Origin of the sequence: Sphingobacterium composti, from assembly GCF_009829075.1 — a bacterium.
In the GTDB taxonomy this organism is placed as follows: domain Bacteria; phylum Bacteroidota; class Bacteroidia; order Sphingobacteriales; family Sphingobacteriaceae; genus Sphingobacterium; species Sphingobacterium composti.
This window is the reverse complement of the sequence record NZ_WUQZ01000015.1, coordinates 1-57,671: the sequence shown is the minus strand read 5'-3', so window position 1 is coordinate 57,671 and position 57,671 is coordinate 1. Positions and strand designations below refer to the sequence as shown.

General features: G+C 34.8%; 51 protein-coding genes and 1 rRNA gene (1 of these 52 running past the window's edge). 25 read left to right on the top strand and 27 right to left on the bottom strand.

The features are described from left to right. The 3 genes from GOQ17_RS10760 to GOQ17_RS10750 form a co-directional block, all read left to right on the top strand. Positions 1-50: the end of an electron transfer flavoprotein subunit alpha/FixB family protein gene (locus GOQ17_RS10760; protein WP_159637386.1), read on the top strand. The gene continues 925 nt to the left of window position 1, outside the view; 50 of the gene's 975 nt are visible here — the last part of the coding sequence; the start codon falls outside the window, past its left edge; it ends in the stop codon at positions 48-50. A gap of 102 nt (positions 51-152) precedes the next feature. Continuing rightward, positions 153-782 carry a bifunctional nuclease family protein gene (locus tag GOQ17_RS10755; protein WP_159637385.1) on the top strand — a complete coding sequence of 210 codons (630 nt, stop codon included), beginning with the start codon at positions 153-155 and terminating at the stop codon, positions 780-782. A 9-nt stretch (positions 783-791) separates the two neighbouring features. Then, on the top strand, positions 792-2,168 hold the full coding sequence (locus GOQ17_RS10750; RefSeq protein WP_159637384.1) for a nucleoside permease: 1,377 nt from the start codon (positions 792-794) through the stop codon (positions 2,166-2,168). Between the two features lie 63 nt (positions 2,169-2,231). Here GOQ17_RS10750 and GOQ17_RS10745 read toward each other — a convergent pair whose 3' ends face one another. Beyond that, on the bottom strand, positions 2,232-2,648 hold the full coding sequence (locus GOQ17_RS10745; RefSeq protein ID WP_159637383.1) for a hypothetical protein: 417 nt from the start codon (positions 2,646-2,648) through the stop codon (positions 2,232-2,234). A 193-nt stretch (positions 2,649-2,841) separates the two neighbouring features. Beyond that, positions 2,842-3,396, bottom strand: coding sequence for a C40 family peptidase (locus GOQ17_RS10740; protein WP_159637381.1), 555 nt, complete (start codon positions 3,394-3,396; stop codon positions 2,842-2,844). Positions 3,397-3,478: 82 nt separating this feature from the next. Between GOQ17_RS10740 and GOQ17_RS10735 the strand changes: the two genes are divergently transcribed. Continuing rightward, a complete protein-coding gene (locus GOQ17_RS10735) occupies positions 3,479-4,375 on the top strand; it encodes an EamA family transporter (protein WP_159637380.1) in 897 nt (298 codons plus the stop codon). A gap of 54 nt (positions 4,376-4,429) precedes the next feature. Here GOQ17_RS10735 and GOQ17_RS10730 read toward each other — a convergent pair whose 3' ends face one another. Next, complete coding sequence (locus GOQ17_RS10730; protein ID WP_159637379.1) at positions 4,430-6,346, bottom strand: YfbK domain-containing protein; 1,917 nt, start codon at positions 6,344-6,346, stop codon at positions 4,430-4,432. A 77-nt stretch (positions 6,347-6,423) separates the two neighbouring features. On the opposite strand from GOQ17_RS10730, the gene GOQ17_RS10725 reads away from it, so the two are divergent. Together GOQ17_RS10725 and GOQ17_RS10720 are read left to right on the top strand one after the other, a co-directional pair. Next, positions 6,424-7,008: an RNA polymerase sigma factor gene (locus GOQ17_RS10725; RefSeq protein ID WP_236537126.1), complete on the top strand. Its 585-nt coding sequence runs from the start codon at positions 6,424-6,426 to the stop codon at positions 7,006-7,008. Beyond that, the gene (locus GOQ17_RS10720; protein ID WP_159637378.1) at positions 6,995-8,185 is read left to right on the top strand and encodes a hypothetical protein; all 1,191 of its coding nucleotides are present in this window, start codon (positions 6,995-6,997) and stop codon (positions 8,183-8,185) included. Before GOQ17_RS10725 ends, GOQ17_RS10720 begins: the two co-directional genes overlap by 14 nt. Positions 8,186-8,211: 26 nt before the next feature. Here the strand turns inward: GOQ17_RS10720 and GOQ17_RS10715 are convergent, their stop codons facing one another. Next, on the bottom strand, positions 8,212-9,072 hold the full coding sequence (locus tag GOQ17_RS10715) for an energy transducer TonB (RefSeq protein ID WP_508619302.1): 861 nt from the start codon (positions 9,070-9,072) through the stop codon (positions 8,212-8,214). A gap of 321 nt (positions 9,073-9,393) precedes the next feature. On the opposite strand from GOQ17_RS10715, the gene GOQ17_RS16675 reads away from it, so the two are divergent. Together GOQ17_RS16675 and GOQ17_RS10710 are read left to right on the top strand one after the other, a co-directional pair. After that, positions 9,394-9,807, top strand: coding sequence for an HYC_CC_PP family protein (locus tag GOQ17_RS16675; protein ID WP_508619301.1), 414 nt, complete (start codon positions 9,394-9,396; stop codon positions 9,805-9,807). An 81-nt stretch (positions 9,808-9,888) separates the two neighbouring features. After that, a complete protein-coding gene (locus GOQ17_RS10710; RefSeq protein ID WP_159637376.1) occupies positions 9,889-12,507 on the top strand; it encodes a cation transporter in 2,619 nt (872 codons plus the stop codon). Positions 12,508-12,532: 25 nt separating this feature from the next. Here the strand turns inward: GOQ17_RS10710 and GOQ17_RS10705 are convergent, their stop codons facing one another. The 3 genes from GOQ17_RS10705 to floA form a co-directional block, all read right to left on the bottom strand. Continuing rightward, entirely contained in the window at positions 12,533-13,123 is a 591-nt protein-coding gene (locus GOQ17_RS10705; protein ID WP_159637375.1) for a Maf family nucleotide pyrophosphatase, read from the bottom strand. A 1-nt stretch (position 13,124) separates the two neighbouring features. After that, complete coding sequence (locus GOQ17_RS10700) at positions 13,125-13,643, bottom strand: KdsC family phosphatase (protein ID WP_159637374.1); 519 nt, start codon at positions 13,641-13,643, stop codon at positions 13,125-13,127. Positions 13,644-13,948: 305 nt separating this feature from the next. Beyond that, on the bottom strand, positions 13,949-14,926 hold the full coding sequence (gene floA / locus GOQ17_RS10695; protein ID WP_159637373.1) for a flotillin-like protein FloA: 978 nt from the start codon (positions 14,924-14,926) through the stop codon (positions 13,949-13,951). Between the two features lie 232 nt (positions 14,927-15,158). Here floA and GOQ17_RS10690 point away from each other — a divergent pair, with 232 nt between their 5' ends. The 7 genes from GOQ17_RS10690 (at position 15,159) to GOQ17_RS10660 (ending at position 24,181) form a co-directional block, all read left to right on the top strand. Further along, complete coding sequence (locus tag GOQ17_RS10690; RefSeq protein ID WP_159637371.1) at positions 15,159-18,578, top strand: hybrid sensor histidine kinase/response regulator; 3,420 nt, start codon at positions 15,159-15,161, stop codon at positions 18,576-18,578. Continuing rightward, positions 18,566-19,399: a CheR family methyltransferase gene (locus GOQ17_RS10685; protein WP_201288607.1), complete on the top strand. Its 834-nt coding sequence runs from the start codon at positions 18,566-18,568 to the stop codon at positions 19,397-19,399. The genes GOQ17_RS10690 and GOQ17_RS10685 overlap by 13 nt, the downstream gene beginning before the upstream one ends. Before the next feature lie 3 nt (positions 19,400-19,402). Further along, positions 19,403-19,969 carry a chemotaxis protein CheB gene (locus GOQ17_RS10680; protein ID WP_159637370.1) on the top strand — a complete coding sequence of 189 codons (567 nt, stop codon included), beginning with the start codon at positions 19,403-19,405 and terminating at the stop codon, positions 19,967-19,969. A 5-nt stretch (positions 19,970-19,974) separates the two neighbouring features. Further along, positions 19,975-21,585, top strand: a complete 1,611-nt coding sequence (locus tag GOQ17_RS10675; RefSeq protein ID WP_159637369.1) for a hybrid sensor histidine kinase/response regulator — start codon at positions 19,975-19,977, stop codon at positions 21,583-21,585. 58 nt (positions 21,586-21,643) lie between these two features. Then, positions 21,644-22,177 (top strand): plastocyanin/azurin family copper-binding protein, encoded by a 534-nt coding sequence (locus tag GOQ17_RS10670; protein ID WP_159637368.1) that lies wholly within the window; start codon positions 21,644-21,646, stop codon positions 22,175-22,177. A gap of 128 nt (positions 22,178-22,305) precedes the next feature. After that, positions 22,306-23,712 carry a dihydrolipoyl dehydrogenase gene (lpdA, locus tag GOQ17_RS10665; protein ID WP_159637366.1) on the top strand — a complete coding sequence of 469 codons (1,407 nt, stop codon included), beginning with the start codon at positions 22,306-22,308 and terminating at the stop codon, positions 23,710-23,712. A gap of 64 nt (positions 23,713-23,776) precedes the next feature. Beyond that, positions 23,777-24,181, top strand: coding sequence for an acyl-CoA thioesterase (locus GOQ17_RS10660; protein WP_159637365.1), 405 nt, complete (start codon positions 23,777-23,779; stop codon positions 24,179-24,181). Between the two features lie 61 nt (positions 24,182-24,242). Here GOQ17_RS10660 and GOQ17_RS10655 read toward each other — a convergent pair whose 3' ends face one another. After that, entirely contained in the window at positions 24,243-24,563 is a 321-nt protein-coding gene (locus tag GOQ17_RS10655) for a DUF3817 domain-containing protein (RefSeq protein WP_159637364.1), read from the bottom strand. A 214-nt stretch (positions 24,564-24,777) separates the two neighbouring features. Between GOQ17_RS10655 and lpdA (GOQ17_RS10650) the strand changes: the two genes are divergently transcribed. Next, positions 24,778-26,166, top strand: a complete 1,389-nt coding sequence (gene lpdA / locus GOQ17_RS10650) for a dihydrolipoyl dehydrogenase (protein WP_159637363.1) — start codon at positions 24,778-24,780, stop codon at positions 26,164-26,166. A gap of 87 nt (positions 26,167-26,253) precedes the next feature. Here lpdA (GOQ17_RS10650) and GOQ17_RS10645 read toward each other — a convergent pair whose 3' ends face one another. From GOQ17_RS10645 to GOQ17_RS10625, 5 genes are read right to left on the bottom strand one after another with little or no spacing between them, the layout of a single operon-like run. Beyond that, positions 26,254-27,270, bottom strand: coding sequence for a LacI family DNA-binding transcriptional regulator (locus tag GOQ17_RS10645; protein ID WP_159637362.1), 1,017 nt, complete (start codon positions 27,268-27,270; stop codon positions 26,254-26,256). Between the two features lie 44 nt (positions 27,271-27,314). Next, positions 27,315-28,964: a S41 family peptidase gene (locus GOQ17_RS10640; protein WP_159637361.1), complete on the bottom strand. Its 1,650-nt coding sequence runs from the start codon at positions 28,962-28,964 to the stop codon at positions 27,315-27,317. Between the two features lie 8 nt (positions 28,965-28,972). Beyond that, a complete protein-coding gene (locus GOQ17_RS10635) occupies positions 28,973-29,530 on the bottom strand; it encodes an HAD family hydrolase (protein WP_159637359.1) in 558 nt (185 codons plus the stop codon). After that, positions 29,530-30,000, bottom strand: coding sequence for an ATP-grasp domain-containing protein (locus tag GOQ17_RS10630; protein WP_159637358.1), 471 nt, complete (start codon positions 29,998-30,000; stop codon positions 29,530-29,532). Before GOQ17_RS10630 ends, GOQ17_RS10635 begins: the two co-directional genes overlap by 1 nt. A gap of 22 nt (positions 30,001-30,022) precedes the next feature. Continuing rightward, positions 30,023-30,676, bottom strand: coding sequence for an ABC transporter ATP-binding protein (locus GOQ17_RS10625; RefSeq protein WP_159637357.1), 654 nt, complete (start codon positions 30,674-30,676; stop codon positions 30,023-30,025). Between the two features lie 133 nt (positions 30,677-30,809). Between GOQ17_RS10625 and sucC the strand changes: the two genes are divergently transcribed. Together sucC and GOQ17_RS10615 are read left to right on the top strand one after the other, a co-directional pair. Then, positions 30,810-32,006, top strand: coding sequence for an ADP-forming succinate--CoA ligase subunit beta (gene sucC / locus GOQ17_RS10620; protein ID WP_159637356.1), 1,197 nt, complete (start codon positions 30,810-30,812; stop codon positions 32,004-32,006). Between the two features lie 91 nt (positions 32,007-32,097). Next, a complete protein-coding gene (locus tag GOQ17_RS10615; RefSeq protein ID WP_159637355.1) occupies positions 32,098-32,658 on the top strand; it encodes a DUF4230 domain-containing protein in 561 nt (186 codons plus the stop codon). 55 nt (positions 32,659-32,713) lie between these two features. On the opposite strand, the gene tsaD is transcribed toward GOQ17_RS10615, so the two are convergent. Then, complete coding sequence (gene tsaD / locus GOQ17_RS10610; protein WP_159637354.1) at positions 32,714-33,715, bottom strand: tRNA (adenosine(37)-N6)-threonylcarbamoyltransferase complex transferase subunit TsaD; 1,002 nt, start codon at positions 33,713-33,715, stop codon at positions 32,714-32,716. 84 nt (positions 33,716-33,799) lie between these two features. Between tsaD and GOQ17_RS10605 the strand changes: the two genes are divergently transcribed. From GOQ17_RS10605 to GOQ17_RS10595, 3 genes are all read left to right on the top strand, one after another. Further along, the gene (locus GOQ17_RS10605; RefSeq protein WP_159637353.1) at positions 33,800-38,116 is read left to right on the top strand and encodes a translocation/assembly module TamB domain-containing protein; all 4,317 of its coding nucleotides are present in this window, start codon (positions 33,800-33,802) and stop codon (positions 38,114-38,116) included. A gap of 409 nt (positions 38,117-38,525) precedes the next feature. Then, on the top strand, positions 38,526-38,693 hold the full coding sequence (locus tag GOQ17_RS10600; RefSeq protein ID WP_159637352.1) for a hypothetical protein: 168 nt from the start codon (positions 38,526-38,528) through the stop codon (positions 38,691-38,693). A 33-nt stretch (positions 38,694-38,726) separates the two neighbouring features. Continuing rightward, a complete protein-coding gene (locus GOQ17_RS10595) occupies positions 38,727-40,358 on the top strand; it encodes a hypothetical protein (protein ID WP_159637351.1) in 1,632 nt (543 codons plus the stop codon). A gap of 43 nt (positions 40,359-40,401) precedes the next feature. Here GOQ17_RS10595 and GOQ17_RS10590 read toward each other — a convergent pair whose 3' ends face one another. Further along, complete coding sequence (locus tag GOQ17_RS10590) at positions 40,402-40,686, bottom strand: hypothetical protein (RefSeq protein WP_159637350.1); 285 nt, start codon at positions 40,684-40,686, stop codon at positions 40,402-40,404. 79 nt (positions 40,687-40,765) lie between these two features. On the opposite strand from GOQ17_RS10590, the gene GOQ17_RS10585 reads away from it, so the two are divergent. Continuing rightward, positions 40,766-41,554, top strand: coding sequence for a class I SAM-dependent methyltransferase (locus tag GOQ17_RS10585; protein WP_236537124.1), 789 nt, complete (start codon positions 40,766-40,768; stop codon positions 41,552-41,554). A gap of 36 nt (positions 41,555-41,590) precedes the next feature. On the opposite strand, the gene GOQ17_RS10580 is transcribed toward GOQ17_RS10585, so the two are convergent. Then, the gene (locus GOQ17_RS10580) at positions 41,591-43,813 is read right to left on the bottom strand and encodes a Tex family protein (protein ID WP_159637349.1); all 2,223 of its coding nucleotides are present in this window, start codon (positions 43,811-43,813) and stop codon (positions 41,591-41,593) included. An 85-nt stretch (positions 43,814-43,898) separates the two neighbouring features. Then, entirely contained in the window at positions 43,899-44,438 is a 540-nt protein-coding gene (locus GOQ17_RS10575; protein ID WP_159637348.1) for a Sec-independent protein translocase subunit TatA/TatB, read from the bottom strand. Positions 44,439-44,584: 146 nt separating this feature from the next. On the opposite strand from GOQ17_RS10575, the gene GOQ17_RS10570 reads away from it, so the two are divergent. Continuing rightward, complete coding sequence (locus GOQ17_RS10570) at positions 44,585-45,943, top strand: MATE family efflux transporter (protein ID WP_159637347.1); 1,359 nt, start codon at positions 44,585-44,587, stop codon at positions 45,941-45,943. Here the strand turns inward: GOQ17_RS10570 and GOQ17_RS10565 are convergent, their stop codons facing one another. From GOQ17_RS10565 to GOQ17_RS10535, 6 genes are all read right to left on the bottom strand, one after another. Then, positions 45,944-46,636: a sulfite exporter TauE/SafE family protein gene (locus tag GOQ17_RS10565; protein ID WP_159637346.1), complete on the bottom strand. Its 693-nt coding sequence runs from the start codon at positions 46,634-46,636 to the stop codon at positions 45,944-45,946. 2 nt (positions 46,637-46,638) lie between these two features. Continuing rightward, the gene (locus tag GOQ17_RS10560; RefSeq protein WP_159637345.1) at positions 46,639-47,064 is read right to left on the bottom strand and encodes a FixH family protein; all 426 of its coding nucleotides are present in this window, start codon (positions 47,062-47,064) and stop codon (positions 46,639-46,641) included. 4 nt (positions 47,065-47,068) lie between these two features. Further along, positions 47,069-48,466: a cytochrome c oxidase accessory protein CcoG gene (ccoG, locus tag GOQ17_RS10555; protein WP_159637424.1), complete on the bottom strand. Its 1,398-nt coding sequence runs from the start codon at positions 48,464-48,466 to the stop codon at positions 47,069-47,071. A 54-nt stretch (positions 48,467-48,520) separates the two neighbouring features. Beyond that, entirely contained in the window at positions 48,521-49,393 is an 873-nt protein-coding gene (locus GOQ17_RS10550) for a cbb3-type cytochrome c oxidase N-terminal domain-containing protein (RefSeq protein ID WP_236537123.1), read from the bottom strand. Positions 49,394-49,603: 210 nt separating this feature from the next. Beyond that, positions 49,604-51,721 (bottom strand): cytochrome-c oxidase, cbb3-type subunit I, encoded by a 2,118-nt coding sequence (ccoN, locus tag GOQ17_RS10540; protein ID WP_159637342.1) that lies wholly within the window; start codon positions 51,719-51,721, stop codon positions 49,604-49,606. A 158-nt stretch (positions 51,722-51,879) separates the two neighbouring features. Continuing rightward, positions 51,880-52,632, bottom strand: coding sequence for a lytic transglycosylase domain-containing protein (locus GOQ17_RS10535; RefSeq protein WP_159637341.1), 753 nt, complete (start codon positions 52,630-52,632; stop codon positions 51,880-51,882). Positions 52,633-52,874: 242 nt separating this feature from the next. Here GOQ17_RS10535 and GOQ17_RS10530 point away from each other — a divergent pair, with 242 nt between their 5' ends. Both GOQ17_RS10530 and GOQ17_RS10525 read left to right on the top strand, forming a co-directional pair. Next, positions 52,875-54,197, top strand: a complete 1,323-nt coding sequence (locus GOQ17_RS10530; RefSeq protein ID WP_159637340.1) for a pseudouridine synthase — start codon at positions 52,875-52,877, stop codon at positions 54,195-54,197. A gap of 100 nt (positions 54,198-54,297) precedes the next feature. Beyond that, positions 54,298-54,768 (top strand): pyrophosphohydrolase domain-containing protein, encoded by a 471-nt coding sequence (locus GOQ17_RS10525; protein ID WP_159637339.1) that lies wholly within the window; start codon positions 54,298-54,300, stop codon positions 54,766-54,768. A gap of 24 nt (positions 54,769-54,792) precedes the next feature. Here the strand turns inward: GOQ17_RS10525 and GOQ17_RS10520 are convergent, their stop codons facing one another. The 4 genes from GOQ17_RS10520 to rrf form a co-directional block, all read right to left on the bottom strand. Then, a complete protein-coding gene (locus GOQ17_RS10520; protein ID WP_159637337.1) occupies positions 54,793-55,821 on the bottom strand; it encodes a hypothetical protein in 1,029 nt (342 codons plus the stop codon). Positions 55,822-55,884: 63 nt separating this feature from the next. Further along, on the bottom strand, positions 55,885-56,832 hold the full coding sequence (gene mnmL, locus GOQ17_RS10515; RefSeq protein WP_159637336.1) for a tRNA modification radical SAM protein MnmL/YtqA: 948 nt from the start codon (positions 56,830-56,832) through the stop codon (positions 55,885-55,887). Between the two features lie 72 nt (positions 56,833-56,904). Continuing rightward, entirely contained in the window at positions 56,905-57,201 is a 297-nt protein-coding gene (locus GOQ17_RS10510) for an META domain-containing protein (protein WP_159637335.1), read from the bottom strand. Positions 57,202-57,549: 348 nt separating this feature from the next. Beyond that, positions 57,550-57,661: ribosomal RNA gene (gene rrf, locus GOQ17_RS10505) — 5S ribosomal RNA — on the bottom strand. Positions 57,662-57,671 lie beyond the last annotated feature (10 nt).

Here is a 57,671-nt window from a genome sequence, read left to right as displayed (position 1 = left end):
TTGTAGTTCCAAAATTGATAGAAGCGTTAAAATCATATAAAGCGAACTAAACAAAATCATATCTATAATTAAGGTAGTACGTACAAAAAACATACGTACTACTTTTTTTTTGACATTAATATTCACATCTTTGTATCATTGAAGGCGTTCGGATGAAGAAACTTAAGTTAGATATCGTAGGCTTGTCATACAGCCAGACACAATCGGGAGCATACGCACTTGTCTTGGGCGAGATTAACGGCAATAGACGTCTTCCCATTATCATTGGTAGCTTCGAAGCACAGGCAATTGCAGTCGAAATCGAAAAGATGACACCTAGTCGTCCGCTGACTCATGACCTTTTCAAATCTTTTGCCGATACTTTTGAAATTACTATTGATGAGGTGTTGATTTATAATCTTGTCGATGGAATTTTCTTCGCCAAATTAATTTGTAGCTTAGGTAGTCAAACTCATGAAATTGATGCCCGCACCTCGGATGCAGTAGCACTAGCAGTTCGATTTGAATGTCCTATATACACATACGATTTCATCATGTCTGCTGCAGGTATTGTCATAGAAAGTAATGACTTCGCTTTTTTAGAAAACATGAGTTCTGCTAGCACTTCAGACAAAGTTACTCCTACTCCTTCAAAACAAGAATTCCAACAGCCAAAAGAGGTATCTCCATACGCCTCGCTGACGATGGAACAACTTGAAAAAACACTTGAAAAAGCAATTGCCAACGAGCAATACGAAGTTGCGGCTAAAATTCGTGACGAAATGGAAAAAAGAAAATCATAAAATAATATTATGTCTATCAAATTAAGACTCACCATTATGAACTTCCTGCAGTTCTTTGTATGGGGAGCGTGGTTAATTACAATAGCTAACTACTGGTTCGGCACAAAAAATTGGGATGGAACTCAATTTGGAGCAATATTCGCGACAATGGGAATCGCTTCACTTTTTATGCCGACGCTAATTGGAATAATAGCTGACCGATGGGTCAATGCGGAAAAATTATATTCGCTATTGCATTTTCTTTACGCCATATGTTTGATTTACCTCGCCCAAGTAGATAACCCAAACACTTTCTTTACCGTAATTCTTGCAGCAATGTGTTGTTATATGCCCACGCTAGCTTTGTCCAATTCGATAGCTTATAGTTCATTGACATCGGCAAAATATGATTTGATTAAAGCTTTTCCTCCTATCCGCGTGTGGGGAACTGTTGGGTTTATAGCAGCGATGTGGATAACGAACCTTTCAGGTAATAAAGCAACAGAATTACAGTTTTATATCGCAGCAGCTGGATCAATCACCCTTGCTTTATATTCCATTTTTATGATTCCTAAATGTCCACCACAACGATTGATCAAAGAGAATTCTAAATGGACTGAATTGTTGGGTTTGGAAGCATTCAAGTTGTTCGCTAATTACAAAATGGCCTTATTCTTTATTTTTTCCATGTTTTTGGGAGCAGCTTTGCAATTGACTAATGCCTACGGAGATGTATTTTTGAGTGAGTTTGCTTTCTATCCGAAATATGCAAGCTCGCTTGTCGTTGAAGGCTCAACCATAATCATGTCTATCTCTCAAATCTCTGAAACATTATTCATCTTAGCTATCCCATTCTTTTTGAAGAGATTTGGTATACGTAATGTAATGTTATTTGCGATGATTGCTTGGGTGCTTCGTTTTGGACTATTCGCCTTTGGCAACCCATCTGATGGATTGTGGATGATTATTTTATCTTGTATCGTCTATGGATTAGCATTTGATTTCTTCAATATATCAGGTTCATTATTTGTCGAAAGTTCTACGGATTCGAAAATCAGATCATCAGCTCAAGGTTTGTTTATGATGATGACCAACGGTTTCGGCGCGGTATTTGGTTCGGTAGCTTCGGGCTGGCTGATTGATAAATATTTCACACAAGGATTTAACAATGTGAATGATCTAGCTACCCGATTAGAAACTACAGTTGACAATTATAAGTTCTTAGAATTCATTAGCAGCAAAGGTATATCAATCGAAAATGGTTTTTTCAGTGAAGTTCTTTATTTGAAAGATTGGCATAATATCTGGCTTGCTTTTGCTGGTTATACATTATTGATAGTAATAGCTTTTGCAATACTATTCAAACACAAACACAATCCACAAGAAGTGGATAATATAACGCATTAAACGCGAAAGGGGAAATCAACTGATTTCCCCTTTTATATTATATTAAAATTTCCTTATTTAAAATTATCTTGCTTGTGCTTCTGCGATCATCGTGATTACCGCATCTATAGTTGATTTTGCCGCGTCTTTCATTTTTTGAGTTCCAGCATAATCCGCATCTAAAACAACTTCCTTAGACTTTTCTTTATATGTATATTTTAAAATATAACGAGGAACATTTTTACCTTCTTCCGCATTTGCTCTTGGAGTAGTCATATCGTCATCCACATTCCAAAAACCTAATTCCATCGCCTTACGATGCAAATACAATAAATCATCCTTTCTAAATTTCACTGTATCTTCCAGTACTTTATCATCCTTTGTCAAAAATTGATAAATAGCAGTTTTAGAATCATATTTATTCAACATTTCACCTGGCGTACCATAAGTCAATTCGATAGATTCGAAATCTGCAAATCGATAAGGTGCATTTTTTACCATCGAAGAGTAATAAACCCAACAATAGATAAAAAATGGAACAATAATACAAATGGCTAAAAAGATTCTTTTTGATTTACTAGTCATGACATTAATTATAATATGCTCGCAAAAATACACAAATTGTCTTCACTATTGATGTATTCGCAGATTAAGTGCTTACAATTGACATTTGTATTACTTCTACAAACGGATATTATAATTGTGGGGTACCGCAGCGTGTAAAATATTTATAATACCAAGGATCTTTTAAGTTGGATATGACCACTCCTTGCTTAGTAGATACATGTACAAATTTGTCATTGTGTAAGTAAATTCCGACATGGTCAATCACTTTTCCACCAAAGGAGAAGAACACTAAATCCCCTTCTTTCAGTTGATTATCATATTTTCTTTTAATCACATCTGCCATATCGCGCGAGCTTCGAGGCAAATTTTTACCATAGACCTGTTGATAAATCACCCCTACAAAACCTGAACAATCTATACCTGATTTGGTCTGCCCCCCCATCCGATGCGGACTTCCCATCCATTCATCAACAAACTCATAAAGCAAAACGTTCAATTCTTTTGGATTGGTGCCTAACAGATCCGCATAATATTGCTTTACATCAGCTCTTTTGCCAGATGATGGTCTTTCTACTGTAGTTTTACTTGGTCCCGTTACCGAAGATTTTCTTTTAGCTCCGCAAGAACCTAGAATAAATAAAAAACATATCGGAACAATAAAAAATTGTAATTGCCTCATCATATTCATCTAAAATAACAAAACTACTCATAGACTGTGAATCAACTAATTATTTTTATCCACAATAGTTAGCTACTTTTGGAGCATGAAACAATTTCAAGGCGCTATTGCTGTCTTTATTGGGGCAGCAAGTTTTGGTATATTATCTACTTTTGTAAAAAAAGCCTATGCTGCAGGTTTTTCTTTGGGTGAAGTTACAGGAGTTCAGGCGATGTTGGGAATGCTGATTTTGTGGATAATTTTCATCATCATGAAAATTTGCAAAGTTGACTTTTCAAAATACCAACGTAAAACTCCTTTTTGGAAAATAGGAATTGCTGGAATTTCTACTGGAATCGTAAGTGTCCTTTACTATAAATGTGTGGAACTTGTTCCCGCCTCCGTCGCTATTGTCTTGTTGATGCAATTTATTTGGATTGGCGCATTGATTAATTACTTATTTTTTAAACAAAAGCCTACTAAAAAACATTTTATTGGTATTATATTAATTTTGATTGCAACGTTATTTGCAACCGGCGCATTAGAATCTACAATTCAGGAAATTTCTCCCATTGGAATTGCTTATGGTTTATTCGCAGCATTAGCCTATTCCATTTTTCTTATGGTCAATGGTAAAGTCGGGAATGATTACCCTCCAGTGCAAAAAAGTGCTTTGATGGTATCCGGAGCTTTTATTTTTATATTTCTATTGTTGCAACCAGTTTCCTTACTATCGATTAACGTTGATGCACAAATTTATCAATATGGAATATTATTGGCTTTATTTGGAACGGTATTACCTCCTTTTCTATTTGCTTATGGTATGCCCAAAATTGATTTGGCTTTAGGTTCTATCTTAAGTGCTGTAGAGTTGCCGGTAGCTGTTGCTATGTCCTACTATGTATTACATGAAAATGTTTCATTATTGCAATGGCTAGGTGTAGGATTTATTCTTTCTGTAGTTGTATGGACAAATTATAAGAAGAAAGATAATAGACTTTAATAAAGAAAGTACCATACCTCATGTGGTTGAGGATGATACTTTCTAAAACTTTTTCTAATTTTTAACTAAATCATTGCTCTTCATTAAAGCTTTAGCGTTTTCTGCTATTTTGATAAATTCAGCACGATAGCCTTCGTCATCTGTACCCTTGCTTTGTTTTGCGCGCTTAATAAGAGAATCAAAATTAGCTTGTTGTTTATATGCTGAATTTCGTAATAACATTCCCAATTCAGCTACCGCTGTTGCAAAATTAAAGTCCTCACTCATAGTTTTCAAATCATTGTGTAACACAATTTGCTCTTGCAATTTTGACTTATCTCCATTTGGATCTTTGTATCTGAATTTGACTGTTGCTAATTCTAATGAAGAATTTGAGATATTTTTCGGTTTTGCTTCTTGATATTTCAATGGGTCGACAGAACCTACTTCCTCACTTTTCACACCGACAGGAATAATATCATAAATCGCTGTAACTACATGCCCGACACCCATATCGCCACCAATCTTTTTGTCATTATTGAAATCCTCAGCAGCCATCAATCTATTTTCATATCCTACCAAACGATAATACTGCACGTATTTTGGATTAAACTCCACTTGAATCTTAACGTCTTTAGCCACAGTAAACATTGTACCTCCAAATTCAGAAATCATGGCTTTTCGTGCTTCTGAAATATCATTGATATAAGCATAATTGCCACGACCCTTATTTGCCAACAATTCCAATTTGCTATCTTTATAATTGCCCATGCCATAGCCCAAAATAGAAATATTTACTCCAGACTCACGCTCTCTCTCGATTAACTTCTCCATATCAGCGTCACTTGAAGCACCTACATTGAAATCGCCATCTGTAGCCATCACAATTCTATTATTCCCATTTTTAAAGAAATTTTGACGAGCCAAATTATATGCCATTTTCAAGCCGTCGCCACCTGCTGTTGATCCTCCAGCTTCAAGACCATCGATAATTTCTTTAATTTTCATTTTCTGATCACCGGTTGTACTTTCTAATTTTATCTGTGCATTGCCGGCATAGGTTACAATTGCCACTTTATCCTTATCACGTAGCTGATCTACTAACAACTTTAATGATGATTTCACCAATGGCAATTTGTTTGTGTCATACATCGAACCAGAAACATCAATCAAGAACACAAAATTAGAAGCAGGTAAATTATCTTTTGGAATATCTTTAGCCTTTAAGGAAATACGCAGAAGTTGATGTTTATCATTCCAAGGGGAAGGTGATAATTCAGTTTTTATAGCGACTGGATTATTTCCTTCTGGCGTCGGCATTTCGTATTGAAAATAATTAATCATTTCTTCGATACGAACAGCATCTGCAGGAGGCAAAGCTCCTGAGTTTAAAAATCTCTTCACATTATTATAAGATGCCACATCTACATCGGCCGCAAAAGTAGACAGAGCTTCTTTTATTGGACTGACAAAATTGTTTTCCTCAAAGCCTTTATAAGATTCTGTATTTTGTTCTACTCTTCCCACTCCCCTTATTGTTAAACTTCCTCTGATTCCAGGTGTACCGTAATTAGTTTGTACATTCATTCTAGCTACTCGACCTTGCAGTAAATCTGTAAATTGAGATGGAGGAGCAGAACCTACTACCGATTCCTTGTTTAGTTTAGCATAACCGGTGACAGCCACCTCTTCTAACAATTGAGAATTATCTTTCTCCAAAAATATATTAATTGACTTAGCATCATTAACTAAATATTTAACGCTTACATATCCTAAATACTGAAATTCTAGAGTATCTCCTTTGAAAGAAGGTATGTCAAATTCTCCGTTTTCATTAGTCAGTACATTTTTCTTATTATTTGATACCACCGATACTCCAACGATTGCTGATTTTGTATCCTTATCAGAAACTTTTCCTTTGATCGTAATCAAATTTTGTCCTTTCGCTACTATAGCAAAACAAACCATAAATAATATTATTAGTCTTTTCATATTAAATTCTTATTTAATTTTCCTAATGGATGCAGAAAAAATGAAATTTCCATAATCAAGAAAAAAAAATTATTTTCATGCCGATTATGAAACTAAATGGCTCATCTCATAGCAAAGAAACAGACGAATCTTTGTTGGAAAAATATATTTCCGATAATGATTTATCACTTTTGGGGGAGTTGTACGCGCGACATAGCGAGATGGTATATTATGTATGCCTACGCTATTTCAAAGATGAAGAGAAGAGTAAGGATGCTGTGATACAACTATTTGAGCAACTCATAGTCAAAGTAAAAAAACAAACTATACAAGACTTTCCAAAATGGCTTTATGTAGTCGCAAAAAATTTTTGCCTAATGGAATTGCGTGCAGGGAAAAATAATTTTGAAGTTTCTACAAGTGAATTTGTGGATTTTCCGAATAATTTGCATCCACATGAAAGTTATGCTGAAAAAGAGGAACGATTATCGCAGCTAGAAAACTGTATAGAAAAGCTTCCTGAGAAACAGCGAATAAGCATTGATTTGTTTTTTATCAATGAAAAATGCTATAAAGAAGTCGTTGAAATAACTGGTTTCTCGATGAATGATGTGAAAAGTTATATCCAAAATGGGAAAAGGAATTTAAAAAATTGCATGGAAAAAGCGGATGAGCAAATTTAGTTCTGATATCAATTACCTACGTCAATATGTAAATGGCGAACTTTCTCCTACAGAAATGTATGAGATTGAGCGTGCTATGCATGATGATGAAATGCTAATGGATATTATCGAAGGTTTAGATACAGAGAAATTTTTAAAAAGCTCTCCTCCGACAGCTGCATTACATGACCAAATAGAGATAATCGTTACAAAACATAGTAAAGCTAAAGTATTTAATCTCAAAAAATATTTTGTCGCTGCATCAATAATCGCATTATTTACAATAGGTGGAATATATTTTATTTATAATGACTCACCCGCTACTCGAGTTGGGGATGAATCAATAACTTTTGAACCACACGATTCAGAAAATAATAGTGTTATCCCAGAAATTGCGGACTCAAGTTTAGTAGTATTCTCTGGCAAGGATAGTATCACCAAAGAAAATACACTGGTACAAAATCAAGACAAGTCTTCAAAAGTCGTTTCTACGGAGCCGATTGCTAAAAAGAAACTATTGGTATATCAAGCTAAACCCAAAATGCAAGTGGTCATTGAAGGCCCTAAATATTTAAATAAAGACGAAGCCGAGGTAATCGAGCTAACTCCACGAAGTGAAACAAAAAGTCCCCAAACTGAACTCTTGACGGCAAAAGTAGGAACAGGAACTCCGACTCCAAATACGAATATTGCGAAAACTCAAGCTGATTTGCAACGCTTGGATCTTGATCCACAGACCAAAGCCAATCTTTCGGCCGTCCTTTCACGCCAGACTATAGAAAATAAAGTTGATTTGAAAGAAAAGCAATCTGAAAATACATTAAGTGAAGTGTTAATTACGGGTAATTCTCTTGCAAGTAAAAAACATGGAAACGCAAGAATTGTATCCTCATCTGATGGAATTGATGCATTAGTAGCAAAACCTATCCAAAATGGTAGTCCTTCATGTGGATGGGCAACATTTAATGTATACATGAAAGTTCAACTCAATAAAAAAGGATTTACAACATATAATGTAAATATTTCCTTCGATTTAGACGCTCAAATGAAGCCTACTAACATTGAAATAAAAACCTCATCAAATCCTAAACTGAATGCCGTAATTATCGATATTCTTAAAAATGGACCAACTTGGGAAAATAAAGATCCTAACCACCCAACTTTTATACGAATAAATTCTGAAGAAGCGCAAAAATAATGCTTCTTCAGAATCAAAAATCTAACCTAATTTATACTTAATCGAATAGGAAGAGAGAATGTCACTCGAACAGGCCTTCCATTTTGGACACCTGGATTCCACTTCTTAGCCTTTTGTAATAGCCTTACGGCTTCTTTTCCTGTACCCAACCCCATATCCCGTAGCACTTCAAAGGAACTCAAGCTACCATCCTTCTCTACAATGAACTTCACTTGTATCACACCTTTCACATTGTTGTCCAATGCAGCTTGAGGAAAAGTATAATTAGTCGCTATCCATTGTATAAAAGCAGGCATTCCTTCTGTGGGTGCAGGCATAATTTCCACTGCCGTAAATGTGTCTCCCTTAGCCGTACCTTCCTCATCAGCAATTGATCGTCCAATTGAACCTCCATCTTGTTTACGAACCCCAAAAGTACCTCGAGCTATGAGCTCTCCCCCTTTCTGACCTTTGGCAGTAAACGATGAAAGTAATTTTTGTTTATCCAACACTTCGCTCTCTGCTGCAATATCCTCCGTTACATTTATCTTATCTGTAGGGTTGATTTCAGTATATTTTATTAGATCTTTTGCTGAAACGTCCTTCGCTATTTGTTGGACTTTCGCTTCTTCTGGCTTAATCTCAATAATTTCTTCTTGCAAATTGACTTCATGCTCGATAGTAATTGTGTGTGAAAATTTATCAGTGAGAAGTGTAGGTGCATCTTCCGCTTTTTCAATTAATGATATGCCACACAAACCTCCTACAACTGTAAAAACAATAATTAAAGCTATATTAGTAGCCTTACCAGACATTTGTCTCAATTGATAAGCTCCATACTCTCTATTGCGATTGGCAAATACTATATCCATCCAATCTTTTGAATAAATCGACGATTTGAAAAACATCATGATAGTAACAATTAAGGTTTATAAAATTTGTTATATATCAATATGATGTCTAACTGCAAGTATTTCCATAAAAAAACTCTAACACATAGGTTAGAGTTTCCTTATTCTGTTTTTGGATTCTAATGTAATTTTGAAATAATTTTAGAATAGACTTTGATCAGTGCTATACCAGCGACTCCCAGTCCTAGCATGCCCATTACAGCCACAGTTGGATCATTAAATAAGTGCATCATAATTCATCGGTTTCAATAATTCTAATATAGAAAAAAATTACACTTACTTAAAAAAATAAATATTATTTTGCTTAAGTTTGTCGAAATGAGACTACTTATTTATTTTGTGTGCATTGTCTTCACCTTTGTTTCCTTAGGCGGAAATATCTATGTGCACCAATGTAAAGAAGCGACATTACTTAGTCTCTATAATCAAATAGACACGAAAAATTGTCCCTTTTGTAAAAAACATCACCAATCTGAGGATAAGCAAAATGAAAACTGTAAGGGGGATTGTAAAGATTCGATTCTAGAAATCAATCAACTTACCGATAAAAAAATCAACACCAATCAAGTCCTTTTTCCTCAACTGTCTCCAGCTGTATTACAGTTACTGTGGATTGTGGATTTTATTACCCCTATACAAGAAATTAATAAAAAGTATTCAACAGAATTACTTTATTCCTATACTGATTCTTCCCCCCCCATTTATCTCCAAAACTGCATATTTAGAATTTAGGATCTTCTATTATTACGAATAGGAATTATTTAGCTCTGGCTATAATAAAATGTTATTGAAAATATATAATAGAAAATAAATATGAAAGTATATATAAAGATATTAATACTAGCACTTTTTACAGTGCTCTCCACTTCAATATATGCACAAATAGATACTACGTCGACTTTTGAAGTCGCTGGAAATTGTGGCATGTGTAAACAAAGAATTGAAAAAGCAGCAAAACTGCCGGGTGTTGAAACCGCTGTATGGGATGTGAAAACCCATAAAATCAATGTAAAATACAATTCTACAAAAATCAAATTAGCGCAAATCCAAGAAGCTATAGCAAAAGCAGGGCACGACACGCCGAATTTCAGGGCTCCGGATGATGTATACAAAAATCTACATGAATGCTGTGTTTATGAAAGACTAGGTGATGACGATCATAAACATGATGATAAAGACAAGAATGATCATGATGCGCATGCAAAACATACCGGTACCGACTCCCATGATGATGATCACGATCATGAACATATTATAACGGGCGTAGTTGTAAATGAAGACAACAAAGCTGAATTAACTCCGATTTCCAATGTAAATGTAAAATGGCTTGAAGGACCTGCATTGCAAACCACTTCAAATGAAAATGGAGTCTTCAAAATCAAGCACGAAAAAGGGAATAAAAACCTTATTTTTTCCTACGCTGGTATGCAATCTGACACCATTGAAGTAAAAAATTTACACGAGGTATTAGTTGTGCATGCACAAAATAATGTGTTATCTGAAGTTGTTGTATCACGTCGCAAAAAATCTAGTTATATAAATGCTTTATCCGCAAATAGAGTTGAAATATTAACAGCCCAGGAATTATTCAAGGCTGCTTGCTGTGACCTTAGTGAAAGCTTCGAAACTACGGTCTCCGTAGACGTAGTAAGCAATGATGCTGTTACAGGAAGCAAGCAAATTCAATTACTAGGCCTAAGTGGAATCTACACGCAATTGACCGTTGAAAATCTACCTGGACCAAGAGGATTTGCTACACCATTGGGATTAAATAGTATTGCTGGGACTTGGATTGAATCTATTAATATAAGTAAAGGAATCGGCTCTGTGGTGAATGGATATGAAAACATGGCTGGACAGATCAATGTGGAATTGAAAAAGCCGCACAACTCTGAAAAATTATTTTTTAATGCTTATGCTAATAATATGGGGCGAACAGATCTTAACCTTAATCTAGCACAGAAAATAAATGAAAAATGGTCTGTGGGCTTCCTATTACATGACAACTTCATGTACAATAAAAACATGAATTTTAGTAATAATGGATTTAGAGATATTCCTGTTGGTAACTTATTCTCGGGTATAAACAGATGGCATTATGAAAATGGCAGGGGTACAATTGCACAGTTTGGTGTTAAATACCTTAAAGACAATCGTACAGGTGGTCAGATAAACTTTGATAAAAATACGGACAGGGGGAAAACGGATGTATATGGATTAGGATTTGATAACGAAAGAATTGAAGGTTTTGCTAAGATTGGTTACGTTTTTCCTGAAAATAGGTTAAGAAGTATTGGATTACAATTGTCCGCTTCTAATTATACACAAGATAGTTATTTTGGGTTACGTAACTATGATAGTAAACAAACAAACGGATATGCAAATCTAATCTTCCAAGATGTATTAGGCACAGTTGCCCATAAATACAAAGTAGGGGCTTCTATGACTTATGATAATTATAAAGAAACCGTTGAATCAAACAATTTTGATCGACGTGAAACTGTTTCCGGTGTATTTGCAGAATACACCTATAGCCCTATCGAAAAATTTGATATGGTCATAGGCTTAAGACAAGATTACAATTCACTATATGGATGGTTTACTACACCACGCTTTGTGGCAAGATATAATCCATTTATGGGTAATACAATTCGCTTCAGTACAGGTAGAGGACAGCGTACAGCAAATATTTTTGCAGAAAACATGAGTATGCTAGCATCCTCACGAACTATAGATTATTCTGGATTAAAAAACAAAGAAGATGCTTATGGTTTAAGGCCCGAAGTATCTTGGAACACAGGCATTACCATTGACCAAAATTTTCAATTATTCGGCCGTGAGTCCGGAGTTTCCCTTGAATTGTTTCACAACAACTTCCAAAATCAAGTTGTAATAGATTGGGAAAATCCCCGTTCAATTTCTATCTATAATTTAGATGGTAAATCTTTCTCAAACAGTGTACAAGCAGAGTTCCGTTTTATGCCAGCACCTCACTTTGAGGCTCGTATGGCCTATAGAATGCTAGATGTTCAAACAGATTACAAAGAGGGAAGATTACAAAAGCCATTAACAGCTAAGCACAGAGGTTTTGTTAATTTAGCTTACAATATGCATAGTGGATGGAGTTTTGACTATACATTTAATACTGTTGGTTCTAAACGATTACCATCAACCACTGCTAATCCTGCTGAATACCAACTAACCTCATCTTCAGACACCTATATCACGATGAATGCACAGATTAGCAAATCATTCGGTAAAGACAAAAACTTTACAATTTATGTAGGTGGAGAGAATCTTTCAAATATGTATCAAAAAGAACCAATCTTGGCTTTCGATCAACCATTTGGGCAATATTTTGACACCAATTTGTTATGGGGTCCATTAACGGGCAGAATGTTCTATTCTGGCATTCGTTACCATATAAAGTAAAAAAAGGAGGCGCTGCCTCCTTTTTTTACTTTATAATATTCTTTATTTCTTGATACAGCTTGACAGTTGGCAAGCCCATTACATTTTCATATGAACCTTCGATTCTGGAGACTGCTATTCGACCAATCCACTCTTGGATGCCGTAAGCCCCAGCTTTGTCATAAGGTTTATATTTTTCTACATAATATTGAATTTCATTTTCTTCTAGGGTTTCAAAATAAACTGTTGTTTCTTCTGTAAAACTTACTTCTAGATCTTTGTAACGTAAAGCTAGCCCAGTATACACTTGATGTGATGTACCCGAAAGTGATTTTATAACTTGAATTGCCTCTTCATTGGTCTGTGGCTTTCCCAACACAACATTACCTTGATTAACGACCACTGTATCAGCTGTAATAATTAGTGTATTTGTATAGTCCATTGGATCAAAAGCATTCAACTTCCTCAATGCAACATACTCTGCCGCATCTGGAGAAGTAATGTTAGGGGGAATAGATTCATCCACACTTTTGATAATAACTTCAAAATCTATATCCAATGAAGCCAAAAGTTCCTTACGACGAGGTGATTGTGAACCTAAAATCACTTTAATGTCTTTCAAGCGCTCTGCTAACATTTTAAATACTTGTTGTTAGTACATCATTGTGCCATTTCCCTTGAAGTCGAAGGATTTTCTCTAAAATCTCTCTTACGATTCCTTCTCCGCCTTTATATTTAGAAACATATTGGCTAACACTTTTTATATCTTCTACTGCATCAGCAGGAGCTACAGCCACACCGACTTTCTGCATACATTTATAATCCGGCATGTCATCTCCAATGAACAAAACTTCACTTAAGGAGTAGTTATATTTGCTCAGCAGATCCTGCAATAATGTCCATTTGTCACTTATTCCAAGAAATGTTTCCTTAACACCTAAACCATCAAATCTCACCTTAACTCCTTTTGATCTAGCACCAGTAATTACAAAAATATCTAAACCTTGTTTGATCGCATACTGTATAGCATAACCATCCTTTACATTAAAAGTCCGAAGTTGATGACCTTCTTCAGTCACCAAAATATTTCCATTTGTCAATACGCCATCTACGTCCAACACCACGCATTTGACTTTTTTAAGTTCTGTATAAACCATAGTTGAGCCAAAATAACAATTTAAAATTTAGCAAAGCAAAATAAATTATTTATTCAAAAATGACATTTATTATTTTATAAAAACAAAATACATTGGGTATCATCATAAAACTGTCACAAACTAGTTGCTTTAACAACTTTTACACTTAAAAGTATTGACAGATGTTACTTCTTGTTGTAACTTTGTATCAACAAATCAGAAATAAATGTTCTGATTTGTTCATAAAAAAGTCTTTTCATAATTTAGGTTTATAATTGGTTAGTAGCAAACCTTGGCGCCCATCGTCAAGGTTTTGTTTTTTCCAATTATTTTTTATCATTACCTTTTGGATTTGATATAGATGCTCTCATATCCGTATCCGCTTGAATATTTTGCATTTTATAATAATCCATAATTCCCAAATTACCACTTCTAAATGCTTCAGCCAATGCTAAAGGTACTTGTGCTTCTGCTTCGATTACTTTGGCTTTAGCATCTTGCGCTTTGGCACGCATTTCTTGCTCTGTCGCAACAGCCATAGCACGTCTTTCCTCGGCACGAGCATTAGCCACTTTTAAATCTGCTTCCGCTTGATCGGTTTGTAATTTCGCCCCTACGTTTTCACCTATATCGATATCTGCAATATCAATCGATAAAATCTCAAAAGCTGTTCCAGAATCTAATCCTTTGGACAAAACTGTTTTGGAAATACGATCTGGATTCTCTAAAACTTCTTTGTGGTCTCTTGAAGATCCAATCGTTGTTACGATACCTTCTCCTACACGGGCTAATATTGTGTCTTCACCTGCTCCACCTACTAACTGATTAATATTGGCACGAACTGTGACACGCGCCTTTGCGATTAGTTGTATACCATCCTTAGCAACTGCCGCTACTGGAGGTGTATTGATTACTTGTGGGTTAACAGATAATTGTACTGCATCGAACACATCACGTCCTGCAAGGTCAATTGCAGTAGCCAATTTGAAATCCAAAGGAATATTAGCCTTATCAGCGGATATAAGTGCTTTTATAACCTTATTAACATTACCTCCTGCCAAAAAGTGTGTCTCAATATCATTCGTAGTAATGCGCAAACCTGCCTTAGTTGACGTAATCATTGCATTGGTCACTAATGAAGGCGGAACTTTACGTAGGCGCATTAAGACCAAATTCAAAAGACTAATACGTACGTTAGACAACTGAGCTGTAAACCATAGGTTCACAGGTAATAAATAAAGAAGGATAGAAAGAGCTACGACAGCTCCAATTATAGTTAGGATAACACTGATTTCAGGATTCATAAATGTTGTATTTTAATTTAATAATCACTTTTCTAAAGATATTATATTAATTTTATTTAATGTATTTTTTGCAGAAAAAATACATTAAATCTTTTATTTTTATAAAAGCTGTATAATATTGCATTCTACTTATATTTGTACACATTTACTAGAATTTATGAATTAAAGTGAAATTGATTTCAATATTCACATCTATTTAACTAAAACAACAATCAAACTGAATATAACCGGCATGATTAAAAATCAACATTTGAAAAGTCAGCTTATTACAAGTAGTATTATTTCATTAGTCATAATGATTTTTGGGGCTACCTACCTATTTTACAGCATAAATGTATTTACCTCAAAGAACGAAGAAATACTCAATAGTTCGCAGGAAAAGTTATATATATCTACATCAATTAACACCCAACTAAAAGAGTTAATACATGCAAATATTGAAAGTGCACAAAATGCCACTAATAAAAACACTCAAATAATTAAAAATCTAAATAAAAGTCTATCAAAAGATATTGAGCGATTAGAATCCATTGAAAAAATCGCGAACCATGTACTTGTTTTAAAAAATCATATAAATGAATTAATCCATGCTTCTGAAAATCCATTGTATTCTAATGTTGATGATCTGATTAATTATTGGACTGCTCAAGATCAGAATACTTTGACTGTTGTAAATGATTTTATCAAAAGTGTAGTCGATAATAGAGTTGTGCAGATAAAAGATAATGAATCCGACTTTGATACAGACAAAATCATAATCATTGTATTAATTTCATTAGTCATTATTTTCATATCATTTACTTTTTATAGAGTTATTCAGACGTTACAACAACTAAAAGAGACCACTGATGATCTCACTAAAATAAATAACGAATATGTTACTGCAAAGTATAAAATCGAAAACTCTAATTGGATACTTGAAAAAAGCTCATTGATATCTGATGGTATCAGTGGATTGGATGATGAGCGAGAGATTTGCGAGGTTGTAATTGATATTTTGAACAAAAATATTAAAACACCAGCCATTGCATTATATGTTCGTAAACCAGATTCTTTCATCTTTAGGCTATGTGCTGCGCATGGTGTTAATAAAGATGCTGCTGTCAATGAGTTTATATCTGGAGACGGATATTTAGGAAAAATCACGGAGGATAAAGAAATTGTCATTTTGGAGAACCAACCTAAAGAGCATCTAAATATTCAAAGTGCTGTAGTCCGGGATAATAATTATACAATCATCTATTGCCCATTAATCCACGACGATACTACGTTGGGTGTAATCGAAATTGCTATTTCCGACTACAATGAAGACAATTGCACTCTTTACAAGGATTATTTTACTCGAATAAGTAGAAATATTGCTACTCGCATTAAGTTTGGACAAAGTCATCTCTTGGTTCAAGAATTATTGGACGAGACACAACGACAAACAGAAGAACTTGAAGCGCAACAAGAAGAATTACGTATCACTAATGAAGAGTTAGTGCATAAAACTAATTTGCTAGAGTCTTCAGAAGAAGAACTTCGTGTGCAACAAGAAGAGTTGACTCAAACGAACATAGAATTAAACAAGAAAGCGGAAGAATTAGAAACGAGAAACCAAGATCTCAACCAAACACAAAAATTGGTAGAACAAAAAATTCAAGAAGTAGAATTAGCAAGTAAATATAAATCAGAATTCATGGCCAATATGAGCCATGAGTTGCGCACTCCACTTAATAGTATATTGATCTTAGCCAAACTTCTTCAGGATAACAAACATCAAAACCTGAATAAGGAACAAGTAAAATATGCGAAAGTTATCCATGATGCAGGAGCAGATTTATTACAATTAATAAATGAATTACTGGATTTGGCTAAAATTGAAGCTGGTCATGTAGATTTAAACATGGCTAAAATAAAAACTAAAGATTTCGTACACGATGCGGAGGATTTATTCAAAGCTATAGCTAAAGATAAAAACATTACATTCACCACTTCTATTGCGAATGAAGTTCCAATAGAATTCCTAACGGACGAATATAGACTTCAACAAGTAATCAAAAACTTCCTTTCAAATGCGTTCAAATTCACGGAATCTGAAGGTAAAGTGGAATTGAATGTCTCCATGCATTCAAACAATCTATATTTTGATGTGGTGGATTCAGGAAAAGGAATTTCACAAGAAAAGCAAGACTTAATATTTGAAGCATTCCGTCAGGAAGATGGTTCTACGAGTAGAAAATATGGTGGAACAGGCCTAGGACTGTCAATTAGCAAGGAAATAGCGAGTTTGCTGGGTGGACGCATAGCGCTAGAAAGTGAAATTGGGAAAGGAAGTAAATTCAGCCTTATCATTCCCGTACAGAGTGCTGATGAGAAAGAGATCGTAGTAAAGGATAATATTATTTCAAAAACGCCTATCACTCCTAAAAAAGACACTTTTGAAGCTGTTCAGGTCGTAGAAACTCCAAAAACCGTTCCTCACTTAGCTGGAGAAGATAAAACCATCTTAATCATTGAAGATGACATTAATTTTGCAGATATTCTGAAAGGTTTTGCTGAAGATTATGGCTTCAATGTCATCTTGGCACATGACGGTGCGAAGGGAATAGAATTAGCAAAATCGCAATTACCTAGTGCTATTATCCTAGATGTTATGCTTCCAATTGCGGATGGCTGGGAAGTTTTGCGTACGCTCAAAGATGACGAGAGCACCAAACATATTCCAATTCATATGATGTCTGCCGCTACATTCTCTAAAAAAGATTTTATTGAGAATGGCGCAATTGGTTTCATGCACAAACCTGTCACAGAAGACACTATTCAAAAGACGTTTGAAAACATCAACATAAATCTTAATAAATCCGTTAAGAAAATATTATTAGTAGAAGACCAGGAACTTCAAAGTGATCATATTAAAAATTCATTCTCTGGTCATAATATTAATGTAATTCAAACCTTCTCCCTTAGCTCAGCTTGGTCTAAACTAACTGAAGAAGAAAACATTGATTGTATAATTTTGGATTTAAGCCTTCCAGATGGTAATGGTTTGGATTTGATAGAAAAAATCAAAGAACGCGAATCGCTTTCTCAAATACCTATAATTATCAATACAGCTTATGAATTACCAAAACAGCAGTATGATAAAATTATTTCTGATGCTAGAGCGACAATTTTGAAATCAGATAAGTCAAGTGACAGATTAATAGATGAGGTAAATCTATTTTTGAACAAACTAAATAGTAATGCTGCTCAACCTGCTAAATCAATACCTACGATCACGCAGACTAACAATTTGAATGGTAAACGAGTTCTTATTGCAGATGATGACATGCGAAATGTGTTTGCATTATCCACGAGTTTGCAGAGTTATGATATGAAGATCGAAATCGCAAACAATGGTCAAGAGGCTATCGATATTCTTAAGAATCCAGATCACAAAGTAGATATTGTATTAATGGATATCATGATGCCTGAAATGGATGGATACGAAGCTATTCAAATAATCCGTGAAGAATTAAAATACAAAAACCTTCCAATTCTTGCTGTAACCGCGAAAGCAATGAAAGGCGATCGAGAAAAATCAATACAAATAGGAGCTAATGACTACGTAAGTAAGCCGATAGATATAGATAAGTTGACATCATTAATGCAGGTATGGCTGGGTTAAAAGCAGTAAATATTATTGAATTTCAAGATTTAGAAGACATCATTTATCTTCTACAAAACATCTCTGAATTAGATTTGTCCGGTTATTCCAAATCCTCTTTGAAGAGAAGAGTTGAGCGTTTCTTGCAAGTAGAGAAAATGGATATTGTAGATTTAAAAAATGCAATCGTCAATGTAAAAGATTTCCATAACTATTTTATTCAGGAATTAGTGGTAAATGTGACAGAAATGTTTCGTGACCCACAATTCTTTAATTCTTTGAAAAAAAACGTAATACCATACCTACAGACATATCCACAAATACGAATCTGGAGTGCAGGCTGTTCTACAGGAGAAGAAGCCTATTCTACCGCTATTGTACTCAATGAATCCAATATCTTGGATAGAAGTTTTATTTACGGGACTGATATTAGTCAAAGAGCGCTTGACATTGCTCGAAAAGGTGTTTATAGCTTGAATAAAATAAAATCTTACACAGAAAATTATTTGCATACTAAACCCTCTTTGGATTTTTCAAGTCATTATACGGCAATGTACGATGCTGCCATTATCAACAAAGAATACAGAAACAAAGTCTTGTTCTCAACACACAATTTAGTTACTGATCAAGCTTTTAATGAATTTCAACTGATAATGTGTAGAAATGTAATGATATATTTTGATAAAGAATTACAATCACGTGTTTTAAATCTATTTTATGAATCTTTAAGTCTCTTTGGATTTTTGTGTCTTGGATCTAAAGAAAGTCTGTATGCACATGACATAAAAAACAATTTTAAGGTGATAGATAAACAATACAACATATATCAAAAGATAAAATAAGAGATGGCAATTGCGACGGAAATTATTTTGATAGGAGGGTCTGCTGGATCGTATACACTCATAGCTGAGCTGTTAGAAAACTTACCTCCTACTTTTGAGCCTGCAATTTGTATTGTGCTACACCGCAACAAACACTACGATACACAAATAGAGAAAAGTCTGTCTAGAAAATTAAAAAGGAATATAGTATCAGCAATAGATAAAATAGAAATTTGCAAAAATTATGTATACTTCGCTCCTGCTGGCTATCACTTGATGGTTGAACCCAATTTTACATTTTCATTAGATGGCTCTGAACATATTAATTACTCTCGTCCATCCATAGATGTACTTTTTGAGACAGCAGCTCAAATTTACAAAAAGAATTGCACTGCTTTCTTATTATCAGGAGCCAATTCAGATGGTGCTAAAGGTCTCAGAATGGTGGAGGATTTTGGCGGTAAAATTGTCATTCAAGATCCCGCACAAGCAGCTATTCGTACCATGCCACTTGCTGGTAAACGAGAAACACTCATTCCATTAGTATGGAAGAATTCTCAAATTATATCATTTTTCAGTAATTTAAATTAAAAGTCATGAAAAAAATCAATTTATTGATACTTGACGACAAAGAGGAAAATATTATCAGTCTGAAAGCCTTATTGGGAGATATTGAAAACATAAATATCATCAGTACAACTGAGCCTAATGAAGCTTTAAAGCTTTGTTGGAAAAATGATATTTCTATCGCCCTAGTTGATGTTCAAATGCCCGATATAAATGGTTTTGAATTTGTATCGCTATTAAAAGCGAATCCAAAGACTAGCCATATTATCGCCATTATGGTGACTGCTATTTCAAAAGAAGATAAATACTTGATTAAAGGATTACAAAGTGGGGCGGTAGATTATCTTTACAAACCATTGAATCCTGAAATTACCATAGCGAAAGTTAATGCTTTTGTAAAACAAGTTCAGATTCAAGAAGAAATAATTCAGAAAAACAATGAATTGGAGTTATCTAAAATCGCACTAATCCAAGCAAATAAAGAAGCTGAAAATGCTCGTAAGTCTAAAGAAATCTTCTTAGCTAATATGAGCCATGAAATACGTACCCCTATCAATGGCATAATGGGTATTATCCACATGCTAAAGTCTTCCAATTTGAATGATGAACAGAGAGATTGGGTAAAATACCTAAGTACTGCGTCGAGTTCGTTACTTATGATTATCAATGACATTTTAGATATTTCTAAAATCGATTCAGGTATGATGAAGATTGAGTTTGAAAATTTCTATCTGAAAGATTTGATAGAAGAAACAGCCAATATTTTCAGAATGAAAGCTGAAAATAAAAAACTGCAATTGAATCTTTGTCTATCCGATAGATTACCTAAAATTGTCCATTTTGATTCACTTAGGTTGCAACAGATATTATCGAATTTTATTAGTAATAGTCTCAAGTTTACAGATACAGGAACCGTAGAATTTATTGTAGATGTACTAGCAACCCATGAAAATAGTCACAAAATTAGATTTGCTGTAAAAGATACTGGCATAGGTATCAAAGCTGAAGCGGTAGAAAAAATTTTCCAAGAATTCGAGCAGGGTGATGATAGAATAACGAAAAAATTTGGCGGTACAGGACTAGGTTTAGCAATAGTAAAACGGTTAGCTAAGCTTCTGAATGGAGAAGTATTAGCTGAGAGCAATTATGGTGAGGGATCTACATTCTCATTCATAGTCGATATTAAGGAAGTTGTGGAAGAATCAATTAGTAAAAAAGAAGAGTTAGTATACACACAACTCACCCCACTTAGTCAATTGAAAGTTCTTATTGCAGAAGATAATGATTTAAATAGTTTTATGTTAGCGCACATGCTTCGTACGTGGAAATGTGACGTTACGATTGTCAAAAACGGCCATTTGGCTCTTGAAGCCATGAACACGAATAAATTTGATCTAATCCTAATGGATACGCATATGCCAGTGATGAGTGGTTTTGAAGCAATTACAACTATTCGAAATAATCAAGACCCGCATAAAAATAGGATTCCTATTATTACAATTTCTGCTTCCGTGATGGAGCATGAGCAAAAAGCTGCTTTTGAGGTTGGTGCAGATGATGTTATAGGCAAACCATTCAATCCTATTGAGTTATATAATAAAATTGTAAAAGTGTGCCAATTGGACGTAATTAACAGTTGATATATTTCTCTACCTCAAGAATATTTGTAAATTTGAAAAGAGAAACTTATTTAAGATTATGAAAAAGTACTTTTTAATTCCTGCAATTGCATTAGCTGTAACAATTACATCATGTGGTGGAGGAAACACAAAGAATGAAAACGATAATACTTCAGCAAGTACAGAAGAATCTTCTACTGCTACTACTGAAACTGTAGAGGGTATTGAAAACGTTAACTTATCTAACACATGGACTGTAGAAGGTAACGATCAAATGAAATTTGACACCGAATTAATCCGTGTTAAAGCTGGTGAACCTTTAGAATTAACATTAAAGAATGTAGGTTCTTTACCTAAAGAATCTATGGGACATAATTTAGTAATCTTAAAACCAGGTGTTGATATCGCAACTTTTGGTGGAGAAGCAGCTGCAGCAGCTGATAATGAATACATTCCTAAATCATCATTATCATCAGTAGTAGCGCACACAAAATTATTAGGCCCTGCTGAAGAGGATAAAATCACGGTAACTTTGGAAAAAGGTGTATATGATTACATCTGTAGCTTCCCTGGTCACTTTGGAATGATGAAAGGTAAAATTGTAGCTGAATAATTTGGCTCTATTACAACAATATTTTTTAATGAAAAAGGCACTTGAAGTGCCTTTTTTTATGCCAACATAATTTGGTAATACTGAACGAGAAAGCTTAACTTTGCATCAAAAATTATAAAATAGCAATTATGCAATACGACGTAATAGTAATTGGTAGTGGTCCAGGTGGTTATGTTGCCGCTATCCGATGTGCTCAATTAGGCTTGAAAACAGCGGTAATCGAAAAATATAGCACTTTTGGTGGAACTTGTTTGAATGTAGGCTGTATTCCTTCAAAAGCTCTATTAGACACTTCTGAGCACTATCACAATGCTGCTCATGCTTTTGCAGATCATGGTATTTCTGTAAAAGACTTAAAAATTGACGTTAAGAAAATGATTGATCGCAAAAACGATGTGATCGCTCAAAATACAGCAGGTATTACGTACCTTTTCAAAAAGAATAAAATCGATTCATACGAAGGTTTAGGTTCTTTCGTAAATAAAAACACCATCAAAATCACCAAAAAAGATGGTTCTACAGAAGAAATCACTGGTAAAAATGTAATTATTGCTACGGGTTCTAAACCAACTGCATTACCTTTCTTACCAATCGACAAAAAACGCATCATCACTTCTACAGAAGCTTTAAACTTAACTGAAGTTCCTAAACACTTAATCGTTATCGGTGGTGGTGTTATTGGTCTTGAATTAGGTTCAGTATATGCTCGTCTTGGTGCAAAAGTTTCAGTAATTGAGTACGCAAAATCAATCATCAGCACAATGGATGGTGGCTTAGGTAAAGAATTACAACGTGTCTTGAAAAAATCTTTAGGCATGGAGTTCTTCTTAGGTCACAAAGTAACTGGCGCTAGTGCAAAAGGCAAAACGGTAACAGTAACTGCTGAAGACGCTAAAGGCCAAGCGGTATCATTCGAAGGTGACTACTGTATCGTTTCTGTTGGTCGTGTAGCTTACACAAAAGACTTAGGATTAGAAAATATTGGTATCACACCAGAGGAAAGAGGAAATAAAATCACGGTTAACGAGCATTTAGAAACTAGTATAGAAGGTGTTTATGCAATCGGTGACGTCGTGAGAGGTGCGATGTTGGCACACAAAGCAGAAGATGAAGGTATCTATGTGGCAGAACGTATAGCTGGTCAAAAACCGCATATCGATTACAACTTAATTCCAGGTGTTGTATATACTTGGCCAGAAGTTGCGTCAGTTGGTCTGACTGAAGAACAATTGAAAGAGTCAGGCAAAAAGTATAAAGCAGGTTCTTTCTCATTCAAAGCTTCAGGACGTGCTAAAGCATCGGGAGATACGGATGGTTTTGTAAAAGTATTAGCTGATGCGGAGACAGATGAAGTTTTAGGTGTACATATGATTGGTCCACGTGCAGCTGATATGATTGCAGAAGCTGTTGTTGCAATGGAATACAGAGCTTCGGCAGAGGATATCGCAAGAATCTGTCACGCACATCCGACATACACGGAAGCATTGAAAGAAGCAGCTCTTGCGGCTACCGCAAACAGAGCTATTCACGCTTAATAATATTCTAAAGAGGCAAATAAAATTTGCCTCTTTTTATTTCTAATCAATTAGTATCATAAATATGAACTTTCACACAAGAAAATGGGTAAAGCCAGAGGATTTAAACCCTAATGGATCTCTTTTTGGAGGTACATTATTACGTTGGATTGATGAAGAAGCAGTGATTTATGCCATTGTACAACTAGGTAATCCTCATGTTGTCACGAAATTTATATCGGAGATAAATTTTGTAAGTTCCGCGAAGCAAGGAGATATTATCGAATTAGGAATTACTGCAACAGAATTTGGTAGAACGTCTATCACCTTGACATGTCAGGTTAGGAATAAAATTACGCGTAAAACAATTTTATCGATTGATAAATTGGTATTTGTCAACTTGGATGAAAACGGCACCCCTGTACCACATGGTAAGACGGAGATTACTTATGCGTACATGAGCATAGATGATTTACCAAAAAAGGATTAGTTCGATTTTAAAAGATAAATCGTTTTATAAAAACAAAAGCAAGCTTAAACGCTTGCTTTTGTTATTTAATTCCTGCATTAATATCCTTCTTCAAATCAATTTCTATCCAGAATGAAGCGATAGGAATTACAGAAATGATGAGATATTTTACTAATCTCAAAAAAGTCCATTTATAAATTCTCCATGCAGCGATTAACATTAATGCCAAAATAACAAACAATGCGCCATGAAATAATCCAACCATATACGAAAAGCCAGCTGCTAATTCTTTTGTCAAACCTATAGGTTGATAGAAATAATACTTGATAGGCATAGCCACAAAAAACAAAAGTACAGCAGATATTGCTTCCCAGAGCGCAATAAGTCTTAAAATACGCAACATATTAATTATGATTAATGAATCGCAAAAATAAAGGTCTACTTCCGCAAATAAGAATTGTTTTCATTTATTGACTAGCAACTGACATAGCACATATTTACTAAGACAATTGTTTATTACGTTTTGCCAAAATAAGATTGCAATACACTATGTCCTTGCAAAAAAAAAGTGTATTTTTGGCTACAAAATTTGAAATAGAAAATAATTCAAAAACTATATGAACTACGACATTATTGTGATTGGATCTGGACCGGGTGGGTACGTTGCTGCTATCCGTGCATCTCAATTAGGTTTTAAAACTGCCGTTGTGGAGCGTGAAGCTTTAGGTGGTATTTGTTTGAACTGGGGATGTATTCCTACAAAAGCTTTATTAAAAAGTGCTCAAGTATTTGAATACTTAAACCACGCAGAAGAATACGGTATTAAAGTTCAGGGCGGTGAAGCTGACTTTGGTGCAATCGTAAAAAGAAGTCGTGGTGTTGCAGAAGGTATGAGCAAAGGTATCCAGTTCTTGATGAAAAAGAATAAGATCGATGTAATCATGGGTACTGCCAAAATCAAAAAAGGCAATAAGATAGAAGTTAAAGCTGCTGATGGTAGTGTGAAAGAATATACCGCTAAACACACCATCTTAGCAACAGGTGCTCGCTCTCGTGAGTTGCCTAACTTGCCTCAAGATGGTAAAAAAATCATCGGATACCGTCAAGCAATGAACTTACCTCAACAACCAAAATCTATGGTCGTAGTAGGTTCTGGAGCAATCGGTGTTGAGTTCGCTTATTTCTACAATACAATTGGTACAAAAGTTACAATCGTTGAATTCATGGATCGCATTGTTCCTGTTGAAGACGAAGAAGTATCAAAACAATTAGAGAAATCTCTTAAAAAAGCTGGAATTGATATTTTGACAAAATCTGAAGTTACCTCAGTAGATACATCAGGAGCATTGTCAAAAGTAAATATCAAAACAGCTAAAGGAACTGAAGTAATCGAAGCAGAAGTTGTATTATCAGCTGTTGGTATTGCTCCGAATATTGAAAATTTAGGTTTAGAAGAGGTTGGTGTAAAAGTTGACAAAGGACGTATAGTCGTTGACGATTTTTATAAAACTAACGTAGAAGGAGTATATGCTATTGGCGATATCGTAAAAGGTCAAGCATTAGCTCACGTTGCATCTGCAGAAGCTATTACATGTGTTGAAAAAATCAAAGGTTTACACGTTGATCCTATTAATTATAATAACATACCGGGATGTACATACTGCTCTCCAGAGATTGCGTCTGTAGGTCTTACAGAAAAAGCGGCTCGTGAAGCAGGTTATGAAATCAAAGTGGGTAAATTTCCATTCTCTGCATCTGGTAAAGCATCTGCTGCTGGAGCAAAAGATGGTTTCGTAAAAGTAATCTTCGATGCAAAATATGGTGAATTCTTAGGTGCGCACATGATTGGTGCTAACGTAACAGAAATGATTGCTGAAGTGGTAGTAGCTCGTAAATTAGAAACTACAGGTCACGAAATTATTAAATCTGTACACCCTCATCCTACAATGAGTGAAGCTATTATGGAAGCTGCTGCTGATGCTTATGGTGAAGTAATTCACTTATAGAATTCGAGCAAATTCATATATAATAAAAAAAAGGATGTTTAGAGTATTTAAACATCCTTTTTTTATTGATATCTTAAGAGATATTTTTTATTGATAGAAAAGCTTCGAGGCTAATATATGATCTTGTATAATTTCTTCACTTCCTTTATTATCTATCAAATCTAATAATATACTTGCTGCCTTCGCTCCTTGCTCCGCTGGATATTGCTCAATACTTGCTAAAGGAGGATTATCCATATATTTCCACAAAGAATAATTAGCAAAACTTATAACTTGGATATCGTGCCCTAAGTAAATCCCCTTTTCTTTTGCATACTTAATTATATCAAATGTCACATAATCGTTGAATGCAAGTATCGCAGATGGTCTATCTGCCAGGCTTCTCAATTTCTCCATGGCTTGATAATTACTTTCTTCGGTAAGATCAGAATAAACAACATATTTTTCATCGAATAGCAATCCATTGTCTTGCAATGCTTTTTTGAAAGATAACGTACGCTCACCGGTGGCTTTCAATGTTTCAGGACCGTTTATCAATGCTATATGCGAATGTCCTCTTTCTGAGAATGCCGTAACTGCTTCTTGAATACCTGTTGAAAGATCACAATATACTTTAGGCACTTCTTCTACACCTTCAGGTACACAATCAAAAAAAACTATAGGAATTTCATATTTGCGAAGGCGTTCAATGAATTCTAAGTTTGTTGTGTTCTTACCCAAAGACATTAAAATCCCGTCAACTCTATGTGTTCGAAAACTATTAATAATATTGAGTTCTCGCTCTGGATTATCTAAAGATTGACCTAATAGCACTGTGAACTTCTTATCACCCGCCACTTCTTCAATAGCACTAATGGCAGATGCAAAGAATGGTTCCGAAAGTTTAGGAAGAATTACTCCAATTGTAAATGTTTTGCGCTGTTTAAAAAAAATTGCGGTTTGATTCGGCTCATAATTCAGTTCTTCGGCTAGCTTTTTGACCCGCATTGTCGTAACCAAACCTATACTTGGATGATCATTCAATGCACGAGATACTGTAGAGGGCGAAATTCTCAATTTTCGTGCAATTTCTTTGATAGTAATAGGCTTATTCGGTTTATTCATTTGTACTTTATTAATAATTAAAACCTAAATGATAAAGATATGCATTATAAATGAATTTTTTTTGTCGGAAACTTAAACATACCCTGAATTTTACGTGTTCCAACATTATCTCTGGAAAATTTTCTCTCTAAATTCGTATTTGGCAAAACAGAACGAGATACTGTACTACTAAAACTACCAGTCCTAATATGATCCAAAGCTGCAGCTAACATACTCTCATCCTTATTCCCAAAATCTAAAAACGATTTATATTCCCACACATGAGTATTAGGCTTCAAACCATCGAAATAATCACCAAATTTGTCCTTATTAAACATTTGAAATGAAATCACATAAAGCAAATTATTGGAACTAACAATTTCTTGAGGAAAAAAACCAACAGGTTTGCCATATGTATTATTGGCGACAGTCTTATTATTTTCATATTTATAAGTTCCTATCATGTATACTTGCATATGCGGAGACAATACATTTATTAACATCTCACTTGCAGATGCCGTTTCATCGGACACAAGAAAATAAATTTTCGAAAGATTCAAATTACCCTTTTTAGAGAAATCTATCGGTCCAAAGTCTTGTCCTTCCTCATCAAATCCAGCTTGCTTTAAAATAGCGTTGATTTTATTGGTATACATCAAATTACCTGATGCACTATTTGGAGCCATATAATCTGCGAGTATCTCCGCGGTATATACCGAGCCTCCACCGTTATACCTGAGATCCACCACCAGATCTTTAATGTTGCTAGTCGACAATTTATTGAACACATCCTGTATTCTTGTTTGAAAAAGTTTAATTTCACCCTTATCTGTAATCAAAGCATTAGAAGATAAAAATGAACTGATACCTATGTATCCAACTTTTTGTGTTCCCAAATCTAATACAGTATCTACAAAAATAGGATCAGCAAACCTGTTATAAGCATATTCTAAATTCGCAACATGAGTTTGCCCTTCGGGAGTTTTATATTCAACTTTTAAAGTTGAATTATATAGATAATTATTTAAGGTATTAAAGTTATTTCCCTTTTGGCTATCATAGTCTATTTTTGTGTCATCATCAAGACTTATAATCTGATGTCCCCTTCGTAACCCAGCTTTGTAGGCTACAGAATTTTTCTCTACGAATCGAATATATAAGTTTGCATTGGATGAATTTGGATTTGTTTGCAAATAAGAAAGATCCATTCCATATCCTGATAAATAACCTTTCTGTAAAGCTCCAGATACAAATCCTCCTCTATCTAAAAAGCTATACCAGTCGTAAGCCCTACTTTCACCTTTTTTATGTGAGTACAAAATATCCTCGTAAAAAGAATAATTATTACCACTTCCGGCATTAGGACTTACAGAATTTCCAACTACACTTGCCTTTGTTAGGTATTTAAGATAGCCGATAATATCTCCTGGTGTTTGAAAATACTTCGTATAATTATCTTTCAAATAATTAAGCGAATCCATCTTATGAAGGTCAAAATTCGTTGGAGTAAGTACGTTTTCCCAAAGTGACAAAACTCTAAAGTAATACCAGACAGAATCTTTCAGCTTATTTTCATAAGCATTATCCACATATACATTGGTAGTATCAATTTCAAAACGTGAGGAATCATCACGCTCATCATCATCACGCTCACAAGAAGTAAACATAATTCCAATCAGCAATATAATACTCCAAATATAAGCGGCAAATTTCATTTTGTAGACTAATTTATTATTAAAACTTCTTCTTGTTCAACAGCAAAATCGTCTGCAAGATAAGCAATTACATCAATTTCCTGATGACGTAATTCGTCTACAAAATATATCTTGATTTTATCTTTGTATACTATCAAGTCACCCCACTCTATAAACCTCAGCTTATTTAATTGCTCCACAGGATTACCTTTCGTCAAAATAGCGACTTGCTTGTTCGCTTCGAAAAGTTTTTTAAGCTCAACTTTCGCATTATCATAAAGCTCCAATCGCAAAGGAATTTGTGCATTCGCTTTGAGACGTTCAAAATTTTCTCTGTATTTCTCATCAATACCAAATACCTCTTTTGCTGCATCAAAAACTTTATCCTCACTATGATAGAGGTATATTTTTTTCATGAATTGCGCAAGGTCATTTGCTTTGACAATACCTTCTGTAAATTCATAGAAACTGCCAAACAAGTAATAAACTTGTAACAAATAATCTTGTCTAGGAAACAACACATTGTCCAATTCGAATGCGTAAACCTTTTTATCTAAATCAATTTCCCCAATATTGTTATTCTCCATTATCTCGCTATCGCTAAAAAGAAATCCATCTCTGAATCTGACAATACACCTAATCCATTGATATCAAGTTCAACTGTTTTGTCTGTTAGCAAATCTTGCTTATTGATCAAAACACTAAGCGGCAATTCCTTTGCAGGATTAGGTAAAATCTCTAACTCTTCCAATTGTACTTTTGTAGGACAAATGACTTGAATACCGTATTCCTCAAATAACAATAATGATTCGGATAATGATTCTATCTCAGCCAACTGTAACGGCAAAATATATTGAACATTCGTGTCTAAAGCTAGTTTTAGCATTTCGTGTGCAAATGTTGGATTCATTCCCTTAGGAATCTTCGCATACTTATCCTGCATGAATGCAGGTAATTCATCTGATGTGGCTTGTACAACCTCAAATTTATTTTCTAACAATTTCACTACACGCAACCCCAAACTATGCGTCGCACTAGTTATTATAATTTTATTCAAAACCTTTCCCTCTTTATCTTACTTAAAATATATTTCCGTCTTTCATGTGTATCGTACGGTCCGAAATATTTGCCAAATCTTCATTATGTGTGACAATAATAAAGGTATGTCCCATCGAATCTCGTAAATCAAAAAACAACTTGTGCAATGCTGCAGCATTTTCCGAATCCAAATTACCTGAAGGTTCATCCGCAAGGATTATTTTTGGATTATTAATCAAGGCACGAGCTACAGAAACACGCTGCTGCTCCCCACCTGACATTTGTGATGGTTTATGATTCGCTCTTTCGGCTACGCCCAACAAGTCCAATAATTCCATTGCTCTTTTCTCAGCCACATCTACCTTCGTCCCTCCTATATAGGCAGGAATACACACATTTTCCAATGCTGTAAATTCAGGAAGTAGATGATGAAACTGAAATACAAAACCAATATGTTGATTTCTAAAAGCACTTAATTCTTTCGAAGAAAGCTTATGAATAGCCGTATCATCGATGTATACTTCACCCTTATCCGCTTTATCTAATGTCCCGATAATGTGCAATAAGGTACTTTTACCTGCGCCAGATGCACCTACTATACTGACAATTTCACCTTTATCCACAGTGATATCTACACCTTTCAAAATGGGAAGGCTACCGTATGATTTATATATGTTGGATGCTTTTAGAATCATGCACGAATTTAAGAAAAAGAATCAGAATGTGATTTGCTATACAACAATAAGGTTAATTTTAGCCTAAAAGTATCCAAATAAATTCTTGTCTCTTAAGAATAAAAGTCATATTTTTACGTCAAATTTTTTATCAATGAACATTCACGAATATCAAGGAAAAGAAATACTTAAAAGTTTTGGCGTAAGAATCCAAGAAGGAATAGTTGCTGACACTCCAGAACAAGCAGTTGTTGCTGCTCAAAAATTGAAGGAAGACTTTAACTCGGATTGGGTTGTAGTAAAAGCGCAAATTCATGCTGGTGGACGTGGTAAAGGTGGTGGTGTTAAATTAGCTAAAAACCACGACGAGGTATTACAACGTGCTACTGATATTATCGGCATGCAATTGGTTACTCCTCAAACAGGTCCTGAAGGCAAAAAAGTAAATAAAGTATTAGTTGCTCAAGATGTTTACTATCCTGGAGAAAGTGAAACAAAAGAGTTTTACATGTCTGTATTATTAGACCGTGGTACTGGTCGTAATATCATCATGTACTCTACTGAAGGCGGTATGGACATCGAAGAGGTTGCTGAGAAAACTCCTCATTTGATTTTCAAAGAAGAAATCGACCCTAAAGTAGGTTTACAAGGTTTCCAAGCACGCAAGATTGCCTTCAATTTAGGTTTATCAGGTGCTGCGCACAAAGACATGGTAAAATTCGTAGCTGCATTATACAAAGCTTACGATTCTATCGATGCTTCGATGTTCGAAATCAACCCTGTATTAAAAACTTCAGATGATAAAATTTTAGCAGTAGATGCTAAAGTTAATTTAGATGAAAATGCTTTATACCGTCACGCTGACATCGCTGCTATGCGTGATATCACAGAAGAAGATCCTACAGAAGTAGAAGCTGGTGAGTCAAACTTGAACTATGTAAAACTTGACGGAAACGTAGGTTGTATGGTAAATGGTGCTGGTCTTGCGATGGCGACTATGGATATCATCAAATTAGCTGGTGGTGAGCCTGCAAACTTCTTGGACGTAGGTGGTACGGCTAATGCGGAGACAGTTAAAGCTGGTTTCAACATTATCTTGAAAGACCCTAACGTAAAAGCTATCTTAATCAACATCTTCGGTGGCATCGTACGTTGTGACCGTGTAGCGCAAGGTGTAATCGATGCTTACAATGAAATTGGTAACATCCCAGTTCCAATCATCGTTCGTCTGCAAGGTACTAACGCTGCTGAAGCTAAAAAATTAATTGACGAGTCAGGTCTTCAAGTTTACTCAGCAATCTTATTAAAAGAAGCTGCTGAATTAGTTACAAAAGTATTAGAAGAGAAATAATAATATTTTTCTAAAGATATATTCTAAGCGGTCGAGCATTTTATGTTCGACCGCTTTTTTTAATTGGCTTGTATTTTGTAGAGTATCAAACATGAAAAAAATCTTATTTATCCTTGTATTATTATTTATCCTATTTCTATTTGGATACTGGATTAAAACACAAGTATTCCCCAAAACAACAATTGAGAGTAATCACAATGTATTACTCGAGAAAATAGAATCAATGGGAAAGCTGCAATTAGTAAAATATAGATACAGTGATGTAATTGAGCATATAAATAAAACAGATTTTTTGCCAGAAGCTAGTGTTTTACTTATCATAAAAGCTGATGCTGCGGGATGTATTGACTTAACAAAAATAGACTCGAACGCTATAAAGGTATACGGCGATTCAGTACACCTTACATTACCCAAAGCAGAAATTTGTTACATAAAAATTGACCACAAAGCTTCTAAAGTTTATGATACTAAAATGGCTTTTCTCAGAGAAGCTAACTTAGTAGACGAAGCCTATAAGTACGCTGAAAATGAAATAGCAAAGCAAGTAAGACAATCAGACATTCTGACGCAAACACAAAATAATGCCTTACCAATTTTAAAACCATTGCTAGAAGGATTAGGTTACAAAAAAATTAACATAGACTTCAAATAAAATAGCCATTATGATAATTCACAATGGCTAAATATTTATTGGCATAAATATTTTATTACATCGGTATTCTTGCTAACGGAGCAACTTCTTGATCGACGAATTCACCTTTCAAAAATTTATGATAGCCTGCAATAGCAATCATTGCAGCATTGTCTGTACAATATTCAAACTTTGGAATAAACACTCTCCAATTGTAATTATCCCCCATCTCCAATAGAGATTTTCTTAAGCCTGAATTTGCCGACACTCCACCAGCAATAGCGATATCTCTCACGCCAGTTTGCTTTGCAGCTTTCTTTAATTTATTTAATAAAATCGTCACGATACGATCTTGTACAGATGCACAAAGATCGTGCATATGTTCATCCAAGAAATTAGGGTTCTTTTTGACTTCAGCTTGCACGAGATATAGAATTGCAGTTTTCAAACCCGAAAATGAAAAGTTCAAATCGGCAATTTGTGGCTCGGGCAACTTGTAAGCATTTGGATTACCATCCTTTGCATACTTATCAATCAATGGACCTCCTGGATAAGGAAGATTTAAAATCTTAGCCGTCTTATCAAATGCTTCACCCGCGGCATCATCTAGCGTTTGACCAATCAATTCCATATCAAAATAGTCTTTTACCAAAACTATTTGTGTATGTCCTCCCGACACTGTCAAACACAAGAAAGGGAAATTCGGCTTTGGATCATCGATAAAATGAGCCAAAATATGCGCTTGCATGTGATTAATATCGATTAAAGGGATATTGCGAGCTAATGCAAAAGACTTTGCGAATGACGTACCTACTAAAAGTGAACCTAAAAGTCCAGGTCCGCGCGTAAAAGCTACTGCATCTACATCATTTTTTGTAATTTTGGCTTGCTGTATTGCTTGATCAACCGTCGGAATAATATTTTGCTGGTGCGCACGTGATGCCAACTCAGGAACTACACCGCCATATTTGGCATGTATAGCTTGTGTTGCAATAATATTTGACTTGATTTCACCGTTAATACATATAGACGCTGATGTCTCATCACACGACGATTCGATCCCTAGAATTACAGCCATTTTGGAAGAATTTATTTAACATACAAAAGTATCAAAAAAATACTGAAAATAACGGCATGGACTATCGCTAGTATCTTTATACTGGTGCTTCTTGCTGTAATCTCTTTGCAGTTTTCTTCCGTACAAACCTATCTTACAAAACGCATAGCAACATATTTGAGTAATGAGCTGAACGCCAATATATCTTTAAATAAAATCTATTTTAAACCTTTTTCAACATTATCCTTACAAAAGTTTGCGGTGATAGAACATACGGGAGACACAACTCTATATGCTCATGAACTCAATGCTAATTTAGATTTGGTGAAATTTTTCCAGAATAAAGTCACTATTGAAAAAATGAGATTAAATGGTGCATATTTGAACTATCAGATCTATAAGGATAGCACTAATCTTCAAAAATATATAGCATACTTCGCTCCTCCTAAGAAACAAACTAAGCAGAAAAAACAGAAAATAGAATTTGACCTTCGTCGTATTGAACTCAATAATAACGCGTTCAGAATGGTCAATCACAAGTATACGCATCCTAGAAAAGGCGTGAACTTTGCTGACTTGTATGTTACTGATATTTCGGGAACGCTGCATAACATAAAACTCGATACGATCCTTTCAGCAAAAATTTCAGGATTGACATTGAGGGAGAAGTCAGGCTTTTATCTGAAAGAACTATCAACACAAGCATCATACACTCATAAGCGTATGCTGTTTGAGAATCTTATTATTCAAACAAACAATTCTACGTTACATGATTACTTAGTCTTTAAGTATAATGATTTCGGTGATTTCAACTCTTTCATCACGCATGTACATGTAGAAGCCAACCTTAAAGATTCTTTTGTTGATTCTCGAGATATTGAGTTTTTCGCACCGACGATGCAAGCTGTTCAATTTACAGCGAATATAAAAAAGGCTAATCTTACAGGTACAGTTTCTGACATAAATGCACGAGATGTGGAAATGCATACTGGACAGAAAACGAGTTTGTTGGGTAATTTCACTATTAAAGGTTTGCCTAATATAAATAAGACTGTCTTTGGCTTTGCCATTAAAGAACTAAAAAGCTCAGCAAAAGATATAGAGTATTTTGTACCCAAATTAGCTAATGAAAAAAAAATAGCATTACCTACACAATTACATAATTTGAAAAATTTTAGCTACAATGGCTCTTTCTTAGGATTGTATAATGACTTTGAAGTAAAAGGTACACTTAACTCCCATGCTGGCAAGCTACTTACCGACGCAAGGATTGGAATTAAAAAAGACATCAGTTATGCAGGGAAAATTTCTTCTCCTAATTTTAATATAGGTGAAATTCTAAATCAAAACAATATAGGATCTACAGCATTTAATCTAAATCTGAAGGGTAAAGGATTAGTTTTGGATAATTTAAATCTAAATTTTGATGGCCATATCCAAAGCGCACACATCAATCAATATACATACAGTAATTCTAGTATTTCAGGAGAGTTTAAGGACAAAACTTTATTCGTAGAAGGAAATACCGCAGATGCAAATTTGTTATTAGCATACAATTCAGCAATTAATTTCAATAATAAAGACATTAATTACGCGCTGGACGCTGTTATTTCACATGCCTCTCCAAATAAATTGGGCTGGTTGAATAAAGATAGTATCGTTATTCATGAGGCTAAAATCTATACAAACCTGACAGGCAACAATCTTAACAACTTAGTGGGTTATCTCTATGCAGATTCTGTCCGTTTTACCACTTCCAAAGGACTCTTTTTTATTGAAGATATTAATTTTACAGCAGAAGGAAATGATGTAAATAGAGTCTTAACGCTTCAATCCGATGTATTAGATGCTAATGTAGCTGGAGCTATTGACCTCAATACCATAGTGCCATATTTTAAGTCATTAGCCATGCGCTATGCGCCAGCAATTAATTTAGAAACTCAGCATTATAATCCTCAAAACTTCGATTTAGAAGTAAATGTAAAATCTTTCCAGCCCATTTCCGCCTTACTTGATCCTTCTCTTAGTCTAGATGATGGTGCACATCTTCATGCTCAATTTTCTTCTGAAGACTATTCAGCTAGATTTTTGGCATTTAGCCCCATTGTAGTTTATAAAGGTATTAAATTAAGTAATCTGTCTATAAAAGAGAATGCTGACCAAAAAGCTTTTTCGCTAAATGTCATTGCGGACAAAATAAATTTTGCAGATAGCACATATATTAATAATATTTCAATCAAAAACACTTTAGCAAATGATAGTCTAGTTTTCAATATAGAACTTTCTGAAAAGGACGCCACAAATTATCTGAATCTTATGGGAGATATTCATTTTGCGTATAATTCTCCCGCTTACATACATTTCAGACCATCAACTATCATCATAAACAGAGAACCTTGGAATTTGAATGATGATGCAAGACTCCATATTTCGCAAGGGAAAGTCTATGTAAATGACTTGATCCTTAGTCAAGACAAACAGCGCATAAAATTAGATGGTATACTTTCTAAAGAAGATGACCAGTTAAGTATGTTATTTAATAATTTCAACTTAACTTCTTTGGAAGGGATCACTAAACCACTAGGGATACAGCTTAAAGGTGCATTAGATGGAAAAGTAAATATAACTTCTGTTTTTAAAAATCCTATCGCTTCGACTAATATTCAAACTAGTCCAATTATTTATAATGAAATCCCAATAGGACAACTGGATCTCAACGCTAACTTCAATCCCACTTCCGGTAATATGCTAATTGACCTAAAATTATTAGATCAATCTCAACGTGGTGTACTAGTCAATGGAGAATATAATTTTTATGATGACGATGAACCGTTAAATCTCAAAGGAACTCTAAAAGAAACAGATTTAATTGTTTTTCAACCATTCTTGAAAAACCTTGTGTCTAATTTGAAAGGAAAAGGGAATGCAAATGTTGATATAAAAGGAACACTTAAAAACCCTAAAATAACTGGATTAGGGAAATTTAATAATGCAGAATTTACAGTAAATTACCTGAATACACATTATTATGTCGACAATCAAACTGCACTAGTAGAAAATAACGCCATTATTTTACAAAACCTAAACGTAAGAGATACAAAAGGAAATACAGCACTAGCGAACGGGCTTGTAAACTTACAAAAATTAGCAAATCCTTACATTGATGTCGATTTGAATGGAAATAAATTCATGATTTTGAATACAAGTTTTAAAGATAACAGTTTGTATTTCGGAACTGCATACGCAACAGGTATCTTTCGCTTCAAAGGCTACACTTCATCCATAAATATTGATATAGACGCCAGATCAGAGAGTGGAACATCTATAACGCTTCCCTTCAACTCCGCTATGACTGTTTCAGACAATGACTTTATCTATTTTGTAAGTTCGGATTCATCCGAAAATGAAAAAAGAGTTAGGCGTAATTTATTCAGCGGACTAACGATGAATATGAATCTAAATTTTACGCCAGAAGCAGAGCTAAATCTTCAAACAAGTATGGGCTCTTTGAGAGGTAGCGGCAATGGTACCATTGCCATGAAAATTTCGAGTTTGGGTGACTTTGAAATGTTTGGTGATTATGTAGTTAGCCAAGGAAAATTTCACTTTACAGCGCAAGATTTCATTAATAAATATTTTGACATCAAAGAAGGGGGAACAATTCGCTGGACAGGAAATCCTTCTGAAGCTGTCATAAACCTGAACGCTATATATCAACAACGTACAGCCATCGGTCCTTTGTATAATGCAGCAGGTTACTCTGGAGATAACGAACGGGTCTTAGCGCAAGCAGATATGCTTATAAAAGGAACCTTAGAGCAACCAGATGTCACATTTGATTTAAATTTTCCGCAGAATCCATATATCAAGGATCAGTTGCAAAGTTTTTTAAGTGATGCAAATAATGTCAATCAACAAGCACTCAGCCTGATTGTACGTCGGAGTTTTACTCCAAGTTCAACATCTGAAATCGGTCGAGAAGTTAATAACACATTGCTTTCTGCTGGTACAGAAATCGCTTTTAATCAATTAAATAACATTATATCTCAATCACTAAATGTGAATTTTCTTGATCTAAATATTCGCTCATTTAACGATGCATCGGCTTCATTGCGTTTACTTAATGATCGATTAATATTATCCGGTGGTATTACCGATCGTACAAATTTTGAGGCAACGGACCTGACATTCTTCCGTCAAGGCATCACAACAGATGCGGAGTTGACATACAAATTGCGTCAAGATGGCAACCTACTTTTCAGAGCCTACAACCGACCTTATACGCGCAATTTTTTAATTAGATCTTTGGATGCGGAATACATTACAGCTTTAGGATTAGTGTATCGTCAAGAATTCAATTCTTTAGGTGAATTTTGGCGAAGAATATGGATATGGAATTCTAACTCGTCTAACAGAAAATAATTTCTACTAATTTGGTAAACCTCCCATACAGCCATTAAATACAGTAACCTAAAAATACTAATTTTAAAATGTTAACCTATATTCTCCAAAAGAAACCTAAAACACACAAAACCAACCTAAAGCGCTCTAAATATCCCATTAGTTAAGAAAAAAAACGATTCAAAAAACCATTAATTAAAAAAACAAAAAAATATCCCCCACTAACCTTTTATCACTAACACTTTTCAAGAAAAACAGAGTAAAATCCTAAACTACAAGTTAATAAAAATTCGTTAGCTACATTAAATGTAGTACCTATACTACAACCAAATATTATCAAAAGCAATTCCAATTGAAATCTCTCTCTTAGCTCTATCTTCGATTAAAATTAACATACACACTAAGTTTTTTCTACCGTAATATTATCAATATGAAAAACAAGATTCGCTATATAAAACCTGTAATAGAAGTTATATCAATTGAGATTGAATGTGCACTAGCGAATCATTCCGCTAGAGTACTAGGAACTGACGATAATTTCCAGATTCATGAAGACTGGATTGATGAGCCTACAGTAGAAAGAACAATTGACTGGTAAATAACTACGTATTTTCAATCATTCATTATATATATGAACACAATACACTTTGGACTTAAGAATAGTCTATCTATTTTATTAATCTCTTTATTATTATTCTCTTGCTCAAAAAGTGAAGAAATTAGTCCTATAAAAGAAGAAGCATTCGTTAATTTAAATATTGAAGGCCTTAATTACGAATCAGACTCCGAAATTTTAGCTAATACGAAGAATAATTCAGCTGTTAGCAATGATCTAATCATCACTCAGTATACGAATGATGGGTTAGCTATTGAAAGTAAATTATCAAACGCAAATACACTTAATTCAAAAATTAAAAACATCAAATCTAATTCTATAGCTGCTTTAAGTCAGCTACAAGACAGAGTTAAATATTTAATGCTTGTGTATGATGAGCGTGGTAAACTCATTACATCGCGTGAGTATACATACAAACAAGAAAGTATAGAGTCGGCAATATTGCTATTTTCTAATGTTAGTTACACATTCGTCATTGTTAGTGCTAGATCAACGAGCTTTGTTCCTACAATAAAGAACATGAATTCGCTCAAGGATGCTACCATCGAAAATGTAGATGCAGACTTATTGTATTGGAAAAAGAAAACTACACTTACGAAAGGTAATAATTTTTTGGCAGCGAATCTTAAGCCTTTGTTTAGTGAAGTAACCACCACAATACAAATGGATCAAAATATGACGGGTACAATCACTGCTATAAATAATACTATATTTCATCCCGTTTCAAATGGTGTATCGTTAAAATTAACAGATGGTAGTGCTATCTATGGAAACATTAATACTGCAGGAAAAAGGGTTTCTTTTCCAAGTTTGGGAAATGGAGTAAGAAAAGTAACAAGTGTACCTACAACGTTACTTCACTCCTCTACCACTGCAGGTTATTTTAACTTAGGCAGTATTCAGGTCGATGGTGATTCTAAAAATAATATTAAAGTACCAAATTTGAATATTAAGCCAGGTCATCGTTATAACCTTGTTTTGACATTGAAAACTTGTACAGAAGCTGTAAGTGGTTTAAATGGCTTTAATTGGGAATTTCCAGAAGCAACTAAGACGATAAATGAGGGAGGTTTTTGGACGCCTAGGTATGTTACTTATACAGGTATAAATGTCAATGGAGAATTTAAGAAAAATGGTGAAGTAATTTCTTTTCAATTTACGGAAGCCGGAGCAGATTATGGTTTTGTTTATGATATTTTGGAATTAGATAATGCTTTCAATCTTGAAATAAATGGACAGCCACTTTTTGGCACGAGTGTATCAACTAGCGAAATACAATTTCAAAATAATGCAACATCTACTACGCAGAATATTGAATTTGAAGACGGAAGCCAATATCAATCTATGGGAAATACGAATATCCCAGCAGACAAAAGAGTAAAGGCTATTTGGGAATTTAAAGGAACTGTCGCAAAACCTGCTGTTCGAGTCGTAATCGGGCGAAATGGAGATGTGCTCATGTACGGAAGTAAAACAGATCAAGGTACATTATTTCCATTACGATTAAAAAATAATGCGAAGTTCAATACGGTGAAATGGAATGGCGGTAGTGCTACCAATATTATTAAAGCTACAACTAGAGTAGAGGGTAAGACTGTAATGAAATCATCCGGATCAGGCCGTAAAAAAGTTACTTGTAAAAATTAATATATAGATAAATAATCGCGCAACTTTTAAGGTTGCGCGATTTCTATATATACCTCTCCACCAAGTCCTCCCACTCCTTTTGTAAGGTTCCATTAAATTCAGGTTGCTTTGCCCGATTGTACCAATATCGAGCATTCCATAGATCACCTTCTACACGATGCAGATAAGCATGTATATGTGCAGATATATTGTCATTCAAATGATCAATAAGGTCATGTGCCTGTTTCCAATTCCCCTTTGCATCCCACCATAGTGCCTGCAATTGTACAGACAAATCTGAAGGTGGATTACTTTGATTTAATGTTACTTTAAATTCTAGGATAGTCATAATAGCTAATATACCAAAACCTTAGAAATTTTTAGCTTATATTTAACTCTAAAACTATTCATATTCAATGATAAAGCCAATGGATTACCTTCAAATAAATCGCGAATCTTGGAATAAAAGAACCGCATATCATATCGAATCTGAATTTTATGATATGGCAAGTTTTCTTGCTGGAAATTCTTCTTTAAATCCCATTGAACTTAAGCTACTCGGTGACTTAAAAGGCAAAAGAATTTTACACTTACAATGTCATTTTGGACAAGATAGTATCTCCCTAAGTCGATTAGGAGCTGAAGTAGTAGGCATTGATTTGTCCGATAAAGCGATTGAAACTGCGAAAATATTAGCTCAAAAAACTAATTCACCAGCAAAATTTATTTGTTGTGATCTATATGATTTACCGCAGCATTTAGATCAAGTGTTTGATTTAGTTTTTACAAGTTATGGAACCATTGGTTGGCTTCCTGATTTGAATAGATGGGCTTCCATTATATCAAAATTTTTAAAGCCCAATGGAAAATTTATATTTGTGGAATTCCATCCGGTAGTGTGGATGTTTGATGATAGCTTTGAAAAAATTGGTTATAATTATTTCAACACTGGACCAATTGTAGAAACCGAAACAGGAACTTATGCAGATCGGGAAGCTGATCTAAAACAAGAGTATGTTTGTTGGAATCACAGTATGAGTGAAGTTATCACTAGTTTGATTCAAAATGGACTTCATTTAAACACAATTGAAGAATATGATTATTCACCTTACGATTGTTTCCAACACACTATAGAGTTTGAATCAAAAAAGTATAGAATAAAACATCTGGAAAATAAAATTCCGATGGTTTATTCACTAGTGGCAGAGAAAAAATAAATGCCCTAGAATTTAGGGCATTTATTAAGTATTGTCTTACTTAAATTTTCCTGCCAAAGCAGCAAGTTTAGTTGCCATATCTGTTTCGGGAACACGTTCTTCTCGTCTTTCAGTTCGTTTGCGTGGCGCAGCCTTTTCATCCGTTTTCATCGACAAGGCAATACGATTACGTTTTTCATCTACTTCTGTCACTGTCACCATTACATGTTGTTGTACTTTGACGACTTCATGTGGGTCGGACACAAAATTATTAGACATTTGGCTCAAATGTACCAATCCATCCTGATGTACTCCAATGTCTACAAAAGCACCAAAATTGGTAATATTAGTAACGATTCCCGGCAATTTCATACCGACTTTCAAATCCGATACAGAATTAACTCCATCTGTAAAAGAGAAGGCCTCGAATTGCTCACGAGGGTCTAAGCCTGGCTTTGCCAATTCAGCTATAATATCATTCAATGTTGGTAAGCCTACCTCATCCGAAATATACTTTTTTAAATCAATTTTCTTACGAAGCTGTTCATCTTTCATCAATTCTTTCACCTCAACACCCAAATCCTTTGCCATTTGCTCCACCAGCTCATAACGTTCTGGGTGAACAGCAGAAGCATCCAGCGGATGCTTAGCATTTCGAATACGTAAGAAACCAGCCGCTTGTTCGAAAGCTTTATCACCAAGACGAGGAACTTTTTTTAATTCCCGACGAGAACTAAAAGGTCCATTTTCTTTACGGAAATTGACGATTTGTTGTGCCAGTGCTGGACCTAAACCTGAAATGTAAGATAGAATTTGTTTTGAAGCTGTATTCAACTCCACACCTACCGCATTCACACATGAAACTACGGTATCATCTAAAGCTGTTTGTAATTTATTTTGATCGACATCGTGCTGATATTGACCAACACCAATTGATTTAGGATCTATTTTTACCAATTCTGCTAAAGGATCCATTAAACGACGTCCGATTGATACTGCACCACGGACAGTCACATCATAATCTGGGAACTCTTCACGGGCTACTTCGGAAGCTGAATAAATAGATGCGCCACTTTCATTTACCATGACAATAGTTACATCTTTCAATCCCAATTTGCGAACAAACTCTTCTGTCTCGCGACCTGCAGTTCCATTACCAATGGCAATAGCTTCTACGTCATATTTAGAAACTAAATATGTTATTGTGCGCTCTGCCTCTGCCACTCCGCCTGCACCATTATGTGGAAAAATAGCTGTATTCTCCAACAAATTTCCTTGTGCATCCAGAACTACAGTTTTACAACCTGTTCTAAAGCCTGGGTCAATAGCCATCAAACGTTTTTGTCCCAATGGAGCTGCCAAAAGCAATTGACGCACATTGTCAGCAAAAACTTTTATCGCTTCTTCGTCAGCACGCTGACGAGTCAAAACACGAATTTCAGTTTCCATAGATGGCTTCAACAAACGCTTATAACCGTCATATAAGGCTAATTCAACTTGTTTTGAAGCTTCATTTTTCCCTTTTATGTAAAGATTCTCGATATTTGGAAGAACTAAATCTTCATCCACCTCAATATCCAAATACAACAATTCCTCCTTCTCTCCACGACGCATTGCTAGAACACGATGTGAAGGAGCTTTATCTAAGGACTCAGTCCATTCAAAATAATCTTTATATTTTAGAGCTGCCTCTTCTTTTCCAGGAATTACCCGAGAAACAAAATTTCCTTTCTCAATGAAAATCTTACGAACCTGAGCACGAACTTCTGCGTCCTCAGCTACCGTTTCAGCAATGATATCTCTTGCGCCAGCAAAAGCTTCTTCCAAGCTATTAACACCCAATTCTTCGTTCAAGAATTGCTCTGCAAACACTTCTATATCACCATTTTTTTGTTCTAAAATATAATCGGCTAATGGTTGCAAGCCCTTTTCACGAGCAATCAAAGCTCGTGTACGACGCTTTGGTTTATATGGCAAATAAATATCTTCCAATGTGGACATTGTCTCTGCTCCACGCACTAATGCTTCCAATTCTGGCGTCAACTTACCTTGTTCTTGAATAGACTTCAATACGGCTTCTCTACGCTTATCCAAATCACGCAACTGTTGTATTCTATCTCTAATTGCGGTAATCTGAACCTCATCCAATGAACCAGTCATCTCTTTACGATAACGGGAAATAAATGGTATTGTCGCGCCTTCATCCAACAAAGCAACCGTAGTACTAACTTGCTTTTGCGTGATTGACAATTCATTCGAAATAATAATTTCGTGTGTCATAAAAATATTTTGAATAATCGAATAGTAATGAGAAAGCTGCTGAAATACTATTTCAACAGCTTTCTATTATAGATTTAAAATTAAATTAAGCGTTTTGTGATGGATTTTCTTTCGGAGTTTCTAACGGCTTATCTTCTGAATTAGATTCCTTTACTTCTGTATTAGATTCCTTTACTTCTGAATTTTCTTCCTCTGAAAAATAATCATTATAGCCATATTTATAGTATTCTGTTTCGTCTACAGGATGTGCCCCTGGATCGTGCTGTACAGAATGCTCTGGCTGCGTAAACTGTGGAAACTTTTTCTCTTCAACTGGTGCATCACCGGAAGTCGCTAATTCCTCAGCAACTTCTCCTTCCGCAACCCCAGACGTAGGCTGTTGTTCTACAGACGTAGGTGTCACTGATTTTTTATCCTCGACAGTAACATCTAAATCCTTTTCAAAATTGTTGATTTGATCCGAAATCTCACGTTTTATATCTTCCGAAGCATCTTTGAATTCACGGATACCCTTTCCCAATCCTCTAGCCAATTCAGGTAATTTCTTTCCACCAAACAGTAATAATATCACGATCACAATAAGGATCATTTCCTGCGTACCAATATTTAAAAATGCTAATGTCATTTTAGATTCAATTTGTAATTATAAGATTGCTAAGGTAAGTTTAATCTGCTTTTACACCAATAGTAAATTGTAAATATTTAGACACATTTAAAAATCATTCCATTGAATGAAAACTTTAGTAACTTTGCGGGTTATTTCTAATATGTATGTTTAGTAATTTAAAAAAGCACAAAACTTATTATATAAGTGCTTTGGCATTAGCGGGTCCTCTTATTATAGCCCAATTAGGTCACACACTCGTGCAGACCTCCGATACGATGATCATAGGTCATTTTTTGGGTAAAATATCTCTTGCTGCTTCATCATTAGCACACTCGGTGTTTATGATGGTGTTGGTTTTGGGACTAGGTATCGCTTATGGTCTCACTCCACTAATCGCACAAGCCAGTGGTCGAAATGATAAAGAGGAGATTTCTAAACTACTTTCCAATAGTATTTGGATTAATATAGCCTCCAGTATATTATTGTTTTTAGGTGTTTACTACGGTTCTATGTATGGTATGCAACATGCAGATCAAGATCCCTTAGTTGTTGACGAGGCTAAGCCTTATTTATTGGTATTAAGTCTTTCGATTTTCCCCTTGATGATATTCAATGCATTCAAGCAGTTTGCCGAAGGATTGGGATTTACCAAACAAGCTATGCGAATTACCATCTGGGGAAATGTTTTGAATGTAATATTGGCAATTATATTCGTAAAAGGATTTTTCGGCATCAAACCTATGGGAATAGCAGGTGTAGGTATTGCAACGTTAATAGACCGAATTTTGATGATGATTGTAATGGCATTATATGTTTTGAAATCTAAACATTTCCAACCATATATCATACACTTCAATTTCTTTTCAATTCAAAAGAAACGAATTAAAGCAATATTAAAATTAGGTACTCCTGTCGCCTTTCAATATTTCTTTGAGGTAAGTGCATTTGCAGGAGCATCTTTAATTGCAGGCAAAATTAGTGCTTTAGACCAAGCGGCGCACAATGTAGCTATTACGCTAGCAGCAATGACTTATATGATTGGTTTGGGAATTTCTGGGGCAACCACTATCAAAGTGGGAAACAGTTTTGGAAAAGAAAATTATCAACGATTGAAGACATTCGCTAGGGTATCTTATCACATCATACTAGGTTATACAATTTGTACGGCTCTTTTATTCGCTATTTTTAATTATCCTATTGCAGCTCTTATCACTAATGAACAGGACGTCGTATCCCTAGCTGCAAAACTTTTGATTATAGCTGGTATATTTCAGTTATTTGACGGAACTCAAGTTATAGGTCTGGGTATACTTAGGGGAATGGGTGATGTAAATATCCCTACACTAATCACTTTGTTGGCTTATTGGGTAGTCGGATTACCTAGCGGCTATTATATGGGTGTAAATTTAGGATTTGGGATACAAGGTGTTTGGTACGGATTGACGTTTGCCTTACTGACATCATCAATCTTATTATACCTTCGATACAGATTTATGATTAAGAAAAAATTAGATATTTCTTAATTATTGGCAGGAAATAGCGCCATCTACATTCAGTAACGGACTGAGGTAAGGAATATCTAAATTAGCTCCTCTTAATAAAAACCAAATACCCATAAGTATGTACAAAATGGGTAATAGTGAAGAAAATTTTATTTTGAATAGTTTTTTCGGAAAACTGCTTAATATGGAGAATAAAAGCATTAATGGTAATGTTCCTAATCCAAAAAATATCATAAATTGAAAACTCAGCAGAGAATTTTCTGCATTCATCGCTGATGCTAATGCCATGTAAACCATTCCACAAGGCAAAAATCCGTTCAGCATACCTGCAATGAAAGAACCATTTGGTTTGTACATCCATCTTCCCATTGCCTTTGCAAAAGGTTGAACTGCTTTTGTTTGGAAAGCTATAAGAGTTGGGTTTTTATGGACATAAGCATTAAATAAACCTAATGCTATTAATATTATACCTGTCAGAATAGAAAAACCTTGTTGCCATCCTTTTAAAACAAACGCATTTCCTACAATTCCCAACAGTAATCCAATACATCCATAAGTAAGAATGCGACCAATTTGGTATAACACCTTATTTAATAATACAATAAAACTGAGTTTTTGATTTTGCTGAAGCGCATAAAGTAAGGGGCCACACATCAAAGTACAATGCACACTTCCGAATAATCCCATAAAAATCGCCAACAAATTATAACTCATGTCTATTGGATATACAAAGGTTGATTATGAATATAATTTACATTATTATGTTTCCAAGAAATTTCAACATTCCAATTTCCTTTTTTAAAGGATGCAATAGGCATTTTGAAAACTTTATCCTTAGTCGTAAATGGAAAATTAATATCTAAAGCACCGTCAGACGGTCTTTTAAAAAGAATTGTTCCTTCATTGTTCACATCTACAAAACTAATCGTCAATGTATCATGCTGCACTTTAAGTATTGGTTTTGCATCATCACGAAGCAAATTTTGTTTACTTGCATACACTTCATCATACGATAAACTTGCTTCATAATAATTATCATCAATCAAAGTATCAGAATCTTTGCTTACCATATAAATGACTGTGATGACGATAAAAAGCATAAAACTGCCTAATCCTAAAATGATTTTATTACCCCAATTCATTATTTTAATTTTTAGCTCCTGGAGGACAAATGAATGTTGTCTTCAATGTATTTACTTCTTTGCCTTCAGAATGAATCTGAATAGATGTTTTTGTTTTATAGGTGTCGATATTTTTCTTATCAGTAATTAAGAAAAAAGACATTTTAGCAGAACCGTCCTTAGTTAATGTATCTATCTGATTTACTAATTGTAGCGTATAATTAGAATCTGTTGGTTTTAATTCAAATGGAATAGCTTTGCCACTTTTATTAATTAACTCAATAGTATATAAGTTGCTAATTCTGCCGTCAGGTTGCGTTTGGTAAGTACTTCCAGTAGCACGCAATAGAGAACCGTCAATATCCGCTCTATTAAAAATTAAAAATAAAAACACCGAGGTCAGCAACACCAATATAACCGAATATAAAATTTGTCTCGTATAGCTCTTTTTGAAATTCTTTTTGCCTTCAACTTCACCTAATGAATAGAAACCGATTAAACGAGAAGGCTTTCCTATCTTCTGCATGACTTCATCACATGCATCGATACAAGCTGTACAGTTGACACATTCTAATTGGACTCCATTTCGGATATCAATTCCTGTAGGACATACATGCACACACAAACCACAGTCAACACAATCGCCGTTTTTACTTTCCTTCACTTTAGACAGTTTGCCTCTCGGCTCACCTCGCTCAACATTGTATGCGACAGTCATACTCTGATCATCTAGAAGAACTCCTTGAAATCTCCCATAAGGACAAATAGTCGTACAAACAATTTCTCTTACATGCGCAAATACCGCATAGAAAAGACCTGTAAAGATGACAATTGCGACAAATCCTCCCAAATGTTGGTCAATAGGGTCTGATATGATGTTTAAAAGTTCGTCAACACCAATTATATAGGCAAGAAAAATATTGGATATAAAACAAGAAATAAGAATAAATATAGTATGCTTTAGTAATTTTTTCCAAGCTCTAGCATCTGTATTTGGACCTTCATTTAATTTTTTCTGTTGAGTCCAATCACCTTCTATCCAATATTCTATTCTACGAAAAATCAGCTCTAAAAAAATCGTTTGCGGACAAGTCCAACCACACCATACACGACCAAAAACTGCCGTAAAAAGCACAATTCCAACCATGATAATCAACATCCCAAACACAAAAATGTGTAGGTCTTGAGGAAAAAACATATTGCCGAAAATGGAAAATTTTCGTTCGACAATATTAAACATCAGGAATGGATTTCCGTCAATTTTGATAAATGGAGCTGCAAATAGAAACAGTAACAAACTATAACCAACCCATTGTCTGTAATTATACAACTTACCTGAAGGCTTTTTGGCGTAAATCCATTTACGTTTTTTGCCTTTCGATGGTAATATAGGTCCTTCGTTATTATTCACCACTGCTTCCATTTCGCTCACTTAATTAATTATAATAATTAAACTTCTTTCTTATTTTATAAAATACTATTGTACTTCTTCTGCTTCAGTTTTATCAGTTTCATATTGCACCTCCACACCTTCAGCTGCTTTAGCATTTGCTGGATTAGTATCACGCAGTGTAATGATATAACTCGACACTTCGGCTATCTGACCTGGAGTCAATGTTTGTTCCCACGGAACCATACCTTTCTCCGGTACACCATATTTTACAGTTTTATAGATATCCTTAATTTCAGCCCCATGAATCCAAAATTTATCTGTCAAATTTGGACCGATTGTACCTTCACCATTTGCCCCGTGACAAGCCGCACAATTGGCAGTGAATATTGCTTTACCTGCTGGAGCTAATGCTTCATTGAATTCAACCGAAGTTTCATCAACCAAATTAGCAGCCTGCGCCAAATATTCTTGCTTTGCTTTTTCGGCCATAGCCATCTCGTGCATATATTCCTGATCTTGGTTCATTCCCCAACCAAAGACATGGTACACCAACAAATAAATCAATCCAAATACGATGGTACCATAGAATAATGCATTAAACCATATTGGAACAGGATTATCAAGCTCTTGTATACCATCATACTCATGGTCAATAGTAATGTCCTTTTCTTCTTCAATCGGACGCACACCCATTAACTTGCGCCAAGTCGCTTGTGATTTAATTTTTCTTTCCGCAGCTCTTTGTCTCTTCTCTTCTGCCTCGCGTTTGACAACGTCTGGCATAGTGATATTCAATATCGATTTCATGGCATTATTTACAACGAATGCTGCTAATAATAATGCAATCATAACTATGATTAATGTGATAATCAGAATATCACTATACAAATTGACTGTTCCTAATTTCCATTGAGATACTTCAGCAATCGCCTCTGTACCATTTATCATCTCGTTCATATTTCTAACTTCTATCCGTCAAATAATTAGATTCTGATTCCGATTCGTCAAAAGGAATCTCTTTCATATATTGAACATAATCTTTCTTCATCATGAACAACATAATCCCAACGACTATAAAAAATATGAGGAATATCCATAGGGATGTCATTAAATAAATTTCATCACCTTGTAAGTTTGTAATTTGTTTAAACATAACTGTAATCTTTTCTATTTATCAGTTGTACTTGCCTTGATATCAGTCCCCAATCGTTGCAAATATGCTATCATTGCTATAATTTCACGATCAGATTTTACTTCAACTTGGTTATTTGCCAATTCTGCCGCTATTGCTTCAGCTTGCTTTTGAGCATCTTCTACAGCGTTATTCACCTCTGCATCCGTGTATGGAACACCAAGTGTCTGCATAGCTTTCATTTTAGCTACCAAAGTAGAATTGTCCAATTCTTGTTCAATCAACCATGGATATGCTGGCATGATACTACCTGGTGATGTAATCGTCGGATCTAACATGTGGTCAAAATGCCATTTGTTAGGATATTTTCCACCGATACGGTGCAAATCTGGACCGGTACGTTTAGAACCCCATAAGAAAGGTCTGTCGTAAACAAATTCCCCTGCTTTTGAATATTCGCCGTAGCGAGCAGTTTCCGAACGGAAAGGACGAATAGTTTGAGAGTGACAATTCACACAACCTTCTTTGATGTACAAATCACGTCCTTGCAATTCTAATGCAGTATATGGTTTTACACTAGCTATAGTTGGCACATTGTTTTGAATTGTAAATGTTGGAATCATCTCCACAAGACCACCAATTAGAATCGCTATTAATGCTAATACCATAAATAATATTGGCTTGCGCTCTAATCTACGGTGTGTCGAACGCTCATTTACAGTTAATGGTTCCAATGCTGGAGCTTCTGCAGCCTCATTAGCCACCAATTTTCCTTTCTTCATTGTTTTCGCCAAGTTGTAAGTCATCATGATTACACCCGCCAAATACAACGCACCACCTATTGCACGCATCATATGCATTGGAATAATTTCCAAAGTAGTAGCTAAGAAGTTAGGATATTTTAATACTCCTTCAGGAGTAAACTCTTTCCACATCAAACCTTGAACTACAGCCGCCCAATACATTGGAATAGCATAGAACAAAATACCTAATGTTCCAATCCAGAAATGTGCATTTGCTAACTTTTTAGAGTATAACTCTGTTTTGTATACACGTGGCAACAACCAATACAATACTGCAAAAGTCATAAATCCATTCCAGCCCAATGCTCCTACGTGCACGTGAGCCACGATCCAATCCGTAAAGTGCGCAATAGCATTCACTTGTTTAAGAGAAAGCATAGGTCCTTCGAATGTTGCCATACCATAACATGTCAAAGCAACAACCATAAACTTCAATACGGGTTCTGTACGAACCTTATCCCAAGCTCCACGAAGTGTCAACAAACCGTTGATCATACCACCCCAAGATGGTGCGATTAGCATTACAGAAAACACAACCCCCAGTGATTGTACCCAAGAAGGTAACGAAGTGTATAATAAGTGGTGAGGTCCTGCCCAGATATAGATAAATATCAAAGACCAAAAGTGTAGGATACTTAATTTATATGAATAAACAGGACGATTAGCCATTTTTGGCAAAAAGTAGTACATCATACCCAAGAATGGAGTAGTCAAAAAGAAAGCTACAGCATTATGTCCATACCACCACTGCACTAAGGCATCTTGAACACCTGAATACACATAAAAACTTTTCCAAAATGTAACAGGTAATTGTATTGAGTTGACAATATGTAGAACAGCTACTGTCACAAAAGTAGCAATGTAAAACCACACAGCAACATACATGTGTCGTTCTCTACGCTTGATAATTGTACCAAACATATTGATACCAAAAACAACCCATATCAAGGTAATACCCAAATCAATAGGCCATTCCATCTCTGCATACTCATGTGATGAAGTATACCCTAAAGGAAGTGTAATGGCGGACGCCACTATAATCAACTGCCATCCCCAAAAGTGTATTTTACTCAACGCGTCACTGAACATACGTGCTTTCAACACACGTTGCAATGAGTAGTAAACACCCATAAAAATTGCATTACCCACAAAAGCAAAAATTACAGCATTTGTATGTACAGGACGTACACGACCAAAGGTTGTGTATTGGGTCAAAAAATTCAATTCGGGCCATATCAATTGACATGCTACCAATAATCCGATAGACATACCCACGATACCCCAAATGATAGTCGCGATACCAAAATTGCGAACTATCTTGTTGTCGTAACTAAATTGCTCTAGATGCATTACTTTATCATTTTGTTTTTCGATGTAAAAGTAATGACACTTCCGTGACAGCCTAATGATACAACTTGGTAATAAAAGTGACTCTCGTCACATCTAGCAAAAACAACAAAAGGCTTGAAAAAATTTCAAGCCTTTTGTGTATTTCTAATTATAAAATTTTAAATATTATATCCATATTTCTCTGGATTTTCAATCACCTGTTTGACTGATATTATTTTGTATACGTACGAAGCAGTTTCACCATTCAGACGCATAGTATAATAATTATCATTCTTCTGTTTACGAATAGAAGCCTTCAAGCTACCTCCGCCTACGTTGTAAGCTGCAGCTACCAAAGTCCAATCACCAAACTGCTCATACAAATCTTTGATATATCTAGCTGCTGCGTGCGTAGATTTGACGAAGTCCTTACGCTCATCAACTTTTCCATTGACTTTAAGACCATACAATCTAGCTGTCGCTGGCATAAACTGCCAATATCCCCCAGCACCTTTGTGAGAACTAACAGACGCATCCAGTCCGCTCTCCACAATAGGAATATACTTAAAATCTTCTGGTATACCGTAGGACTCAAGGATTTTTGCGATTTGTGGTAAATATTTATCAGCATTTTTATGCATCTTATGTGAGCCAGTTTTCTTGAATGACAAACGAGCTAGATATTTACCCAATTTACTCTTTACGGAAACATTCTCAGTAGGTACACTTTCGTTTGCAAAAGTTAGAGAACTTACGTTTAATTTATTGTTGTCAGCTGAAGGTTTTAGTTCTTCTTTAAGCCTAGCGGCATGCTCCAACATCACTTGTTTATAGGGATTTTCAAACAATGTCCCTTGTGGCTTTGATTGCAACTTCGATAAAACCATTATCGAAAAAATTGCTGTAATACACATTACTCTTTTTCTAATCATTCACTCCCTTAATGCTACCTATCCACGATTGACAAAATCGATCAAAAATAGCTTGGTCCAATTATGAAGCCACAAATGTACGAACTATTGGGTTATAAAACAAACAGTTACAAAACAGCCATTTTCATGCAACTCCCAAATAGTTGATTTAAGCATGCTACAGACTGCATTTTTGGAATTAAAAAAAACTTAATTATGTCATAATTTTTTGTAACTTTGTACCTCAATTTTGATATAAAAATATGCCATTCAAAAGTCAAAGGAACAGTCGCGAGGACAACTCCAGAAAAAGTAGAAGCAACTCAGAAAGCTTTAAATCGAAAGACAATTCCAACAAAAAATTTGGAAGCAATAAATCCGATAGTTACGGTAAATCTTCTTTCAGTAAAGACAGAAAAGAAGATAATAAATCTTTCGGTAAATCACCTTTTTCAAAATTCAGTAAAGACGATAAAAAGTCTTTCGGTCGTCCATCATTTGGAAAATCAGGTGATAGAGATGAAAACAAATCATTCGGAAAATCTTTCGATAGAAAACCTTTCAGCAAATCATTTGATAAAGAAGGTGGAAGTGATAGAAAATCTTTCGATAGAAAACCTTTCGGCAAATCATTTGATAAAGAAGGTGGAAGTGATAGAAAATCTTTCAGCAAATCATTTGATAAAGAAGGAAGAAGTGATAGAAAACCTTACGGTAAATCTTTCGAAAAAGATGGTTATTCTAAAAACAGAAGACCAGAACCAACTTCAGAATATCAAGAACAACGTGAGAAAAACGATTTCAAATATTCTGCAAATAGAAAATTCAGACCGGCTAATAAGCCTGCCAATAAAGAAGCAGCTGATGACGGTTTAATCCGTTTGAATAGATATATTTCAAATGCTGGTATTTGTTCACGTCGTAAAGCAGATGAATTAATTACCGCTGGGGTCGTTTCTGTCAATGGTGAAGTCGTAACTTCATTAGGAACTAAAGTAGATCCTGCCAAAGACGAAATTCGTTATAATAACGAACGTCTTAAACGTGAAAAAATGGTTTACGTATTATTAAATAAACCAAAAGATTATATCACGACTACTGACGATCCACAAGAACGCCGTACAGTAATGCAATTGGTCGCTAAAGCAACTAAAGAGCGTATATATCCTGTTGGTCGTTTAGATAGAAATACGACTGGTTTACTATTATTGACAAATGATGGTAATCTAGCTGAAAAACTATCTCATCCACGTAATAACGTAACTAAAATCTACCAAGTAGAGTTAAATAAAAACTTGACACAAGGTGATTTTAATAAGATTCAATTTGGTATCGAGTTAGAAGATGGTGTTATTAAACCTGACGACTTGAGCTATGTTGCTGGAGCATCTAAGCGTGAAGTAGGTATTCAAATTCACTCCGGCAAAAACCGTATCGTAAGACGTATTTTTGAATCATTAGGTTATGAGGTGGTTAAATTAGACCGTGTAGTCTATGCTAACTTAACCAAGAAAGATTTGCCACGTGGACGTTGGAGATATTTAGAAGAAAGAGAATTGATTCAATTGAAACACTTCGTAAAATAAAACAAAAAGTCTCGACAAAATCGAGACTTTTGTTTTTAGAGGTATTTACTAATACGCTTAAAGATTCGTATTTTTACAACACATTAAAGATTTAATAAACATGACAGACCCTAAATCGTTAACTTCTGTGGCTGAATTTCACAAAACTTTTCAGCACCCTATATTAGATACACCACAAATTCCATCCGAATCAAGATGCAACCTTCGTGTTTCTTTGATTGCTGAAGAATTAAAAGAGTTAGAAGAGGCAATAGAGGAAAAAGACATCGCAGAAATTGCAGATGCACTATGTGATATTCAATATGTATTGTCTGGTGCAGTATTAGAATTCGGTTTAGGCGACAAATTCAACAGCTTGTTCGAAGAAGTACAACGTTCTAACATGAGTAAAGCTTGTAAATCTATTGAAGAGGCTGAAGCGACCATGAAATATTACAAAGAAGAGAAAGGTGTCGATTCGTATTATAAAGAAGTAGACGGTCTTTATTTAGTATTCCGCGAAGGAGACAATAAGACTTTAAAATCAATCAACTACTCCCCCGCTGATTTAAAATCAATCATAGAGAAATAAAAAAAGTGACAATAGTCGCTTTTTTTATTTCTCAACCTTTTCAAAAATATCATATTTCATTTTATATTTCAGCGTAGTCATATCATCCAATTTCGACAACGTAAATGAGAAAGGAAAATTTACAGAATTAGCACTTCTCTTATTAAGATCGTTAAACTCTTTTATGTAATTTCGAATTTCCGATGAGCCTTTACCGAACTTAATAAAACTGTTTTTATTACTACTATCTTTTCGGTATATTAACATATTACTTGCATCTAGAACAGCAATATCTGAACTCAGTAGCTCTGAATTTTTAATTAACTTATCAAATACACTGTTAAACGCTGCTTGAGTAGAATCGGTTTCAGCTAGAAAGATTGATTCAGCACCATATGTTACAGATGAGATATAATATGGATTAAATTTTTCATCTTTTAATTGCTTAAGATAATTCTCATCATATATGCTATTGATTTCAACTAAATCAGTAAAAATGTATAGATATTCATGAAGAGAATATCTCGATACACCATTCTTCTTTCGAATATATGTAGAGTCATTTATAGCTACTAACTCCTTAACAACTTTATAATCATCCCCATTTCCTAAATAATATTGAATAATACCATAATCAAAAAAACTGCCAGAACTAAAATTCAGAGTAGTCGAACCAGGATTAAACTTTTTAGCATAAGTCAACATATTAACGTACGAAGGAATGTGATTTTCTAAATCAACAGAGGTATTATAGCTTAGAAAATGTATCTTTTCTTTCTTCTCTTTATTAGGAAGATGCAAAATTTCAAGGCCTTTTGATGTATCACCTAATGACCACACACTACCCAAATAATAGCTTTCAGCCCTATTAAGGTTAATTTTAAAATTGCTAATTTCATTTTCACTTGACTTCTTTACAATTATTGCTTTTGGGGGAGGATTAGTGTTATCACCCTTGGTATCGGTACTATCAATAATAGTGGGAGGGATTAAATCATCTTTATTTTCAGGTGAACAAGCAGTATAAAAAATTTTATTAAGTAATAATACAAAAAAGCAAAGGAAAATTCTCATTATATTAAGTGTTATTTACTTAAAGATAACATTATTTCCCTATAAAACGCTAATTAAGTTAAATTATGAAAGATACAAACTTCCTTGCTGAACGCCTCTCGCCTCTAAACCTTTATCAATATAAGTTTGAATTCCAGATTTTTTCAACCCCCAATTTGGAGCGATCAACAAATCTTGGTCAGCTATACCAAACACACGCTGAATAATTATATCAGGTCTTAATAAAGGAATAAATTTTGCTAAAAACTCCGTATACTCTTCCATAGAAAATAACTTGAAAGGCTCACGCTTATATTTAACCCCCATTATAGAACCTTCAACAATATGAAGGTGGTGCAATTTCACAAACTTAATATGAGGATGTTTGTTAATTTCGTCCGCATAACGAAGCATCATTTCTTCCGTTTCCCAAGGAAAACCAAATATGGTATGCACACACAATTCCAGAGGACTGCTTATCAACATATCCATTATAGAAAGAAACTCATCATGAGAGCAGCCTCTATTAATACGCTCTAATGTATCATTATAGATAGACTCCATTCCCATTTCTAAATCAACATCATATCTATCCGTATAAGACTCTAATAAAGCAATTTTCTCAGCATCCAAACAATCTGGACGAGTGCCAACTGATAAGCCTAAAGTATTCTCTGGATCAATACTCAAAGCCTCGTCATAAAGCATTTTGAGCATATGTGCAGGTGCATAAGTGTTGGTATTGGGTTGAAAATAGATAATGAACTTTTCAGCCCCATAATTATTACGAGCTCGCTCAATACCACTCTCGACCTGCTCACGAATTGAAGGTATCTTACGAGCTGTATCAGGTGTAAAAGAGTCTACATTACAATAAGTACAGCCACCATAGCCTTTGCTACCATCACGGTTAGGACAAGTAAAATTACCATCAACGATAACTTTAAATACTTTTTGTCCATTATATTTTTCCTTCAAATATGCCCCGTAATGATTATACGGCTTAATACCATTGTCTAATGCTGTTCCCATTCGATACAAAGGTAGACAATTAAATCTTTGGTATAAAATCAATACTAATTCTATCACAAATAAATTGGTGTATTAATCTTCAATACGTTTGAAAGAGCCAATCATATTTGTTCCAATGTATAAATATAATATCCCGTTACTATATTTATAAGATGATATTTTTCCCAGATTTTGCATATAATAATCATCCATAGATAATTGCCCCCCGCAATATGCTAAAGTGGTCGTATAATCAGAAAATACTATAGTCGTATCAAATATTTTTAATAATCCTGTTATTCTATTACAATCAGTAGTAACAACAAAACTTTCTTCCCCCAACCAAATTATAGGGGCTTGACTGTTTTTATTTTTAGAAAGTGGAATCACTTTAGACTATTTAATCACCCATCTTGTATTTACTAAATTAATACGTTCCTCAATACTATTATCGTTTTCCTTTTTACATCCTAAAAAAAGAGTAATAAATACTAAAAGAATAAGGTTTAATAATTTCATAATTCTGTTAAATGGTCATTTCCTTATAACGAGCTACATTACGAAAAGGATACACCTCTCTCTCTATATATATATATATATATATATATATATTATCCTAAAAACGGAAATACAAGATAAAGCTTATACAGTAAAGTTGATGTAAAAATGTAGATATAATAGTCTCTAAACGCAAAAAAGCCTTACCACTTTATGTGACAAGGCTTTAGTTTTAATAAAAAAAGGCACCGACCTACTCTCCCACCTGTTACGGCAATACCATCGGCTCGGGCGGGCTTAACTTCTCTGTTCGGAATGGGAAGAGGTGAACACCGCCGATATAGGCACCTAAAAATCTTATT

What these genes read in the sequence shown, in the direction of transcription:
- GOQ17_RS10755 (WP_159637385.1), top strand. Translation starts at nt 153, where the DNA reads ATGAAGAAACTTAAGTTAGATATCGTAGGCTTGTCATACAGCCAGACA.
- GOQ17_RS10750 (WP_159637384.1), top strand. Translation starts at nt 792, where the DNA reads ATGTCTATCAAATTAAGACTCACCATTATGAACTTCCTGCAGTTCTTT.
- GOQ17_RS10745 (WP_159637383.1), bottom strand. Translation starts at nt 2,648, where the DNA reads ATGGTAAAAAATGCACCTTATCGATTTGCAGATTTCGAATCTATCGAA.
- GOQ17_RS10740 (WP_159637381.1), bottom strand. Translation starts at nt 3,396, where the DNA reads ATGATGAGGCAATTACAATTTTTTATTGTTCCGATATGTTTTTTATTT.
- GOQ17_RS10735 (WP_159637380.1), top strand. Translation starts at nt 3,479, where the DNA reads ATGAAACAATTTCAAGGCGCTATTGCTGTCTTTATTGGGGCAGCAAGT.
- GOQ17_RS10730 (WP_159637379.1), bottom strand. Translation starts at nt 6,346, where the DNA reads ATGAAAAGACTAATAATATTATTTATGGTTTGTTTTGCTATAGTAGCG.
- GOQ17_RS10725 (WP_236537126.1), top strand. Translation starts at nt 6,424, where the DNA reads ATGCCGATTATGAAACTAAATGGCTCATCTCATAGCAAAGAAACAGAC.
- GOQ17_RS10720 (WP_159637378.1), top strand. Translation starts at nt 6,995, where the DNA reads ATGAGCAAATTTAGTTCTGATATCAATTACCTACGTCAATATGTAAAT.
- GOQ17_RS10715 (WP_508619302.1), bottom strand. Translation starts at nt 9,072, where the DNA reads ATGTTTTTCAAATCGTCGATTTATTCAAAAGATTGGATGGATATAGTA.
- GOQ17_RS16675 (WP_508619301.1), top strand. Translation starts at nt 9,394, where the DNA reads ATGAGACTACTTATTTATTTTGTGTGCATTGTCTTCACCTTTGTTTCC.
- GOQ17_RS10710 (WP_159637376.1), top strand. Translation starts at nt 9,889, where the DNA reads ATGAAAGTATATATAAAGATATTAATACTAGCACTTTTTACAGTGCTC.
- GOQ17_RS10705 (WP_159637375.1), bottom strand. Translation starts at nt 13,123, where the DNA reads ATGTTAGCAGAGCGCTTGAAAGACATTAAAGTGATTTTAGGTTCACAA.
- GOQ17_RS10700 (WP_159637374.1), bottom strand. Translation starts at nt 13,643, where the DNA reads ATGGTTTATACAGAACTTAAAAAAGTCAAATGCGTGGTGTTGGACGTA.
- floA (WP_159637373.1), bottom strand. Translation starts at nt 14,926, where the DNA reads ATGAATCCTGAAATCAGTGTTATCCTAACTATAATTGGAGCTGTCGTA.
- GOQ17_RS10690 (WP_159637371.1), top strand. Translation starts at nt 15,159, where the DNA reads ATGATTAAAAATCAACATTTGAAAAGTCAGCTTATTACAAGTAGTATT.
- GOQ17_RS10685 (WP_201288607.1), top strand. Translation starts at nt 18,566, where the DNA reads ATGGCTGGGTTAAAAGCAGTAAATATTATTGAATTTCAAGATTTAGAA.
- GOQ17_RS10680 (WP_159637370.1), top strand. Translation starts at nt 19,403, where the DNA reads ATGGCAATTGCGACGGAAATTATTTTGATAGGAGGGTCTGCTGGATCG.
- GOQ17_RS10675 (WP_159637369.1), top strand. Translation starts at nt 19,975, where the DNA reads ATGAAAAAAATCAATTTATTGATACTTGACGACAAAGAGGAAAATATT.
- GOQ17_RS10670 (WP_159637368.1), top strand. Translation starts at nt 21,644, where the DNA reads ATGAAAAAGTACTTTTTAATTCCTGCAATTGCATTAGCTGTAACAATT.
- lpdA (WP_159637366.1), top strand. Translation starts at nt 22,306, where the DNA reads ATGCAATACGACGTAATAGTAATTGGTAGTGGTCCAGGTGGTTATGTT.
- GOQ17_RS10660 (WP_159637365.1), top strand. Translation starts at nt 23,777, where the DNA reads ATGAACTTTCACACAAGAAAATGGGTAAAGCCAGAGGATTTAAACCCT.
- GOQ17_RS10655 (WP_159637364.1), bottom strand. Translation starts at nt 24,563, where the DNA reads ATGTTGCGTATTTTAAGACTTATTGCGCTCTGGGAAGCAATATCTGCT.
- lpdA (WP_159637363.1), top strand. Translation starts at nt 24,778, where the DNA reads ATGAACTACGACATTATTGTGATTGGATCTGGACCGGGTGGGTACGTT.
- GOQ17_RS10645 (WP_159637362.1), bottom strand. Translation starts at nt 27,270, where the DNA reads ATGAATAAACCGAATAAGCCTATTACTATCAAAGAAATTGCACGAAAA.
- GOQ17_RS10640 (WP_159637361.1), bottom strand. Translation starts at nt 28,964, where the DNA reads ATGAAATTTGCCGCTTATATTTGGAGTATTATATTGCTGATTGGAATT.
- GOQ17_RS10635 (WP_159637359.1), bottom strand. Translation starts at nt 29,530, where the DNA reads ATGGAGAATAACAATATTGGGGAAATTGATTTAGATAAAAAGGTTTAC.
- GOQ17_RS10625 (WP_159637357.1), bottom strand. Translation starts at nt 30,676, where the DNA reads ATGATTCTAAAAGCATCCAACATATATAAATCATACGGTAGCCTTCCC.
- sucC (WP_159637356.1), top strand. Translation starts at nt 30,810, where the DNA reads ATGAACATTCACGAATATCAAGGAAAAGAAATACTTAAAAGTTTTGGC.
- GOQ17_RS10615 (WP_159637355.1), top strand. Translation starts at nt 32,098, where the DNA reads ATGAAAAAAATCTTATTTATCCTTGTATTATTATTTATCCTATTTCTA.
- tsaD (WP_159637354.1), bottom strand. Translation starts at nt 33,715, where the DNA reads ATGGCTGTAATTCTAGGGATCGAATCGTCGTGTGATGAGACATCAGCG.
- GOQ17_RS10600 (WP_159637352.1), top strand. Translation starts at nt 38,526, where the DNA reads ATGAAAAACAAGATTCGCTATATAAAACCTGTAATAGAAGTTATATCA.
- GOQ17_RS10595 (WP_159637351.1), top strand. Translation starts at nt 38,727, where the DNA reads ATGAACACAATACACTTTGGACTTAAGAATAGTCTATCTATTTTATTA.
- GOQ17_RS10590 (WP_159637350.1), bottom strand. Translation starts at nt 40,686, where the DNA reads ATGACTATCCTAGAATTTAAAGTAACATTAAATCAAAGTAATCCACCT.
- GOQ17_RS10585 (WP_236537124.1), top strand. Translation starts at nt 40,766, where the DNA reads ATGGATTACCTTCAAATAAATCGCGAATCTTGGAATAAAAGAACCGCA.
- GOQ17_RS10580 (WP_159637349.1), bottom strand. Translation starts at nt 43,813, where the DNA reads ATGACACACGAAATTATTATTTCGAATGAATTGTCAATCACGCAAAAG.
- GOQ17_RS10575 (WP_159637348.1), bottom strand. Translation starts at nt 44,438, where the DNA reads ATGACATTAGCATTTTTAAATATTGGTACGCAGGAAATGATCCTTATT.
- GOQ17_RS10570 (WP_159637347.1), top strand. Translation starts at nt 44,585, where the DNA reads ATGTTTAGTAATTTAAAAAAGCACAAAACTTATTATATAAGTGCTTTG.
- GOQ17_RS10565 (WP_159637346.1), bottom strand. Translation starts at nt 46,636, where the DNA reads ATGAGTTATAATTTGTTGGCGATTTTTATGGGATTATTCGGAAGTGTG.
- GOQ17_RS10560 (WP_159637345.1), bottom strand. Translation starts at nt 47,064, where the DNA reads ATGAATTGGGGTAATAAAATCATTTTAGGATTAGGCAGTTTTATGCTT.
- ccoG (WP_159637424.1), bottom strand. Translation starts at nt 48,466, where the DNA reads ATGGAAGCAGTGGTGAATAATAACGAAGGACCTATATTACCATCGAAA.
- GOQ17_RS10550 (WP_236537123.1), bottom strand. Translation starts at nt 49,393, where the DNA reads ATGAACGAGATGATAAATGGTACAGAGGCGATTGCTGAAGTATCTCAA.
- ccoN (WP_159637342.1), bottom strand. Translation starts at nt 51,721, where the DNA reads ATGCATCTAGAGCAATTTAGTTACGACAACAAGATAGTTCGCAATTTT.
- GOQ17_RS10535 (WP_159637341.1), bottom strand. Translation starts at nt 52,632, where the DNA reads ATGATTAGAAAAAGAGTAATGTGTATTACAGCAATTTTTTCGATAATG.
- GOQ17_RS10530 (WP_159637340.1), top strand. Translation starts at nt 52,875, where the DNA reads ATGCCATTCAAAAGTCAAAGGAACAGTCGCGAGGACAACTCCAGAAAA.
- GOQ17_RS10525 (WP_159637339.1), top strand. Translation starts at nt 54,298, where the DNA reads ATGACAGACCCTAAATCGTTAACTTCTGTGGCTGAATTTCACAAAACT.
- GOQ17_RS10520 (WP_159637337.1), bottom strand. Translation starts at nt 55,821, where the DNA reads ATGAGAATTTTCCTTTGCTTTTTTGTATTATTACTTAATAAAATTTTT.
- mnmL (WP_159637336.1), bottom strand. Translation starts at nt 56,832, where the DNA reads ATGGGAACAGCATTAGACAATGGTATTAAGCCGTATAATCATTACGGG.